The 56,467-nt window shown below is 42.5% G+C and carries 63 protein-coding genes and 1 other RNA gene (1 of these 64 cut by a window edge); 50 read left to right on the forward strand and 14 right to left on the reverse strand.

All coding sequences use genetic code 11. From position 1 onward, the window contains the following. From ACQCT5_RS05290 to ACQCT5_RS05355, 14 genes are all read left to right on the forward strand, one after another. Positions 1-307: the end of a CCA tRNA nucleotidyltransferase gene (locus ACQCT5_RS05290; RefSeq protein ID WP_499639704.1), read on the forward strand. It extends 887 nt beyond the left edge of the window; only the last 307 of its 1,194 coding nucleotides appear in the window; its start codon lies off the left edge, out of view; its stop codon occupies positions 305-307. Next, positions 292-1,278 carry a biotin--[acetyl-CoA-carboxylase] ligase gene (locus tag ACQCT5_RS05295; protein ID WP_499639706.1) on the forward strand — a complete coding sequence of 329 codons (987 nt, stop codon included), beginning with the start codon at positions 292-294 and terminating at the stop codon, positions 1,276-1,278. The genes ACQCT5_RS05290 and ACQCT5_RS05295 overlap by 16 nt, the downstream gene beginning before the upstream one ends. Before the next feature lie 271 nt (positions 1,279-1,549). Next, positions 1,550-2,398, forward strand: a complete 849-nt coding sequence (panB, locus tag ACQCT5_RS05300) for a 3-methyl-2-oxobutanoate hydroxymethyltransferase (RefSeq protein WP_499639708.1) — start codon at positions 1,550-1,552, stop codon at positions 2,396-2,398. Then, entirely contained in the window at positions 2,385-3,248 is an 864-nt protein-coding gene (gene panC / locus ACQCT5_RS05305) for a pantoate--beta-alanine ligase (protein WP_499639710.1), read from the forward strand. Before panB ends, panC begins: the two co-directional genes overlap by 14 nt. A 1-nt stretch (position 3,249) precedes the next feature. Then, positions 3,250-3,636 carry an aspartate 1-decarboxylase gene (gene panD, locus ACQCT5_RS05310; protein WP_499639712.1) on the forward strand — a complete coding sequence of 129 codons (387 nt, stop codon included), beginning with the start codon at positions 3,250-3,252 and terminating at the stop codon, positions 3,634-3,636. 460 nt (positions 3,637-4,096) lie between these two features. After that, positions 4,097-6,715, forward strand: coding sequence for an exonuclease domain-containing protein (locus ACQCT5_RS05315; RefSeq protein ID WP_499639714.1), 2,619 nt, complete (start codon positions 4,097-4,099; stop codon positions 6,713-6,715). Positions 6,716-6,771: 56 nt separating this feature from the next. Continuing rightward, the gene (locus ACQCT5_RS05320; RefSeq protein ID WP_499639716.1) at positions 6,772-7,608 is read left to right on the forward strand and encodes a ComEC/Rec2 family competence protein; all 837 of its coding nucleotides are present in this window, start codon (positions 6,772-6,774) and stop codon (positions 7,606-7,608) included. A gap of 444 nt (positions 7,609-8,052) precedes the next feature. After that, positions 8,053-8,223, forward strand: coding sequence for a YpmA family protein (locus ACQCT5_RS05325; protein WP_386638715.1), 171 nt, complete (start codon positions 8,053-8,055; stop codon positions 8,221-8,223). A gap of 12 nt (positions 8,224-8,235) precedes the next feature. Then, positions 8,236-8,709 carry a cell wall elongation regulator TseB-like domain-containing protein gene (locus ACQCT5_RS05330; RefSeq protein WP_499639719.1) on the forward strand — a complete coding sequence of 158 codons (474 nt, stop codon included), beginning with the start codon at positions 8,236-8,238 and terminating at the stop codon, positions 8,707-8,709. A gap of 23 nt (positions 8,710-8,732) precedes the next feature. Then, complete coding sequence (locus tag ACQCT5_RS05335) at positions 8,733-9,920, forward strand: pyridoxal phosphate-dependent aminotransferase (RefSeq protein ID WP_499639721.1); 1,188 nt, start codon at positions 8,733-8,735, stop codon at positions 9,918-9,920. Positions 9,921-10,042: 122 nt separating this feature from the next. After that, positions 10,043-11,335 (forward strand): asparagine--tRNA ligase, encoded by a 1,293-nt coding sequence (gene asnS / locus ACQCT5_RS05340; RefSeq protein ID WP_499639722.1) that lies wholly within the window; start codon positions 10,043-10,045, stop codon positions 11,333-11,335. A 654-nt stretch (positions 11,336-11,989) separates the two neighbouring features. After that, positions 11,990-12,700, forward strand: coding sequence for a DnaD domain protein (locus tag ACQCT5_RS05345; protein ID WP_499639724.1), 711 nt, complete (start codon positions 11,990-11,992; stop codon positions 12,698-12,700). A gap of 82 nt (positions 12,701-12,782) precedes the next feature. Further along, positions 12,783-13,436, forward strand: coding sequence for an endonuclease III (gene nth / locus ACQCT5_RS05350; protein WP_499639726.1), 654 nt, complete (start codon positions 12,783-12,785; stop codon positions 13,434-13,436). Next, positions 13,433-13,939: a YpoC family protein gene (locus ACQCT5_RS05355; RefSeq protein ID WP_499639728.1), complete on the forward strand. Its 507-nt coding sequence runs from the start codon at positions 13,433-13,435 to the stop codon at positions 13,937-13,939. Before nth ends, ACQCT5_RS05355 begins: the two co-directional genes overlap by 4 nt. Positions 13,940-14,028: 89 nt before the next feature. Here the strand turns inward: ACQCT5_RS05355 and ACQCT5_RS05360 are convergent, their stop codons facing one another. Together ACQCT5_RS05360 and recU are read right to left on the reverse strand one after the other, a co-directional pair. Next, positions 14,029-16,710, reverse strand: a complete 2,682-nt coding sequence (locus tag ACQCT5_RS05360) for a transglycosylase domain-containing protein (protein ID WP_499639730.1) — start codon at positions 16,708-16,710, stop codon at positions 14,029-14,031. A gap of 42 nt (positions 16,711-16,752) precedes the next feature. After that, the gene (gene recU, locus ACQCT5_RS05365; protein WP_499639731.1) at positions 16,753-17,352 is read right to left on the reverse strand and encodes a Holliday junction resolvase RecU; all 600 of its coding nucleotides are present in this window, start codon (positions 17,350-17,352) and stop codon (positions 16,753-16,755) included. Between the two features lie 96 nt (positions 17,353-17,448). Here recU and ACQCT5_RS05370 point away from each other — a divergent pair, with 96 nt between their 5' ends. Beyond that, the gene (locus ACQCT5_RS05370; protein WP_499639733.1) at positions 17,449-18,465 is read left to right on the forward strand and encodes a DUF2515 family protein; all 1,017 of its coding nucleotides are present in this window, start codon (positions 17,449-17,451) and stop codon (positions 18,463-18,465) included. A 308-nt stretch (positions 18,466-18,773) separates the two neighbouring features. On the opposite strand, the gene ACQCT5_RS05375 is transcribed toward ACQCT5_RS05370, so the two are convergent. After that, the gene (locus ACQCT5_RS05375) at positions 18,774-18,893 is read right to left on the reverse strand and encodes an acid-soluble spore protein SspM (RefSeq protein ID WP_499639735.1); all 120 of its coding nucleotides are present in this window, start codon (positions 18,891-18,893) and stop codon (positions 18,774-18,776) included. Between the two features lie 180 nt (positions 18,894-19,073). On the opposite strand from ACQCT5_RS05375, the gene ACQCT5_RS05380 reads away from it, so the two are divergent. Beyond that, on the forward strand, positions 19,074-19,334 hold the full coding sequence (locus ACQCT5_RS05380) for a hypothetical protein (RefSeq protein ID WP_499639737.1): 261 nt from the start codon (positions 19,074-19,076) through the stop codon (positions 19,332-19,334). 44 nt (positions 19,335-19,378) lie between these two features. After that, a complete protein-coding gene (locus ACQCT5_RS05385; protein ID WP_499639739.1) occupies positions 19,379-19,738 on the forward strand; it encodes a YppE family protein in 360 nt (119 codons plus the stop codon). 45 nt (positions 19,739-19,783) lie between these two features. Here ACQCT5_RS05385 and ACQCT5_RS05390 read toward each other — a convergent pair whose 3' ends face one another. Together ACQCT5_RS05390 and yppF are read right to left on the reverse strand one after the other, a co-directional pair. Continuing rightward, a complete protein-coding gene (locus ACQCT5_RS05390) occupies positions 19,784-19,948 on the reverse strand; it encodes a hypothetical protein (protein WP_204414563.1) in 165 nt (54 codons plus the stop codon). Between the two features lie 107 nt (positions 19,949-20,055). After that, the gene (yppF, locus tag ACQCT5_RS05395; RefSeq protein WP_204414562.1) at positions 20,056-20,259 is read right to left on the reverse strand and encodes a YppF family protein; all 204 of its coding nucleotides are present in this window, start codon (positions 20,257-20,259) and stop codon (positions 20,056-20,058) included. Between the two features lie 212 nt (positions 20,260-20,471). Here yppF and ACQCT5_RS05400 point away from each other — a divergent pair, with 212 nt between their 5' ends. Further along, entirely contained in the window at positions 20,472-21,068 is a 597-nt protein-coding gene (locus ACQCT5_RS05400) for a YppG family protein (RefSeq protein ID WP_499639742.1), read from the forward strand. Between the two features lie 93 nt (positions 21,069-21,161). Here ACQCT5_RS05400 and ACQCT5_RS05405 read toward each other — a convergent pair whose 3' ends face one another. Together ACQCT5_RS05405 and ACQCT5_RS05410 are read right to left on the reverse strand one after the other, a co-directional pair. Further along, positions 21,162-21,410, reverse strand: a complete 249-nt coding sequence (locus ACQCT5_RS05405) for a sporulation protein (RefSeq protein ID WP_499639744.1) — start codon at positions 21,408-21,410, stop codon at positions 21,162-21,164. After that, positions 21,403-21,588, reverse strand: a complete 186-nt coding sequence (locus tag ACQCT5_RS05410) for a hypothetical protein (RefSeq protein ID WP_499639746.1) — start codon at positions 21,586-21,588, stop codon at positions 21,403-21,405. The genes ACQCT5_RS05405 and ACQCT5_RS05410 overlap by 8 nt, the downstream gene beginning before the upstream one ends. Positions 21,589-21,736: 148 nt before the next feature. Here ACQCT5_RS05410 and ACQCT5_RS05415 point away from each other — a divergent pair, with 148 nt between their 5' ends. Further along, positions 21,737-21,886, forward strand: a complete 150-nt coding sequence (locus ACQCT5_RS05415) for a hypothetical protein (protein ID WP_499639748.1) — start codon at positions 21,737-21,739, stop codon at positions 21,884-21,886. Between the two features lie 39 nt (positions 21,887-21,925). Here the strand turns inward: ACQCT5_RS05415 and ACQCT5_RS05420 are convergent, their stop codons facing one another. Beyond that, positions 21,926-22,399: an Hsp20/alpha crystallin family protein gene (locus ACQCT5_RS05420; protein ID WP_499639750.1), complete on the reverse strand. Its 474-nt coding sequence runs from the start codon at positions 22,397-22,399 to the stop codon at positions 21,926-21,928. A 165-nt stretch (positions 22,400-22,564) separates the two neighbouring features. On the opposite strand from ACQCT5_RS05420, the gene ACQCT5_RS05425 reads away from it, so the two are divergent. Both ACQCT5_RS05425 and ACQCT5_RS05430 read left to right on the forward strand, forming a co-directional pair. Beyond that, entirely contained in the window at positions 22,565-24,484 is a 1,920-nt protein-coding gene (locus ACQCT5_RS05425) for a lysylphosphatidylglycerol synthase domain-containing protein (protein ID WP_499639752.1), read from the forward strand. 192 nt (positions 24,485-24,676) lie between these two features. Next, entirely contained in the window at positions 24,677-24,883 is a 207-nt protein-coding gene (locus ACQCT5_RS05430; RefSeq protein ID WP_204414551.1) for a cold-shock protein, read from the forward strand. Between the two features lie 70 nt (positions 24,884-24,953). Here ACQCT5_RS05430 and ACQCT5_RS05435 read toward each other — a convergent pair whose 3' ends face one another. Further along, the gene (locus ACQCT5_RS05435) at positions 24,954-25,916 is read right to left on the reverse strand and encodes a cation diffusion facilitator family transporter (RefSeq protein WP_499639754.1); all 963 of its coding nucleotides are present in this window, start codon (positions 25,914-25,916) and stop codon (positions 24,954-24,956) included. Positions 25,917-26,145: 229 nt separating this feature from the next. On the opposite strand from ACQCT5_RS05435, the gene ACQCT5_RS05440 reads away from it, so the two are divergent. The 11 genes from ACQCT5_RS05440 (at position 26,146) to ACQCT5_RS05490 (ending at position 38,303) form a co-directional block, all read left to right on the forward strand. Then, on the forward strand, positions 26,146-28,410 hold the full coding sequence (locus ACQCT5_RS05440; protein ID WP_499639756.1) for a DEAD/DEAH box helicase: 2,265 nt from the start codon (positions 26,146-26,148) through the stop codon (positions 28,408-28,410). A gap of 14 nt (positions 28,411-28,424) precedes the next feature. Further along, positions 28,425-29,681 (forward strand): ribonuclease H-like domain-containing protein, encoded by a 1,257-nt coding sequence (locus ACQCT5_RS05445; RefSeq protein ID WP_499639758.1) that lies wholly within the window; start codon positions 28,425-28,427, stop codon positions 29,679-29,681. A 340-nt stretch (positions 29,682-30,021) separates the two neighbouring features. Continuing rightward, a complete protein-coding gene (locus ACQCT5_RS05450) occupies positions 30,022-30,390 on the forward strand; it encodes a CotD family spore coat protein (RefSeq protein ID WP_499639760.1) in 369 nt (122 codons plus the stop codon). Positions 30,391-31,045: 655 nt separating this feature from the next. Next, positions 31,046-31,612, forward strand: coding sequence for an SLOG family protein (locus ACQCT5_RS05455; protein WP_499639762.1), 567 nt, complete (start codon positions 31,046-31,048; stop codon positions 31,610-31,612). 131 nt (positions 31,613-31,743) lie between these two features. Continuing rightward, positions 31,744-32,049, forward strand: a complete 306-nt coding sequence (gene gpsB, locus ACQCT5_RS05460; RefSeq protein WP_499639764.1) for a cell division regulator GpsB — start codon at positions 31,744-31,746, stop codon at positions 32,047-32,049. Positions 32,050-32,111: 62 nt separating this feature from the next. Further along, an RNA gene (gene rnpB, locus ACQCT5_RS05465) (RNase P RNA component class B) lies at positions 32,112-32,501 on the forward strand. A gap of 360 nt (positions 32,502-32,861) precedes the next feature. After that, complete coding sequence (locus ACQCT5_RS05470) at positions 32,862-34,007, forward strand: THUMP domain-containing class I SAM-dependent RNA methyltransferase (protein WP_499639766.1); 1,146 nt, start codon at positions 32,862-32,864, stop codon at positions 34,005-34,007. A gap of 54 nt (positions 34,008-34,061) precedes the next feature. Continuing rightward, the gene (locus tag ACQCT5_RS05475) at positions 34,062-34,265 is read left to right on the forward strand and encodes a hypothetical protein (protein ID WP_499639768.1); all 204 of its coding nucleotides are present in this window, start codon (positions 34,062-34,064) and stop codon (positions 34,263-34,265) included. A gap of 97 nt (positions 34,266-34,362) precedes the next feature. After that, positions 34,363-34,554 (forward strand): hypothetical protein, encoded by a 192-nt coding sequence (locus ACQCT5_RS05480; RefSeq protein WP_499639770.1) that lies wholly within the window; start codon positions 34,363-34,365, stop codon positions 34,552-34,554. Positions 34,555-34,699: 145 nt separating this feature from the next. After that, positions 34,700-36,640 carry an ATP-dependent DNA helicase gene (locus ACQCT5_RS05485; RefSeq protein WP_499639772.1) on the forward strand — a complete coding sequence of 647 codons (1,941 nt, stop codon included), beginning with the start codon at positions 34,700-34,702 and terminating at the stop codon, positions 36,638-36,640. 148 nt (positions 36,641-36,788) lie between these two features. Then, positions 36,789-38,303: a carboxypeptidase M32 gene (locus tag ACQCT5_RS05490; protein ID WP_499639774.1), complete on the forward strand. Its 1,515-nt coding sequence runs from the start codon at positions 36,789-36,791 to the stop codon at positions 38,301-38,303. A 306-nt stretch (positions 38,304-38,609) separates the two neighbouring features. Here ACQCT5_RS05490 and ACQCT5_RS05495 read toward each other — a convergent pair whose 3' ends face one another. Then, positions 38,610-39,068: a chemotaxis protein CheX gene (locus ACQCT5_RS05495; protein ID WP_499639775.1), complete on the reverse strand. Its 459-nt coding sequence runs from the start codon at positions 39,066-39,068 to the stop codon at positions 38,610-38,612. 165 nt (positions 39,069-39,233) lie between these two features. Here ACQCT5_RS05495 and ACQCT5_RS05500 point away from each other — a divergent pair, with 165 nt between their 5' ends. The 11 genes from ACQCT5_RS05500 to ACQCT5_RS05550 all read left to right on the forward strand — a co-directional run bounded on the left by ACQCT5_RS05500 (position 39,234) and on the right by ACQCT5_RS05550 (position 49,427). Then, positions 39,234-39,764 carry a GNAT family N-acetyltransferase gene (locus ACQCT5_RS05500; protein ID WP_499639777.1) on the forward strand — a complete coding sequence of 177 codons (531 nt, stop codon included), beginning with the start codon at positions 39,234-39,236 and terminating at the stop codon, positions 39,762-39,764. Positions 39,765-39,964: 200 nt separating this feature from the next. Further along, a complete protein-coding gene (locus ACQCT5_RS05505) occupies positions 39,965-41,044 on the forward strand; it encodes a type III polyketide synthase (protein ID WP_499639779.1) in 1,080 nt (359 codons plus the stop codon). 4 nt (positions 41,045-41,048) lie between these two features. Continuing rightward, positions 41,049-41,600, forward strand: coding sequence for an isoprenylcysteine carboxyl methyltransferase family protein (locus ACQCT5_RS05510; protein WP_499639781.1), 552 nt, complete (start codon positions 41,049-41,051; stop codon positions 41,598-41,600). A 471-nt stretch (positions 41,601-42,071) separates the two neighbouring features. Further along, positions 42,072-42,224, forward strand: a complete 153-nt coding sequence (locus ACQCT5_RS05515; RefSeq protein ID WP_499639783.1) for a hypothetical protein — start codon at positions 42,072-42,074, stop codon at positions 42,222-42,224. A 198-nt stretch (positions 42,225-42,422) separates the two neighbouring features. Continuing rightward, on the forward strand, positions 42,423-46,115 hold the full coding sequence (locus ACQCT5_RS05520; RefSeq protein WP_499639785.1) for a dynamin family protein: 3,693 nt from the start codon (positions 42,423-42,425) through the stop codon (positions 46,113-46,115). Position 46,116: 1 nt separating this feature from the next. Then, positions 46,117-46,848: a nucleotidyltransferase domain-containing protein gene (locus ACQCT5_RS05525; protein ID WP_499639787.1), complete on the forward strand. Its 732-nt coding sequence runs from the start codon at positions 46,117-46,119 to the stop codon at positions 46,846-46,848. Positions 46,849-46,861: 13 nt separating this feature from the next. Beyond that, positions 46,862-47,074, forward strand: coding sequence for a hypothetical protein (locus ACQCT5_RS05530; protein WP_499639789.1), 213 nt, complete (start codon positions 46,862-46,864; stop codon positions 47,072-47,074). Further along, positions 47,061-47,315 (forward strand): YpbS family protein, encoded by a 255-nt coding sequence (locus tag ACQCT5_RS05535; protein WP_499639790.1) that lies wholly within the window; start codon positions 47,061-47,063, stop codon positions 47,313-47,315. Before ACQCT5_RS05530 ends, ACQCT5_RS05535 begins: the two co-directional genes overlap by 14 nt. 16 nt (positions 47,316-47,331) lie before the next feature. Beyond that, positions 47,332-48,174: a sulfurtransferase gene (locus ACQCT5_RS05540; RefSeq protein WP_499639792.1), complete on the forward strand. Its 843-nt coding sequence runs from the start codon at positions 47,332-47,334 to the stop codon at positions 48,172-48,174. A 69-nt stretch (positions 48,175-48,243) separates the two neighbouring features. Next, a complete protein-coding gene (gene ypzF / locus ACQCT5_RS05545; RefSeq protein WP_386638606.1) occupies positions 48,244-48,378 on the forward strand; it encodes a protein YpzF in 135 nt (44 codons plus the stop codon). Positions 48,379-48,554: 176 nt separating this feature from the next. After that, on the forward strand, positions 48,555-49,427 hold the full coding sequence (locus tag ACQCT5_RS05550; RefSeq protein ID WP_499639794.1) for a 5'-3' exonuclease: 873 nt from the start codon (positions 48,555-48,557) through the stop codon (positions 49,425-49,427). A 73-nt stretch (positions 49,428-49,500) separates the two neighbouring features. Here the strand turns inward: ACQCT5_RS05550 and sspL are convergent, their stop codons facing one another. Further along, positions 49,501-49,635 carry a small, acid-soluble spore protein L gene (sspL, locus tag ACQCT5_RS05555; protein WP_499639797.1) on the reverse strand — a complete coding sequence of 45 codons (135 nt, stop codon included), beginning with the start codon at positions 49,633-49,635 and terminating at the stop codon, positions 49,501-49,503. A 98-nt stretch (positions 49,636-49,733) separates the two neighbouring features. Between sspL and ACQCT5_RS05560 the strand changes: the two genes are divergently transcribed. After that, on the forward strand, positions 49,734-50,222 hold the full coding sequence (locus tag ACQCT5_RS05560) for a divergent PAP2 family protein (RefSeq protein ID WP_499639799.1): 489 nt from the start codon (positions 49,734-49,736) through the stop codon (positions 50,220-50,222). Positions 50,223-50,289: 67 nt separating this feature from the next. Further along, positions 50,290-50,562, forward strand: coding sequence for a DUF6123 family protein (locus ACQCT5_RS05565; RefSeq protein ID WP_499639801.1), 273 nt, complete (start codon positions 50,290-50,292; stop codon positions 50,560-50,562). Positions 50,563-51,075: 513 nt separating this feature from the next. On the opposite strand, the gene ACQCT5_RS05570 is transcribed toward ACQCT5_RS05565, so the two are convergent. Further along, entirely contained in the window at positions 51,076-51,468 is a 393-nt protein-coding gene (locus ACQCT5_RS05570) for a reverse transcriptase-like protein (RefSeq protein ID WP_499639803.1), read from the reverse strand. A gap of 162 nt (positions 51,469-51,630) precedes the next feature. Between ACQCT5_RS05570 and ACQCT5_RS05575 the strand changes: the two genes are divergently transcribed. Then, entirely contained in the window at positions 51,631-52,284 is a 654-nt protein-coding gene (locus tag ACQCT5_RS05575) for a reverse transcriptase-like protein (RefSeq protein WP_499639804.1), read from the forward strand. Between the two features lie 14 nt (positions 52,285-52,298). Beyond that, entirely contained in the window at positions 52,299-52,493 is a 195-nt protein-coding gene (locus tag ACQCT5_RS05580) for a zinc-finger domain-containing protein (protein WP_499639805.1), read from the forward strand. A gap of 109 nt (positions 52,494-52,602) precedes the next feature. Here ACQCT5_RS05580 and ACQCT5_RS05585 read toward each other — a convergent pair whose 3' ends face one another. Together ACQCT5_RS05585 and cspD are read right to left on the reverse strand one after the other, a co-directional pair. Beyond that, positions 52,603-52,875, reverse strand: a complete 273-nt coding sequence (locus ACQCT5_RS05585) for a DUF2564 family protein (RefSeq protein WP_499639993.1) — start codon at positions 52,873-52,875, stop codon at positions 52,603-52,605. A gap of 132 nt (positions 52,876-53,007) precedes the next feature. Continuing rightward, positions 53,008-53,208: a cold-shock protein CspD gene (gene cspD / locus ACQCT5_RS05590; RefSeq protein WP_499639807.1), complete on the reverse strand. Its 201-nt coding sequence runs from the start codon at positions 53,206-53,208 to the stop codon at positions 53,008-53,010. A 199-nt stretch (positions 53,209-53,407) separates the two neighbouring features. Between cspD and ACQCT5_RS05595 the strand changes: the two genes are divergently transcribed. The 3 genes from ACQCT5_RS05595 (at position 53,408) to ACQCT5_RS05605 (ending at position 56,287) form a co-directional block, all read left to right on the forward strand. Continuing rightward, positions 53,408-53,656, forward strand: coding sequence for a hypothetical protein (locus ACQCT5_RS05595; protein ID WP_499639809.1), 249 nt, complete (start codon positions 53,408-53,410; stop codon positions 53,654-53,656). A gap of 96 nt (positions 53,657-53,752) precedes the next feature. Beyond that, a complete protein-coding gene (locus ACQCT5_RS05600; protein WP_499639811.1) occupies positions 53,753-55,924 on the forward strand; it encodes a DNA topoisomerase III in 2,172 nt (723 codons plus the stop codon). A 24-nt stretch (positions 55,925-55,948) separates the two neighbouring features. Beyond that, entirely contained in the window at positions 55,949-56,287 is a 339-nt protein-coding gene (locus ACQCT5_RS05605; RefSeq protein ID WP_499639814.1) for an NUDIX hydrolase, read from the forward strand. Positions 56,288-56,467: the final 180 nt, after the last annotated feature.

Here is a 56,467-nt window from a genome sequence, read left to right on the forward strand (position 1 = left end):
GTACAGGGAGCTGGTCTATTTTTCCGGCAAGGAAGCATGTCTCACTTCCCATGAAATCCTCGTGTTGCAAGGAAAGGACAAGCCTGATTCATATGAGACGATTCAACAATTATATAAAGCTTTACCTATTCAAGGAATCAAGGATATTGCCGCCAACGGAAATGACTTGGTGGAGTGGCGCGGCCAAAAGCGTGGAAAATGGATTTCTGAACTTTTACATGATCTCGAAAAAGAGATTCTGGAAGGTAAGGTCCAGAACGAAGCAGGTGCAATAAAGGAGTGGGTAAGATCTTGGCAACTGAAATAAGATCCAAGCTATTAAAAATGTTCACAGAAGTGGAAGGCGGTTTTTTATCCGGTCAAAAAATCAGCGAGGAGCTCGGCTGTTCAAGAACCGCGGTATGGAAGCATATTGAGGAGCTGCGACAGGCTGGCTACGAGCTTGAGGCGATCAGAAGAAAAGGCTACCGCATTACGAAAATCCCCAATCGTATCAGTTCCAATGAAATATCCCTTGGTTTAAAGACTGATACGTTGGGTAGAGCAATTCATTTTGAAGAATCCGTCACGTCCACCCAGAAGATAGCCCATCAGCTGGCCTATGATGGTGCCCTTGAAGGTACGCTGGTTGTAGCCGAGGAGCAGACTGCAGGCAGAGGCCGGCTAAACCGGGCTTGGCATTCACCGATGTCTACGGGTGTCTGGATGAGTCTCATATTAAGGCCCAACCTGCCACCTGCGAAAGCCCCGCAGCTTACCTTGCTTACAGCGGTGGCCATAGCGCAGGCAATTGAAGAGGTCACTTCATTGAGAACAGACATTAAGTGGCCAAACGACATACTTATCAATAAAAAGAAGACAGTCGGTATCCTGACCGAGATGCAGGCAGAGGCGGATAAGATCAACTCTGTCATTATCGGGATGGGGATCAATGTGAATCAGGAGCTGGAGCATTTCCCTGAAGAACTCCATTCCATCGCCACTTCCCTCGCAATCGAGCTTGGAAAGCCAGTTAACCGTGCGGAACTGATTCAGGTGATTCTGTTAAAGTTCGAGAATTTGTATCATCGCTATCTGGAGCATGGCTTTTATCCGATAAAACTGCTATGGGAGTCCTATGCCATCAGCATCGGTAAGAAAATCATCGCAAGGACGATCACTGGTACGCTTGAAGGAACGGCAAAAGGAATCACTGAAGATGGAGTACTGATGCTTGAGGATGACACTGGTCATATTTCTTATATACATTCAGCCGATATTGAAATTGGAAAAGATTAAAAGAATAGCATCTTTTCGAAACATCTTTTATAATGGTACCGTGGGCAGTAACCTCAAATGGAACTGCACCAAAAGTTTGAATGCAAAAAAAAGCAACTACAACCAAATATCTGCCTTGATCCAAAGGACTAGGACAGAGGGATTGAACTGAACCGATTAAAATTAACCATGCAGCACACCTGTGTGAATTAACCATCCTTCTTTCTGTTGAAAGAAGGATTTTTATGTTTCGGTTGTTCATTTCTTGTCCTCAAAAAGAGGAGGAACGAACATGAAAACAGCTACAGATTTCATGAAAATGAAACAAAATGGAGCGAAAATCGCGATGTTGACCGCCTATGATTATCCTTCTGCAAAGCTTGCAGAGGAATCTGGTGTGGATGTGATCCTTGTCGGAGATTCCCTTGGAATGGTCGTACTGGGCTACGACTCGACGATTCCGGTGACAGTGGAAGATATGATCCATCATACCAAGGCGGTCAAACGAGGCGCAGGTTCAACTTTTATCGTGACAGATATGCCCTTTATGAGCTATCATTTGTCCATTGAAAATACGCTATATAATGCTAAAAAAATGATCCAGGAATCAGGTGCACATGCATTGAAGCTTGAAGGGGCCGATGAAGTAGTGGATATGATCCGTTACATTACGAAAGCCGGAATTCCGGTTGTCGCACATCTCGGTCTGACCCCACAATCCGTGGGAGTTCTAGGTGGTTATAAAGTGCAGGGCAAAGACGTGGAAGGCGCAAAAAAAATGCTTGAGGATGCCATCCTGGTAGAAAAGGCTGGAGCGATGGCACTAGTACTCGAGTGCGTACCTGAACAGCTGGCAAGGGAAATTTCCTCCAAACTCACTATCCCAACGATCGGAATCGGTGCGGGAGAAGCGACAGATGGTCAGGTGCTTGTTTATCATGATGTACTCACTTATGGAGTAGGGCGGGTACCGAAGTTTGTTAAATCCTATGCTGACGTACAATCTGTCATGAAAAAAGGACTTTCCGACTATGTAGCGGAAGTGAAAAGCAATGCATTCCCTAAGCCAGAACACAGCTTCACCATGAAGGAAGAAACCCTGCAAAGATTATACGGAGGCAAAATCAGTGAAAATCATTAATACTATTTCCGACATGCAAAAGGAAAGCCTTGCTGCACGGCTGGCTAAAAAAACAATCGGGTTTGTCCCGACCATGGGCTTTTTGCATGAAGGCCATGCTACATTGATTGAAAAGGCAAGAAAAGAAAATGATATTGTCGTACTCAGTATTTTCGTCAATCCTCTCCAATTTGGTCCCAATGAGGATTTTGACGCGTATCCGAGGGACATAGCGAGAGATGAAAAAATCGCGAGCGAGCTTGGTGTGGACTTTCTTTTCTACCCAACCATTGAAGAAATGTATAAAGAAGACCGGACCACTCTCATCACTGTGGAAAAGAGAGTGGATGTCCTCTGTGGAAAAAAACGCCCCGGGCATTTTGACGGGGTTGCAACCGTTGTGATGAAGCTGTTCCAAATTGTCATGCCAACCCAAGCTTATTTCGGAATGAAGGATGCCCAGCAGGTGGCGGTGATCGAAGGGTTGATCTCCGACTATCATTTGACAGTCCAGCTTGTACGCGTAAATACAATCAGGGAAGAGGACGGCCTGGCAAAAAGCTCACGAAACGTCTATCTTACTCCAAAGGAACGCGAAGAGGCCCCAGCCCTCCAACAGGCACTGCAATTTGGAAAAGGCAGGCTGGAACAAGGGGCTTCCATATCTGAAACGAAGGAATTCGTGGAAAACCAAATCAAAGAGCATACTGGTTCCGAAATTGACTATGTGGAAATATATTCGTATCCAGATCTGAAAGTGGTAAAGGAACCAAGAGATGGAGAAAGCCTTATAATTGCAGTTGCTGCGAAGTTCAGCAAGGCGAGACTGATAGACAACATCGTTTTTTCATACACGAAAGGGGAAAATTAACATGTTTCGTACTTTAATGAATGCCAAGATACATCGTGCCCGTGTGACGGATGCGAACCTTAATTATGTCGGCAGTATCACAATCGATGAGGATATTCTGGATGCTGTTGGACTTGTCGCAAACGAAAAGGTCCAAATCGTGAACAATAACAATGGAGCACGTTTTGAAACGTACATCATACCGGGGGAAAGAGGCAGAAAAGAATTCTGCTTAAACGGTGCAGCAGCCCGCTTAGTTCAAAAAGGGGACGTCATTATTGTCATTTCCTATTGCCTGATCGCAGATGAAAAAGTTAAAGACCACCAGCCTAAGGTAGCAGTCATGAATGAAAACAATGAAATCGTGGAAATGCTCGGCACAGAACCAGCAGCCACAGTCATGATATAATTCACATGTAATACGCAGGAGTCTCACCCCTTACGCTCCAACCAACAGGGGGAGAGTAAAATTATTTTGAGCTATATTGAAATCTTAAAGTGAAAATATGACTTTTAAATAATAAATGATTCTTTTTTATATCGTAATCTCCTATAGAGAAAAATGATTAGAAACGTGAGTGGATTGTAGCGGAAGGCACTTGACTCCTGCGGGAAGATAGAGTATGGGAGACCCCACAGGCGTAAGCCGAGGAGGCTCCCATCCCTCCCCGCGCGGCGCTGAGTGCCTGGAGCGGAAATCCACGGGAAATATCTTTAACCAAAATATCAATTAATGCGAAAACAGCTTTCCCCCTTAAATGGGGGTTTTTCTTTTAAAAGACTGGAGAAAATAAATTTAACTATTTTTTTCGTTCAGGGACTATGATACTTTGTTTATAGATGATTTGAGAAGTTATGAGGTGTAAAGAATGAAACAGCGTTATGTTGTCCTGGATTTGGAAACAACAGGAAACTCTCCTAAAAAGCAAGATAAAATTATACAAGTGGGCGCTGTTTTAGTGGAAGATGGCGAAATAACGGAACGGTTTGCGAGCTTTGTGAATCCAAGCTGCAAAATTCCTCCTTTTATCGAACAACTGACAAGTATAAATAATGAGATGGTAAAAAAGGCACCCACCTTTGCCCAAATCGCACCCATGCTTGTGGAAATGCTGGAAGGGTCAACATTGGTGGCACATAATGTCCCGTTTGACCTGTCCTTTCTTCAGCATGAACTACAGGAGAGCGGCTATCCTGCATTTTCAGGGAACACAGTGGATACAGTGGAGCTTGCCCGGATTCTTCTCCCTACCCGTTCAAGCTATAAACTGACCGATCTGGCAGACTATTATCAGCTTGATCACGATAACCCGCATCGCGCAGACAGTGACGCGGAAGTGACGGCAATCATTCTCCTTAATCTGTTGGAGAAAATAAAAAGCCTTCCCCCTCAAACGAGCCGACAATTACATACCCTTTTACATAATATGAAAAGTGACGTTTACATCCTGTTCCAATCAGCTAATGCAAACGCATCACTTTCCGATGATTACTACTTATATGAGGATAGGCTTGTCCTCAAGGCCCCTGCTGTACATCAAGTTGATGAGAGGGTGAAACGCAAGGAGTTACTTCTTTCATCTATAAAAAAGAATATCGGGGATTCAATTGCGGTAGATGAAATAAGGGGGCTGTTTGAATCCAGGCAGCATGGGCTTTTAGAAATTCCACCCTCATTTGAGGACAAGGATTCTTATCTGATGGGAGCGATTCTGTTCTCCCTTGAGAATGATAAACAGGTTGTCATCAGCAGTCATCGTTCCGATACCCTCAGCACCATAAGGGGGCTTTTCAATAAGCTACAGATGGATGATAGAGATTTCAATATGCTTACCTCTTCTATTAAAGGCAAATATTTTTATTTGAGTCTGCCTAAATTTTTACATGCGCTTGGAGAACAGGAAGACAATTATGATGCGGTTTTGACAAAAGCGCAGATTCTTGTTTGGCTGACGGAAACTGGGTCTGGTGATATGGAGGAGTTATCCTTGTCATCTGGCGGCCGCCTTTTATGGGAATCCATCAACTGTTCATTACCCTTAGAAATGGGAGGGGGAGAATCAGCACATTGCTTTTACAAGGCTGCAAGGGAAAAAATAAGTCACGCAAGTCTTCTGCTTACCAATCATTCCTTTTTGGCCAAAGAAATTTGGAAAGAGGAAGTACTAAAGGGTATGCATTATTACATTATCGAAAATGCCAATGTGTTTCATCAGAACGTCAGTAAATTCCTTGGAATAGAAATAAGTTATTTGGATATTTATTTTGCATTATCCAAGCTCCCCGATGTACGTGCTGTACAGCAAGCAAAAGAGGAGCTGGATGATATGTTTCGGATTCTTAGAGATTATTGCCTTGCTCGAACTAAAAGGTCGTCCTCCAAAGTAACCTACCGTTATTCTGTTCAAAAAGAGAGCGGCAGAGCCTGGGCAGGAGTGCAGGAGGCAGCACAAAGGCTTTACATGTCGTTGACGGATGTCATCCTAACCCTAGAGAAACAGGTATCCGGAAGGGAATCCTTATCGGAGGACATACATTCAGAATACCTCCTACAAGAGAAAATGGTTCTTACGGAAATGCGGGAAACATTCTATTCGCTCCTGTTTGTCCCTAAGAATGACCGGTTAACTTGGTTTGAGGTGAACGTCCGTGGGGCTAAAAACTCTGTGACGATTTTTGAGCAGCCTCTGGATATCAGTAACAGGCTTGCAGAAAAATTCTATCAGATGAAAAGCAGTGTGGTATTCGTTTCCCCGGCGCTAAGTGTAAACGACAGCTTCGATTTTACAATGGAGGAGCTTGGTCTCACCGATTTTTATCCGGTTATGAAGGTGTTGAAGTCAAAGGAAACCAAAGCTCTCCCAGGAGTTTTTATTCCCACTGATATGCCGTATATTGAAAAAGGTAAAAATGAGACATTCGTTTCGATTGCCGCTCTCCAGATTCAGGAGCTGTTGTCACAGAAGGGGGGAAGGATCCTTGTTTCCTTCTCTTCGAATGACATGCTGTCTGCGGTATACAACGAGTTGAAAAACTCTCCACAATCAAGAGAAACAGTCGTTGTAAGCCAAAGTGGTATAAGCGGGGGCAAGCAGAAAATCCTGAAGGCTTCCGCTAACTTCGAAAACGCGATTCTTCTGGTCACCAATAGCTTTCTCGAAGAAGTCTCGATCAAAAAAGAGAAAATCGATACATTAGTTATCATTCGATTGCCATTCAGTGCTCTTGATGAACCGCTTCTTGCAACGAAAATCAACCAGGTTGAAAAGCAGGGAAGAAACTCCTTTATGGATGTATCTTTGCCAATCGCAGTCCTTCGGTTCAAAAAAATGGTCGCCAATTTTCTGGAAGGTAACGGCAGCAAGGACATCTTTATTTTCGATAGAAGAGTGGCAGAGAAAAGGTATGGTGTTCAATTCATTGATGCAATTCCAAATGGTATTGTGAAAAAAGATACTTTTTTCAGCCTTCTCCATAGTATAGATTAAGGCGAATGTAGTCATTTTAATACAGTACACAACTATGGTTAGAATGGATGAGATGGATGTGGAATATTTTCTTGCTGGGACTTCTTATTATAAACTTCGGAATCCTGCAGCCTGAGTACCCGACCGACATAGAGAACATTGATCTAAAGTTGGATGAAGAGGAAGTAGCCTTTACTTTTCTGGATCTGCCAAATGGCGAAAGTACCATCATCCAGAACTCGAATGGAGAAAATATCCTGATCAATACGGGAGCTCCTGAATCCGAGGATGAACTGCAGCATCATTTGAAAATATACGGAGTCGACGAAATATCAGGACTGATCATTACCAACCCCGACGCTGAATATACAGGGAACCTGAAGTATGTTTTGGATAATTTCGAAATAGATAAAGTGATACTCCCAAGGAGCATGTCGGATGCCAGATTAGGTATTGAGACTGATTGGTGGGGAAAAGGAACAAAAAGTGAACTGGTGGAGGACCTGAATGTACAGGTTCTGAATGAAGACTATTCCAGGGAAAAGCATCTTGGGATGGATCTATTATTTGAATTCAATGAAACGTATCTGCTATACATGACTAGTGCAGATAAAGAAGTCGAGAACAGATTGCTTCAGCAACATAACCTAAGTGTTGTCAACATAATCAAGGTTGGGGACTTCGGAAATGAAACTGGAACATCAAAAAAATTCCTGAATGCCTGTGATCCGCAGACAGCGATCGTGTTTCACAAAGAAACAACACAAGGAAAGTCACTAGTGCTCGAAAGACTCCAGGAAACATGGCTTGACCTATATCTCACAAGCCAAAAAGGAAATGTCACCATAAAAATAAAAGAAGGCGACTACCACGTCTTCACACTTACACTAGACACCTTTTTGCAAATGTCATAAATAAACTTGGGGAAAAGTTTACACTCATGTATAACTTCGCTTAGCTATTGATTGGAGCAATAGGCGAAGACTCCTGCGGGAAGCAGCGTTTAGTGGAGACCCCACAGGCGAAGCCGAGGAGGCTCCACAAAACGCCCCGCGGAAAGCGCAGCCTAGTGCGGAAATCAACAGCGGTGTTAAAAAGAGCCATAAAATAGTTTAACATTCAATTCGAAAACGACAAAAATAGGGTGAATCAATAGCTGCCACTTGATTCACCCTTTCAAAATATCGGTGTAGGATAGGAGAAAATTTATTATACTGAAAAGTACTTAATTGTACTAAACTGAATATTTACTGTTATAATGTGTTTGAACACTATAGGTGATTCAGTACTTATATTCTTACCGACATACAGGGGCAATATGAGTAACAATAATTGCTTGAAAGCAGGAGGATTTTGGGATGGAAAGTAAAATTGAAGTGATCTCCACCGTAAAAGTGGAATACTCTTCCGATCTGTATAAAATTGTCGACACACTCAATCGAAATCTAAAAAGGGAAAACCTTATGTTTGGTTTGGCTTTAGATGAAGAAAACAAAGATAAAGCAGTCTTCACCATATATCGTACATAAAGAAGTGATAAAATGAAAAAATGGATTATTATTATATGCACCCTCCTTGTCATTCTGCTCGTATGGCAGCTTGTGTCCATTTACCATACAGCCATGTCGCCTATCCGCGAGGACGAAAATGAGGCCACCGAAATCGCAAAAGAAGAGAAAAACCTACAGACCATCAATGAGGTTTATACATATAATGGTACGACTCCTTACACCATCGTCCAGGGAACGGATGATAAGAATGAAGAGATAATCATCTGGGTGGATGAAAAGAAAAAGATTGCCCTGACGGCAAATGCCAGCGATGGAGTAGCAAAAAAAGATGTAATGAAATATGTCGATACCGACCGAAAACCTTCAGAGATCTTATCGGTTTCTCTTGCAATGGAGAACGATATTCCACTATGGGAAATCAAATTCAAAGATCAGAATGACCGATATAATCTGTACTACATTAAGTTTGAAGATGGAGAGTATTATCAACGTATAACGTTTTAATCGTAGCGGGAGGAAAAAGAACCATGAAATTAGCCAAACGAGTATCAACCTTAACACCATCTACTACATTGGAAATTACAGCAAAAGCAAAAGAATTAAAAGATGCAGGTCATGACGTCATTGGTCTTGGAGCAGGGGAGCCTGATTTTAATACGCCTGAACATATTTTAAATGCTGCAAAAAAAGCGATGGATCAAGGGCTGACCAAATATACGCCATCAGGTGGATTGCCTGCATTGAAAAAGGAAATAATCAGCAAATTGGAAAGAGACCAGAAGCTTTCCTACAAGCCTTCTGAAGTGATTGTCTGCACAGGGGCAAAGCATGCCCTCTATACCTTGTTCCAGGTGCTGTTGGACAAAGATGATGAAGTGATCATTCCAACGCCATATTGGGTAAGCTATCCTGAACAAGTGAAGCTTGCAGAGGGAGTTCCAGTCTATGTGGAAGGAAAAGAAGAAAACCAATTTAAAATTACTGCTTCCCAGCTGGAAGAAGTCATAACGTCTAAAACCAAAGCACTTATTTTGAACTCACCAAGTAATCCTACTGGGATGATCTATACAAAAGAAGAGCTACAGGAACTTGGTCAAGTGTGTCTCGCGCACAATGTACTGATTATATCCGATGAAATATATGAAAAGCTTTTATACGATGGGAACGAGCATTTTTCCATCGCGCAGTTATCTCCTGAGCTGAAGGATGCGACCATCATCATTAATGGAGTATCCAAGTCCCATTCCATGACTGGCTGGAGAATCGGCTATGCTGTTGGAAATGCCACCATCATCAGTGCGATGACAAACCTTGCAAGTCATAGCACTTCCAATCCCACTTCCATAGCCCAATACGCAACCATTGCAGCATATGCAGGGTCACAGGAAGATGTGGAAGTGATGCGTAAAGCTTTCGAGGAACGACTCAACATCATATTTGAAAAATTAAATGCGATTCCAGGATTCCATTGCATCAAGCCTCAAGGGGCATTCTACCTATTCCCGAATGCATCTGAAGCCGCGAGGATGGCCGGTTTTCAGGATGTGGACAGCTTGGTAAAAGCTTTGCTTGAAGAAGAAAAGGTAGCATTGGTTCCAGGTTCGGGGTTCGGAGCAGACAACTATGTACGCCTTTCCTATGCAACAAGCCTCGACCAGCTGGAGCAGGCTGTTGAACGTATTGCCCGTTACATGGAAAAAGTAACAGTGAAGTGATAAAGAGGAAAAGGAAGCAGACTTAAAAGTGTTTGCTTCCTTTATTCATGGCTTGTATAATATAGGTTATGTACATAGCAGTAAGTAAAAGTTGCTAGAACAAGGTTGGAGGGAACAAAAGAGTGAAGACAACAATTAAAGAAGTATATAAACATGTAGGAGAAGAAGTAACGATTGGTGCCTGGATTGCAAACAAGCGTTCAAGCGGAAAAATCGCCTTCCTACAATTACGTGATGGCTCCGGCTTCATTCAAGGAGTAGTGGTGAAAGCAGAGGTAGCCGAGGAAGTATTCCAAAGCGCAAAATCCGTAACTCAGGAAACATCCGTATATGTCAAAGGTATTGTACGTGAAGATGAGAGATCTCCGTTCGGATATGAGTTGGGTGTTACCGGCCTGGAAGTGATCCATGAAGCGGTTGATTATCCTATTACTCCGAAAAACCACGGTACTGAATTTTTGATGGACAACCGTCATTTATGGCTGCGTTCCAAAAAGCAGCATGCCATCATGAAAATCCGTAATGAAGTGATTCGTGCGACGTATGAATTCTTCAACGAAAATGGATTTGTAAAGGTAGATCCGCCTATCCTGACAGGAAGTGCTCCTGAAGGGACATCAGAGCTATTTGCAACAAAATACTTCGATGAGGACGCGTATCTTTCCCAGAGTGGCCAGCTTTATATGGAAGCGGCAGCAATGGCTTTAGGTAAGGTATTCTCTTTTGGACCAACTTTCCGAGCGGAAAAATCCAAAACACGCCGTCACCTCATTGAATTCTGGATGATCGAGCCTGAGATGGCCTTCATCGAATTTGATGACAACCTGAAAGTTCAAGAAGAGTATGTTTCCTATATTGTCCAGGCGGTCCTAAGAAACTGTAAGCTTGAATTGGGCGTTTTGGATAGAGATGTAACAAAGCTTGAAAAAATCAAAGCACCGTTCCCACGCATTTCCTATGATGATGCTATCAAATTCCTGAATGAAAAAGGATTTGATGATATCAAATGGGGCGATGATTTTGGTTCTCCACATGAAACGGCTATCGCAGAAAGCTACGATATGCCTGTATTCATCACCCATTACCCAATTGGCATCAAACCGTTCTACATGCAGCCGCATCCAGAGCGTGACGATGTAGTATTATGTGCAGACCTTATTGCACCGGAAGGCTATGGCGAGATCATCGGTGGTTCCGAGCGTGTCCACGATTTTGATTTGCTGAAACAGCGTTTGGAAGAGCATAACCTGGATTCTGAAGCCTACAAATGGTATTTGGAATTGCGCCAATACGGTTCAGTACCACACTCAGGCTTTGGTCTTGGACTAGAGCGTACAGTGGCATGGATCAGCGGCACAGAACATGTTCGCGAAGCCATTCCATTCCCAAGACTTTTAAACCGTCTGTATCCATAATATGATAAAACCACTTGTTCCCTTAACAAGTGGTGTCAGACTGTAGACAAACTCGAGGTAATTCGAGGTTGTCTACAGTTTTTTTGTGTACCTTGATAATAAAGCCCGTTGATTTCCGTTCCAGGCACTACGCTTTCCGCGGGCGGTCCGGCAGCCTCCTCGACGCTGCGCGTCTGCGGGGTCTCCCTTGTCCCTTCCTCCCGCAGGAGTCTCCGTGCCTTCCACTCCAATCAACTGAGTTTTCTAAACTTTTTGTGGAACGAAACCCTGTGTATTTTTACAAGTACCTCTTTCATACTTTCCCATAGTATAAGGATTCAAATTTGACATGGAGAAGTATAATACAAATGATTTTTTATTTTTAATATTACGTATTATTGTTGCAGGTTCGCCCCTGTTGATTGGAGTGCAAGGGGTGAGACTCCTGCGGAAGCAGCGTGTCAAGGGAGACCCCGCAGGCGCAGACATGCGCCGAGGAGGCTCCCGAGGCCGCCCGCGGAAAGCGAACTCCTGGAACGGAAATCAACAGGGTGTTTCATGGTGCCACCTTATTTTTAAGGTATCCTGATATTAGATACATGTTATAGCTTTTCTTAATATTTCCTTAGAAGTAAAGGTATAAATTTGTTATACTTAGTCATGAGGTGTCTCCTAATGAAAAAAGAGCAATTTATTGAATTTTTGGAGGAAGGGAATCTTTCCATTCCAAATTACTTACTGAACAATTACGTAAAGCTTGGCTTAAATGAAAAAGAGTTTCTACTCATCCTACATGTACATTCTTTCGTGGAAAGCGGAAAAATCTTTCCTACTCCAATGGAAATCGCAGATAAAATGACGATAGATCCTACAGAATGCATGGAAATCTTGCGTCATCTACTACAAAAAGGGTACCTTGCCATCAGTGATGAGATGGACGAGTACTCCATCAAATACGAACGTTATTCCCTCCAGCCCTTATGGGAAAAAATGATTCAGTTTATGATAGAGAAAAACAAACAGGCAACCATTCAATCCAATAAAGACGATGAAATCAATCTATATACAATTTTTGAGCAGGAATTCGGACGACCGTTGTCACCGTTTGAATGTGAAACGCTTGGTATGTGGATGGACCAGGACCACCATGATACAAGCATTATTAAAGCTGCCCTAAGAGAGGCTGTTATCTCGGGGAAACTGAATTTCAGATATATTGACCGCATTCTTTTTGAATGGAAAAAGAATGGCATCAAAACACTCAACCAGGCAAACGAATATGGCAAGAAATTCAGAAGGTCCAATATTCCTTCAAAACAGCAGAACCAGGTGCCAATAAATAAACCCAATAAAAACACGGTTCCATTTTATAACTGGTTGGACTAAAGGTAAATCAGATTAGGAAAACGGATTATCGCCGTTTTCCTTTTTCAATTAAGAATTAAAGCAAGAAGGGCAGGGCATGTCGATGCTTAATTTAAAACAGGTCAATGAAGTGGTGGAAGTGATGGGGGAGATGTTCCCAGATGCACATTGTGAATTAAATCACCGCAATCCATTTGAACTCGTAATTGCGGTAGCTTTATCGGCACAATGTACCGATGCACTTGTAAACAAAGTAACCAAAACATTATTTGAAAAGTATAAGAAACCTGAGGATTATTTAGCAGTTTCTTTGGAAGAGCTGCAGCAGGACATACGATCTATCGGATTGTTCCGCAACAAAGCAAAAAACATTCGGAATTTGTCACAGCTTCTACTTGATGAATACGATGGAGAGGTTCCACAGGATCGAGATGAGCTTGTAAAGCTTCCTGGTGTAGGGAGAAAGACGGCAAATGTAGTTGTATCCGTAGCATTCGGCGTACCAGCCATCGCGGTGGATACGCATGTAGAACGGGTCAGTAAGAGACTCGGAATCTGCAAGTGGAAAGACAGTGTGTTGGAAGTGGAAAAAACGTTGATGAAAAAGATTCCAATGGATAAATGGTCAGACACACATCATCGTTTGATCTTTTTTGGAAGATATCATTGCAAGGCTCAAAATCCGCAATGTGACAGCTGTCCACTGCTTGAAATGTGCCGTGAGGGCAAAAAGAGAATGAAAAGGAAGGTCAAATGATGAGAGTGCCCACAGCATTCGCCCATCCACTGTATTATTCAGAAAGCGAGGTGGTCGAGACAGGACGCTTTGATTGGCAGACAAGTTTGACTGTACCTTTCAAATATGACATGGCATACGCTCTCGGCCTTGCTCCGTCAAATCTTCCATGGGAGCATCGTTCACAGACGGTACCGCTATTGTTTCACTTATGGAAGGAGACAGAAGCGAAACTTCACACGCATCATGAAAAAAGAGATCGTTCTGATGTGAAGGTCCATGTAATAGGGGGCATTGCGTTACTCCTCCAATCCATATTCTGGATGAATCAGATGCCGGTGCGTTCATTGGCAGATTGGGAAAAAGAGATAAATCAACTGCCCGTAATACCTGTAAATATAGTAGAACGTCTTGATTTTGTCATGAAAAAGCCAGAAATGTATCACGCCTTTATCCAGCTACAGCAGCTCTTTACTGAAAGCAGCAAACTGTTCTATAAAATGCAGGCAATCCAAAAAAGGTAGGACCCAAAATATCGGGTCCTACCTTTTCTTTAGTCATCATCATTATTGTCATTGTTCTGACCACGGTTTCGGCCTTCGCCACTACCGTCTCAGCCATCACCGGTTCCACCGCCGGTATCGCCGCCGGTATCGCCGCCGGTATCGCCGCCGGTATCGCCGCCGGTATCGCCGCCGGTATCGCCTCCAGTACCGCCACCTTCACCAGTACCTTCGCCGTCACCTTCGCCGTCACCTTCGCCGTCACCTTCGCCATCACCTTCACCGTCACCTTGGCCGTCACCTTCGCCATCACCTTCGCCGTCACCTTCACCATCACCTTCACCAGGTGGAGTTGGAGGTAGCTCAGGAACGACTTCTTCCTCTTCTACAAGCTCAGGAACCTGAACCGACTGTGTAGCAGGGTCACTTCGGCTTTCTTTGTTGTCATCAAGGAAAGCGGTGATCTCAAATGTAAATGTTGCCCCAGGGTCAGGGTTATTCACTGCCAACCCAAGCTCTTTGGTTACAGTTAATCCTTGAGGGGCTCCCTCATTCACTGCAACTTTCACATCAAAGCTTACATTTTCCAATTGATCTTCAGGGTAATCCCAATTTAACAGAATTTGATTGGTAGCTTCGTCATAAGTGGCTGTAAAGTTTGACGGACTAGTAAGCTTCTCAAACTCTTTTGATACTTTCGTAGGTTCCGTACCTTTAACGAAATACTCATTTGTAATTCGATCTTTCGGAGTGAATTCACTCGCTTTAAGCGGTGGATTCGATCCTTTTTCGATAGCAACTCTTACGACACTTTTTGGAACAGGGAAGTCCTCTTTATCCTCATCTGTCGTAGAGACATGCTCCATCAGCTGCCTGAATATCTCTCTTGATAAATACTGATCCTCAGAACCGGATGCAATACTTCTTAAGTAGTTATCTTCGCCGCCCTTGTTGAATCCGGTCCAAACAGCAGCAGTGTAGGACGGGGTGTATCCTGCAAATAGTGTACTTGGAGCTGCATCTGCTGGAATGTCATACTTTTGCAGGTCATCAGATGAAAAGTTGGTAGTACCTGATTTACCTGCAAGGTTCAAGCCCGGTACATTAGCTGCGCGAGCCAAACCGGTAGTTATGGATGTTTTCAGCATGTCTGTAATCATGAATGCAGTAGAATCCTTCATCACTACCTGCGATTCCTTATTTAAACTAACACTCTTGCCGTCCTGGAATACGACCTTGGTTACAGCAAAAGGTTCTGTGTAAACGCCGCTATTTCCAAATGGGGCATACGCTCCAGCAAGTTGAAGAGGGGAGATGCCTCGATTGAAACCACCGATCGAGTATGCTTCCGGAATATCTTCGCCTAGTGGAATGCCAAGTTTCACAGCAAAGTCGCGCGCTTTATCGGCTCCAACCTCCTGGAAGGCTTTCAATGCCGGGATATTACGTGAATCCGCAAGATGCTCACGGATACTCATCACACCTTTATGTTTTTTGTCCCAGTTGTTGATTGGGTCGCCGTTTGTATAAGTTACCGGTTCATCATCGATTTGCTGATAAGTGGACCAGTCCAGATGCTCGATGGCTGGGCCATAGTCCAATATCGGCTTGATTGCGGAACCAGGCTGAACGCGGATATCTGTTGCATAATTCAGGCCTGTTTTGACATGGTTGCGACCGCCGCCGATAGCACGGATTTCACCTGTTTTCGTATCAATCAAAGATACACCGGCCTGGAAATCTTCATTTTCCGGATAGGCAATGCCGCTCTCATCAGATAACAAGTATTCCACATGCTCCTGGGCATCCACGTCTAATGTTGTATAGATTTCCAAACCATCAGCCTGGGGATCCACTTCTCCAAGCTGTTCGGATATTTCTTCGATTACTCGATCCATGAACGCATTGTATTTATTAGAGAAGTTGGTTTTTTCCACATCGTTTGCCAATGTAGAGTCAACAGGAATGGCCTTTGCTTCATCCGCTTGTTCCTGTGTTATTTTGCCATGTTGTACCATCAAACTGAGAACAATATTGCGACGTTTTTCAGCATTTTCCGGATTCGTCAAAGGATTATAGTTGTTCGGACTTTGTGGAAGTCCTGCAAGCATTGCTGCTTCATGCAACTCCAATTCATCCAGTGATTTACCGTAATAGTTTTTAGCAGCTTTGGCTACTCCATATGAATAATTGGAAAAATAAATCCTGTTTAAATACATTTCAAGAATCTGCTCTTTACTGAAGCGAGATTCCAATTCGTATGCAAGATAAAATTCCTGGGCTTTTCTTTTTAACGTTTTATCTTTGGATAAGAAGGATAATTTCACTAATTGTTGTGTAATTGTACTGCCACCCTCTGAACCGAAACCTCTTGTAACGTTGGCCAAAACGGCTCCAGCAAGACGCCTGTAATCCACTCCCTTATGTTCAAAGAAGCGGACATCCTCTGTTGCAAGGAAAGCATCCTGCACCAGCTGTGGAATTTCGTCATATTCCACATATTCCCTTGCCTCATGTCCACCTATTTCAGCGGCCAGTTCACCATTCCTATCATATACCTTGGAAGGGACGGGAACTTTTAAAAGAGTCTCATCAAGAGGAGGGGTATCCTTTACATAGAATGCAAATGTACCTATTCCTGTAAGAAGACCAACAATACCGACTATAAGTACGGTAAAAAAGATCTTTTTGAAAAGATTTTTTCGTTGTGCTGTTTTAGGTCCCTTTTTTGCACCTTTTTCTTCCTGTAATGCTTTTCTTCTCTGTTCTCTAGATTGATATTTATCTGCCATGTAACAGACCTGCCTTTCTCCGCTTTTGCCGTGATTCAGGGGTTAGCAATAGACACTGTCTATTATTTTAATATAATCAATTCTTGGCTGAAAACCTATAGGTATCAAGTACCCGTCCTTTTCAACCTCTTGCTTTGTAATTGATTTTCTTTCCCCAGCTTCTTTTCTCTCCCAGTAATAAAACAACCTTTCAGCCGGTAGCAAATAGACTTCATTAAAAACACGGAACAATAATATGACGAAACAGATTCCATTTTGTTTCACTACTTGCTGCATATGTTGAATCTGATGCTCATGGAAATTCTGAAGCGGAAAGGAAGTTTTATTTTTGGTTTCCTTCGCTTCAAAATCAATATATTTCCCTTTGTATACACCATTAAAGTCAGTAGTGGATGCCTGTTTGAAGTAGGCTTCCTTGATGACCGCCGCACTTCTTTTCGGATAATGGACATCTACAATCTGAATGGGTGTGGGTTTTTTATGAACAACAGCAATCTGATGATGCAGATAATACAAATTGGATTCATGCAAGTCGTCCTCTAGTGTCATTCCTCTGTTTCCGTATAGGACGGGAGCCTTATTTTTAGAAGACGTATTTGCGGTTGACTGAAATACTTTTCCGTTTGGGTATCGGATATTCATAAAATTCCCCCTATAGACCAAAACTAACCTTATCTAGGAAAAAAACGTCAAATTTATTTGGCGAAACACCCCATGCCTGTGCAAGGAGGAAAAGAGTTGAGTCTTTCTTCGATGCTTCAAAGCTATCATTCCATTGGTGAAAAAAGGAAAAATTATGTATATTCCTTTCAAGAAAATAAGTTTATCACTAGTATTAAAAAAAATACAGCAAAACATAATCTTGATAATATTTCCCGTACAAAGGCATACGCCAGCTTTTATGAGCGGAACAAAAGTATCAAATGGGCATTCTTGGCCAGCATGGTGTCCCGTAATGCCGGATGGAATATGACTGACCTCGAAGGCCGATGGTTCACCCTTGCGCTAGATTGGCAGCAGCGGTTTCCCTTGTTCTATACGTATGAGCTCGCAAATTGGATGATCTTTCAGGATGCCTTTCCGCAACTATTAATATATGAACTATCCTCCTATTATAACAAATCATATTTCCATCTATTAAAAGAGTTCCGCGTTTCTTGCTTCATGGAATATGAATGGCTGAAATTTTGGGAGGAAGGGGACGAAGAACGCTTAATTACTTCCCTGATCATCAATGAACAAAACCTCATCCAGAAACCGGTTCTTCAGAGCCGCACTTTAAAAAAGAAAGTCTTTAAGACAATGGTATACTCATTTCAGGATCTCGGGCATTTCAGTTGTGTCGTATTCCCGACACTTGAAGGAAAGCTGTATGGTTATTCCGTCCATGGATTTCAAAAGTTGACCAACAGAATTGATTTGGGCAAAAGACTGGCTGCACTGTTATTTTCACCAGAGCATTATGAATCCTTTCACCAATTTTCAGTCCATACAGAGCATACAGGTTCAAGAAGAGATTATGAACAGTACATAAATAACAGGCTTCTTCGCGAAACACCGATATTGAGGTCTGTCTATCCGGTTATCAATCACGAAAAACTACTTCAGGAGGATTGGGTTTTTAAAGGTGCTAGAAAGCTGGGGAATTGGAGGGAGCCTGTTCAAAGAAACCCCAAACAGGAAGAACTGACAAAATGGTTCATCCATAAACAGCACCAATTGCATGGGCTGATTGCTTTTAGGAATTGGTTGTGATCGAACAGAACAAATGTTTAAGTGCAGCGATAATATTTGTTTACAAATATTTGATCATTGAATATTGAGATGAATTCACATGTGCTTTATGGGGAATCACTATAAGTTAGTCAAATAAAGAAGATAGGGAATCAAAAGCACGGATTGATACTCTGAGTAAGCAGAGAAGAGAGGGAATCAAAAGTGGCAATTGATTCCCAAATAAAAGCTCAGAATGAGTTTAGAGGGATTCAATAGGATAAACGCTAACGGCGCCTGACCCTCAGTGCTTTAACGCGACATCGCACTGAGGGTCAGGCCCCTTTTTCTTATGTCGAAGGACGATTCGGTCCGCCTAATTTCTTGTCTAGTTGTTCAGGTGCATTCTCTGCAGCATTTCGATTGTGCTGCTGCTGGCTTTGCTGTTTGCTGTTCTGTTTTTTTGCCATAATCCATTCCTCCTATATATTTGATGAGTTTGCATTTTTATTTTCCCCCGTACATTTGTAAACATGCAATGTCGCAGAAAAACACTTTCTTTGGCGAATTAGTTCTAGTTTTGTCACATGAGAAGGTGGAAGGGAAAAAGCGGCGAAATGTAACAATAATAAAGTATGGAGGGGATTATTATGTCCAATGTTGTATCACGCTATGATGTCTCTAAGTTGTTTGATGATATGATGCTGCAAATGGATGTGCTGGAGCAAACCATGTCCAATTCCATGAAAATCGAGCGGGAAGAAATGGAAGAAGTCATGAAGGATCAGATTAATCGGTTGCATTATACATTGGATGAAGTGGAAAAGGTAATGAAGGAACAGAAAAATCATAAGATGGAGACGAAGCCGGCCATCCCGTTCAATCAACGTGCTTATTCAGTTTCTGTGTAGAAATTTTCATTTTTATGGTACTATTTATTGCTAGAGGTGAGAAGATGGAAAGCACTAGCAGTAATGTATTGACATTGACGCAAAAGCTATTGGATTTTATAGAGGGAATTGAATCTCGGTTTATTCACACACAGGAGAACAAAGTGGAGCCTGATTTTTTTAACGAGGTAAAACCTTTTGCCGATGAAGTGCATGCTCTCCTGTTGGAATGGGAGAAGGAGACGGTGGAGTGGATAGGGAGTGCAGCTCCCAAGTATATTCATCCGCAGCAGATTGTCAGTACGGTTGAAAATGTTAATCATGTAACGGTCCAGTGTTTTTACCCGGAAACCCGTGAGAAAAGGTTCAAAGGGATGATCCAATCGATCCGTTATGTATTGAATGATATACTATCAAAAAAATAGTGAAAACAAGTGCCTGTACCCTCATGGGGCAGGCACTTCCTTTCTTTATCGTTCTTTCTCTTTTTGAATGGTGACAGGACGGTTTCCGTTTTTGGCAGAAGGCTCAATCGCAAATTCCGCCTTTTCAAATACCTTTTTCTCTGCAGGGGCAGATCCTATGGTAGGTTCATGGCCTTTTTTCTTGTGTTGAAAGTGTTTTCCACGGCTCATCGTTCATTCCTCCTTTATCCTCCTTATTGTTCCTCAATTTTTCAAGTTCATTACATTGAAAATGAAAAAGGAGATCCTGATGTGGGATCTCCTGTCAAAAAAACATATCATGTTAATTCTAAAATATCCTCGAAGGTCTTTGGCGGAACTGCACCTTTTTTCTCTAGCTCTTTGATAAGGCATCGAAACTGTACAATCGATAATTCTTCACGTAAATAAAGCTGCCTGGCAAAATCCATTAACTCATTTTCTTCCATTGGTTCATAGCTTTTACAAGTAACAAATTTGTGATGAAGTTCTTCTAGTACCACCAAAACATCCCCCCACTTTGAAGTTACTTTAATAGTAGCATGGGATTTGAATTTTTCTTGTTTTTGAAAAAATGAAACTTCCGACAAAATGGGACATAAAATATAAAAATTTCCAATAGCATGATGGATGTTGACCGACAAGGCAATATAGGCACGTTTCCCAACTGTCATTCATATGTTATGGGTAGAGCCAGATAAGAGGAGGGATCTGAATGTTTAGGAGAATGTACGGAAGACCTAGACATTTATCATATAACAGGAATATGTCTTTATTGAATCAACTGCCTTCTATGCAGAATATGATGCCTTTTATGAATAGTGGCAGCTTTCCAGGTATGACAGCTGGATTCCCTTTTACCGGAGGGATGGAAGGTTGGAACCATGAGGCATTCAACCAGAATGGGATGAACATGTTTGCCAACCAGGGTGTTCCGAACCAGAATTTCCAAGGTATCCCGGTGGTTCAGGGATTTCCTTTTCAACAAAATGGTATGATGCCCCAAGCAGGATTCCAGAACGGAATGCAGCAGCCGAGTGGCGTAAATGGCATATCAATGTTCCCATTACAGGCTGGTGTGCCACAGGGAATGAATATGTTCCCACAAACGCCATTCATGAATCCTTATCCGACGCAAAATCAGAACAATAAACCACAATCCTCACAGGTTCAATCGTTTATGAATCAGTTCAAAGGGCAGGATGGGAATGTAGACATGAAGAAAATGATGGATACAGCGGGCCAGATGATGAACACGGTAAATCAGTTGAATAATATGGTAAAGGGAATAACAGCCACGTTCAAGGCTTAAAAAAGGATGCCGGGATATTGGCATCCTTTTTTACTTCAGAACTGTCATAAAGATATATTGCAGCGTTTATTTTGCAGGACAAGTTTCTCTAAACTACAATAACTCATAAACCTCATTCAATTGCTGAAGACGGGGGAAATCCTCCGACTCCAATGCATGCTTCATTTCATCTGGTAGAGAGTGATTGAGAAACTGAATCTGCTCGCCGCTCAATTCGTTGATAAAGGAAACAGTATTCTCATATCTTTTTTCATGCATCTTTAGAATGATACTGTTTGCCATCTCCCTGTCCTCACCATAAGAAGTGAGAATCTCTTGTAAGTAGGCGAGTGGCTTATTCATGATAATCGCCCTTTGCTTTCCCATCAAAAAAGAAATTATCGAGCTTTTCTTCTTCCTGATGGTTGAGAGAGGAGCTGTAATATGGATTTTCCACTTTCTCTTTTTCGTCCAGGTTTGTCTTTAAGACAAGGGACGGAGAAGTCGACGGACTGGCATAGATCTTTTTGTATTTTTCCACGTAGAACACCTCCTTATCTTTATGTTTTGTAGGGAGAGAAAAAGTATGTGAGGAGGGAGCTATCAGAAGTTACCATAAGTAAGATTGAAGATTTATGGAAAAATAAACGATAGCTTCATTTAAAACACAGCGAATAGGAGGAGTTATCATGACAAATCGCAACGATAACCGGGAGCGGAAAAATAAGTATCCCAACAATAAGGGAGACATTGAAGCCTCAAAGGAAATATCAAGCATCCAACAGGATTCCACTCCAGAGGAAAATCCAAAGTACGGATCAAAATCCCATAAAAACTAACGGAAACGACGCCACGCATATGTGGCGTCGTTTCTGTATTCAATCTTCAATTCTGATTTGCCGCTTTGATTTTTTCGGGAAACGGATTTGAAGAAGTCCATCCCGGTAGTTTGCCTGTAGTGCACTGATTTTTACATAGGACGGAATGGGAACGCTGCGACTGGATCTCTTGGCGGAATAGCTTTTGGAATATACATGAGTTCCTTCATCAGATGTTTCCAAAATTTCTTTATGATCTACACTGATCGTAATGTACCTGTCGAAGCTTTCAATCGTAATTTGTTCTTTTTTTACTCCTGCCAATTTGCAAAGGATGGTAAATTCCTGCTCCGATTCTGTTGTTTCAACCGGAAATGTAGCGTTAGCAAAAGATTGGCCGAAAAAATCATCCATTTGCCGCAAAAGCCCTTTGATAGGGGAACTGCTAAAAAAGGAATCAATGGATTGAAGAATATCGGTTTGGGGTGGATGCGAGCCTTTTTTGGGAGTTAAGTCAGAATTCTTGTCTTTCATCGTGAAGCTCCTTTCAAGTCATGTTAGTTATCTATATGTAGAAATGGGTTGGGAAGGTTCCATTTTTAATAAAGGCTAAAGGAATGAATGGAAAAAACTCATGGAAAGCCAATACAAACTATGATACGTTTGGAATAACAACCTTAACCCGAAGGAAGATTACGTATGCAGCTATTGAAAAATACATATTTCTTGAAAGTACTTAAGGTCGTGTTTCCCCTGACGATTTTAATTTTGATTTATATAGAAGGAACAAAACAGATGCGTGCTGTGAATATGTCCCTTGTTTTGCAAAAAATACAGGAAATCGGCCTCCCTTGGTTTCTCTGGATTTTTTTGTTAGGTGTATTTGCTGTTGCAACCATGATCCTTTATGATGTTTTTCTAATTAGGAAGTTGAACGTACGTGTTCCCAAATGGAAAATGTTGACACAAAGTTTTTCTGCAAACGCTTATGCAAACTTTTGGGGATTTGGCGGTTTTGCAGGGGTTGGTTTACGAACTTTGTTTTACCGGAAATATACAATGAATATCTCCTTCTTCCTTAAATCGGTCACCATTCTATTACCCTACATGTTAGTCGGATTATCTTTTTTTGCATGGATAGTACTGGGGAATGAATGGTATGCACCTATCGTTCTGCATAATTATCCGATTATAAAGCTGCCACTGCTGATTATGTGTGGCTACGGCATTTTTATTTTAGCTGCCGGATATTATACAAAAAGAGTGACAAATCACACTCAATTGACTTTGGTGGCCATATCGCTTCTTGAATGGGGATTTGCCGCATTTCTATTTTTCCAGATTGCGCTTGCCTTGAATGTTCATATGCCTCCTCATATTGTCATCCTCCTCTTCTTTATGGCAGCCATCTCCGGAGTTTTGAGCACAGTGCCAGGAGGAGTGGGAGCTTTTGATTTTGTCATACTTGTAGGAATGGCGAGTTTCGGAAATTCCGAAGAAAAAGCATTGGCACTCCTATTTTTATACCGGCTGGTTTATTATGTATTTCCCTTTCTGATCAGTACTATCTTTTTAGGGCATTTTCTTTATAAAGAAAAGATATGGAGAACCATTATTCCGGACAAAGAAGCATTTTCATCTGCATGCCATCGCATATTATCAGTTTGGGTGTTGGTGGTTGGCGTTTTGCTGCTGCTTTTCCCAGTAGTGCCAGCATTCATTCAAAGAGTGAAGCTTGCAGACCAGTTCCTTGCCCTGGAGATGCTCCAAATTTCCCAGCAGTTCTCCATTGCAATCGGGATCATCCTTTTGGTAATGGCCAGAGCGATAGAAGATAAAGTCAGAAGAGCCTATTACTTTACCTTTTTTGTATTAATAAGTGGAATGATTGTCAGTTTTTCAAAAGGGTTTCATATGTGGGAGGTGGTCCTTCTCCTCGGTGCACTCCTTCTTTTGTATGGCTCCAAACGGGAATTCCATCGTTCTGTCAGTCAATACACCTTAACCAAAATTATTATCGATGGATGCATTCTTTTTTGTATTTCTCTATTGTATGTACTAGTTGGCTCCTTGCAAATCGCTTATCTGCGGAAAATGGTGCCAGGCAGATTGCAGGATCTTTTTGCTCTTCATCCGCAGGAACTGGTCCAGGATGTGGCAGTTGGTACTGCTATTGCCGTTGTTCTCCTATACTTTGGGTTGTATTTTAAAAGAAATAGCAAATCCGCCTCACTCTTCATTAAGGCAGAGGGGGAAGAAAGGGGAAACAGATTAACAAGTGGAAACTTGCTGTTCCCGGATAAGCCTCTTTACGTTTTCACCGCTGCTACGGCTATGGTGTATTACCAAAAATGGAAGGATTCGCTCATACTCATCGACGATACAAGCCCGCTGGATAAGGAAGCACTGATCTATATGGAAAAAGAAGCAGATAGATATGGATATACGCTGATACTTCCGGGATTTCATAAGCTTGATGCTACTGATCTGAGGGAGATAGGATATTACGTACTGCGGGAAGAAAAGCACTTTTTCTTCTTTTCGCAGCAATTTCCACAATTGGAAGCAAAATTATTGATAAAACAGCTTGTCCGAACCACTAAAAAGGTGGTAAGATAGATGTCTTTTCTTTTGATTTATGGTACAATTAGTATTGGAAGAGATTGTATAACGATGGTGTCCGGTAACATGGCTTCATCTTTTTTAATCATTTTTTAAAATAATATTATTTTTTCCTAGTATTTTGGAATACTAAAAGTATATTAGTGTGGATGTAGTTTGCCCCACCTCAAAAGATAGGAGAGTGGCACTATGGCGTTTGGAAGAAGAGAAGTAGAGGAAATCGTAACAGACGAAACAAAGATTTGGGTTTGTGAATCGGAAGACTGCAAAGGTTGGATGAGAGACAACTTCAAAAGCAGTGAAACACCTTCTTGTCCTTTGTGTAAGAGCGGGATGAAAGAGTCCACTAAAGTTTTGGCAGTCATAAATAACTATAGTCAAAATCAGAAAATGTAAATATTGTTCAACAAAAATAACCATGCCTCCTAAGGCATGGTTATTTTTGTTTGTTGCCAGTATAATGCAGTTAAATTTTACCCTTATCCAAGGTAACAACGCCATCACTTTCCAGAATTCCTAGTACTACGTCCCCAATATCCGGGTCCGTATATAGCAGGTCTCTTACACGGAACTTAATATCATCAGCATCCGCCAGTGTGAAGCCTTCACGAAGCTCTATGTAGCTTTCCACATGATATTTACGTCCTTCCTGAAGAATGCGGATATTCTTGATGTCTACTACATCCGGATCGGAAAGAATCATGTCGACGATACGGTCCTCCACCTCTTTTGGTGCTGCAACACCAATTAGGCCAACCGTATTTTCATACCCTATTTTTAAGGCAATACCAATCAACAAGACACCAATCAGAATCGTTCCAACTCCATCAAGGAAATAAAGACCAGTAAAATGCGCAATCAAAATCGTTACCAGTGCTAGGGCGGCACCAAAAGTTGCAATAATATCCTCGTAGAAAACTAGTCGGGTTGGTGGGGAAGCAAGGCGAACATTTTTGAAAGCTCCCATCAACACACCGCCGCCACTGTTTTCCGTTCTCGTTTCTTTCGCAATCTCCTTTGCTGCTTTAATCAGGACGAGTCCGTCAATCAAAACAGCAATAACCAAAATAACACTGTTCAAAATGATGTTTGTGGATTCTTTTGGATGAACAATAAGCTCCCATCCCTTAATTATCGTTTCATACGCCATAATCGAGATGACGATTACAGCGACCAATACAAATAGGTTAACTACACGTCCGAAACCTGTTGGGAACCTTTTGGTTGGAGCTTTCTCCGCTAGGGCACTCCCTAAAAATACAAAACCCTGGTTAGTGGCATCCGCCAAGGAGTGGAACGTGGTGGCAAGCATCGTTCCGCTGCCGCTATAAATTGCCGCAATCCCCTTGATGATTGCCAGCACCGTGTTTGCAAGAGCCGCAATCCCAGAAGATTTATTTCCTTTTTTTAATAGTTGGAAAAAACTCATACCATCACCCTCACATCTGACCTATTTTATTCTTTTGCTTATACCCCAAAAAATATGTAAACGAATCCCTCCATCCAAAATTCCAAGTATTTCTTCATTATATAGTAGAAGGGAATAATTTGGTAAGTGATATGCATGAAATGATTTCATATATTAACCAATTCTCCCCCCTTTACGAAGCGAACGCCTATTCGCTAGAATAGAAGGTAGATAATGAGGTGAAGGAAACATGTGGAGAAAAACAATTCATGAAGTGATAGATTGGATGAAAACTGAGGAATCGATCGCTCGAAATATCGTTCATTGGGAAACAGTTCCGCCAAAGGAAGCGCAGTCGGTGCCCTTTCCGGAAGAGATAGATGACAGGCTTCGCAATGCATTGACTAGCAGAGGGATAACAAGTCTCTATACCCATCAAGCAGCAGCCTTTGAAGCGGCTATACATAAAAAGCATTTTGTAGCTGTTACACCTACGGCTTCCGGGAAGACGCTCTGCTACAATCTGCCTGTTCTTCAGAAAATCATTGCCAATAAGGAAAGCAGGGCACTTTATCTTTTTCCGACAAAAGCTCTGGCACAGGACCAGAAGAGCGAACTTAATGAAATCATTACCCAAATGGGTGTTCAAATCAACAGTTATACCTATGATGGGGATACGGCTCCTGCTATCCGCCAAAAGGTGCGAAAAGCTGGACATGTGGTAATCACGAATCCTGATATGCTTCATTCCGCCATCCTGCCGCATCATACGAAATGGGTGTCCTTGTTTGAAAACCTCGAGTACATCGTTATAGATGAATTGCATACGTATCGCGGTGTTTTTGGCAGCCATGTAGCCAATGTCATTCGCAGGTTAAAGCGAATTTGTCGGTTCTACGGAAGCAATCCGACGTTCATCTGTACGTCCGCCACAATAGCCAACCCAAAGGAGCTTGCAGAGGAGCTGACTGGGGAGCATTTTGAGCTGATCAATAATAATGGGGCGCCATCTAGTAAAAAGCATATCGTTTTTTATAATCCGCCGATCGTCAACAAACCGTTGAATATTCGCCGGAGTGCCACGCTCGAAGTAAGGAAGCTTGCAAGCGAATTTCTTCAGGAGAAGATCCAGACGATTATTTTCGCCAAGAGCAGAGTGAGAGTGGAAATCCTCTTGACCTATTTGCAGGATCTTGTGAAAAACCAGTTAGGTAAAAAGTCGATCCAGGGCTATCGCGGGGGGTATCTGCCTACACAAAGGCGTGAGATAGAAAAAGGACTGAGAAACGGGGAAATATACGGAGTTGTCAGTACTAACGCCCTTGAACTCGGCGTGGATATCGGCCAGCTTCAGGTTTGTATCATGACGGGTTATCCCGGAACCATTGCTAGTGCCTGGCAGCAGGCTGGACGAGCAGGGAGAAGGCAAGGGGAGGCAGTCATTGTGATGGTGGCAAGCTCCAGTCCTCTTGATCAGTATGTCATTCAACATCCGGAATTTTTCCTGAAAAGCAGTCCCGAGTCCGCAAGAATCAATCCGAACAATCTTGTGATACTCGTCGACCACATCAAATGCGCGGCTTACGAACTTCCATTCAAAAAAGGAGACACCTTTGATGGGGTGGAGCTGGAGGATATTCTGGACTACTTGACTGAAGAGCGGGTGCTTCATGAGAATGGCGGAAAATGGCATTGGATGAATGATGCCTTCCCTGCACATAACATCAGCTTGCGCTCCGCCTCCCAGGAAAATGTCATCATCATTGATCAGACGGTGGAGCCTGCCAACAAAGTGATTGGGGAGATGGACCGCTTCAGTGCGATGACATTATTGCATGATGAAGCCATCTATCTGCATCAGGGCATCCAATATCAGGTGGAAAAACTTGATTGGGAAGAAAAGAAGGCTTATGTCAGAGAAGTGAATGTAGACTACTTTACAGATGCGAACCTCGCTGTTTCCCTAGATGTTCTCGAGGTCGACAAACAGAGGAACTATCCTGCAGGAGCGGTTTCCTTTGGAGATGTATCCGTTAAAGCGATGGCGACCATTTTCAAAAAGATTAAATTCGAAACACATGAGAATATTGGTTCCGGACCGATCCATCTTCCTGAAGAAGAGCTCCATACCAATGCCACGTGGATCACCCTTGAAGAGAATATAACGGATGCTCTTGGTGCAGATGAACTCGAAAAGAGCCTGATTGGGCTTTCCCACGCCCTCAAAGCTGTTGCACCGCTTCTGCTCATGTGCGAACCGATGGATCTTCAAGTCGTACCTCAGGTTAAATCCACCCACGACGAAAAGCCGGTCATCTACTTCTACGACCGTTATCCTGGTGGAGTGGGATTGAGTGAGAAAGCCTATGAAAAAGTGGGAGAGCTTTTTGATAGAGCAAGTGAACTGATCAAAAACTGCCCGTGCAAGAATGGCTGTCCATCATGTATTGGAGCAGATCATGCCTTAGATGACACCAAAGAACTATCTTTACAGCTGTTACAGCAACTTGTATAAAGGGGGAGTGAAACATGTCTTTCAAAAACAAATTAAATAGAATGAAAAAGCATCTCCAGCCTGAAAAGCAAGTGGTGGAAACAGAAAAGGAAGAAATAATTTCTCCTGAATCAAAGGACCAATCTGTTCCGAATGAGCAGGAATGGGAGGCCTATGGTGCAGTGCCCTTCCATTTTCACGAGGAGTATTGCCTGATCCGTGAAGTGGAGTATCCACTCGATTACAGACATGGCCGCTATAGCCTCGGTGAAATCCTCCCTGTAATGGAAAATTGGCAAAAAGAGCCTGCAGCACACCCTTTATCCGCAAGGGGCCATCTGTCCAAGGACCTGTTCTTCTTTGATACAGAAACAACAGGGCTAAGCGGTGGAGCAGGGACCACGATTTTCCTTCTTGGATATGCGAGGGTCCTTGAGGATAAAGTGGTGGTCAGACAGCATCTGCTTCCTGCACCAGGCAATGAGGTCGCCCTCTATCAGAGCTTCCTTCAGGAGGTAGATTATACAACGCTTGTCACATATAACGGGAAGGCTTTTGATTGGCCTCAAGTAAAAACAAGGCACACGCTAGTTAGAGAACACGTCCCCAAGCTCCCTCTTTTCGGACATTTCGACCTTTTGCATGCTGCAAGAAGGCTATGGAAGGATACAATGGATTCGGTTCGTTTAGCGAACGTGGAAAGAGAGATACTAGGCATAAAAAGAGAAAATGATATCCCGGGGTTCTTGGCGCCGATGATCTATTTCGACTTTGTCAAAACGCATGAAATGGAAGGGATCAAGGGCGTGCTGAAGCATAATGAATGGGACGTCCTAACCCTTATCACCCTGTATATTCATCTATCGAAGCTGTTGCAGACGGAGTCAAAAACCCGCAATGAAAAGGAAGAATTTGAAGTTGGAAGATGGTTTGATTCGCTCGGGCAAAAACAGGTGGCTGCAAGCATGTATGAAAATATTGTCGAACAATCATGGGGAGCATCCTATAAATTGGGTCTAATAAAAAAGAGGGAAGAACAATACAGCGAAGCAAAAGATTTGTTCCTGCAGTCATTCAGCCATGAGGCAAACCCGAAAAAGGAAGAGGCAGCAATCGAGCTTTCCATGCTTCTCGAACATAAGGAAAAAGACTATTCCACAGCACTTTTCTACGCAGAACAAGCCTTTGATTTCTGGAAGGAAAAACAGCTTTTTGAACGCAGTGGGAAAGTGAAAAACAGTGATAAATATACTAGAAGAATAGAAAGGCTGAAAAAGAAAATGGAAGCATGAAATATTTTTCGGATTTTGTCAAATAATCTCTTAATTTGTATTGTCAACGTAACATTTACCATGTAAAATTAAATATTGTGAATTACTATTAATCAAAGGAAAAGCATGGGAGAGAGAGCGTTGTCAAGATTAATTTTGTGTTTGTTTTTTGTTGTTATCGGTCTGACACTTTTTGTATTTTCGAATCTTAAAGAAGATATCTACACGATTTTGCTATAATTTTCATAGGCAAACGAGTATATCTCCGTAAAATAGGTGTTTGTATTAGTACATGTATCACCCTTCTTTCATAGTTTGTTAATGTAAAGAGAAAAACAAAAAATGAAAGGAGATCATAAGTATGTACAACTGCAGACCAAACATGATGGCACCAATCGTTCATCCTACTAAATGTTGTGTAAAGAACTTACAATCCGTAACAGAGGTTCCTCACATTCACCCTTCTCACACAACATATGTAAACAACCAAATGTTCCAACATAAGCATTATTTCCCACACACTGAATCAATGGTTGACTCAGTTTCACATCAAAACTTCAACTGTGGTCCTGGAGCGCCTGGCATGGGTCAAGGAGCACCTGGTCAAGTAATGGGGGCATACCAAGGTCCTGGCGGAATGCCTGGTGGCCAAGTAATGGGAGCTTCACAAGGTCCTGGTATGGGCTATGGCGGCGGAATGCCTGGGCAATGCAAACCTTATGGCAGATAAGCTTTATTGACAAGTCAAAAAAATACGTTACTCTGATTATATAAAGGAACTGGTGCGAAGCCAGTTCTTTTTCTTTTTAAAAATTGGCTGTTTTCGCATTCATTGTTGCTATTAAGATAAAGTTAACACATCAAATGTAGCCCATTGATTGCAGCGAGGGACACAAGATTCCCCGGGGACGGATGGGAGCCTCCTCGGCTTCGCCTGTGGGGTCTCCCATGCCCTCTACTATCCCGCAGGAGTCAAGTGTCCTCCGCTACAATCAACTCAGTTTATTAACATTATTTGCTCTACTGAAGTGAAAAAAATAAGACAAAGTCCAATTTTTCGAACTTCAGGAAGGCGAATTTCATACTATGATTCACCCCTCTTGGTTGGAGTGCAAGGCGTGAGACTCCTGCGGGAGCAGCGTGTCAAGGGAGACCCCGCAGGCGCAAAGCGCCGAGGAGGCTCCCGTCCCGAGGCCGCCCGCGATCGCTGCCGCCTGGAACGGAGACCAACAAACAGGGCGTTTTATGGGGACATCTTATCTTTAGCCCAGTCCTAATTTTAAAACAACAGGTTTACGAACGAATAGAGCTTTAAAAATTTTTCAAATGATCTTAGTTCTTGCGCTTTTGTGCGTACATATCTATTATTAACTTATGAGGTGTCTATGAAAGTACTCGTCCTGACAGGTTATAAATCGCATGAACTGCAAGTGTTTAAAAAGAATGATCCAGCTGTACACTATATAAAAAAAGCCATCCAAAAACGGATTGTCTCTTTACTCGAAGAGGGACATGAGTTAGAATGGATTGTCATCAGTGGTCAGTTGGGGGTGGAGCTATGGGGAGCGGAAGTGGTGTATGAGCTTCAAGCAACCTATCCCGACCTGAAGCTTGCAGTATTTACTCCATTTCTTTCGCAGGAGGAAAATTGGAGTGAATCCAACAAAGAGCATTATGAACTGATTATGTCTCAAGCCGATCATATTGATTCGATTACCAAAAAGAAGTACGAATCTCCACTTCAGCTTCGCATGAAAAACCAGTTTCTTATCGATAAGTCGGATGGCTTATTGGTGGTTTATGATGAAGAGAGGCCGGGTAATCCTCAATATATGATTGAAATGGCTAAAAGGAAAGCGGCCGAGCAATCCTATCCGATATTCATGATTGATGACTATGAGCTTCAATTGGTGGTTGAGGAAGAACAATTTAATGGACAACATGATTGGTAACTGACTACAAATTGTGCTGAAATCATATTTATAAAAATTATTCAAATACTATTAAAGAGAAATTGACAAGTGTCCCTTTTTTTGAAAAAATAATAAGATAAAAGTGGCACTAGCATTGAGGTGAGGAACTTATGCTATCTGATAAAATCAAATTGACAGCAAAAGAAATTTTGGAAAAAGAATTTAAAGCAGGCATGAGAGGCTATAAGGCTGAGGATGTTGATAAGTTTTTGGATGTGGTAATCAAGGACTATGAAACATTCTACCAGGAATATGACCTACTGATGCAAGAAAATGCAAGATTGAAACGCCAGGTGGAGGAAGCTGGTAAAAAGCCGCAGCAGAGCACAAGCAATACCGGATCCACCAACTTTGATATTCTACGCAGACTTTCCAACTTGGAGAAGCATGTATTTGGCAGCAAGTTATACGAATAACAATATTTTACAGTTGCATTAATCATTCAGATTTACTATACTATATCTTGCTGACATCAATAGTGATTGGGTAACCGCTACAGTTTATCTGTAGAGGAAAGTCCATGCTCGCACAGGCTGTGATGCCTGTAGTGTTCGTGCCTAGCGAAAAAATAAGCTAGGGTAGTCTGGTATATACTGGGCTAACGGCAGGGAAAGCACCTAAGTCGAGAGATATGGTGTGAATACCTTGAAAGTGCCACAGTGACGTAGTCCGGCAAGAAATTGCAGGAGTGGAACGCGGTAAACCCCTCGAGCGAGAAACCCAAACAATGGTAGGGGCACCTTCTCTATGGAATCCGAACGAATGAGAAGGACAGATGATCTTATATTATCTGTAGACAGATGGTTACCACCTGAGTACAAGGAGCAATCCGTTTGCAGTACAAAGGAACAGAACATGGCTTACAGATCGCTATTGATTGGATGTCGCATGATTATGATGTAGATTAAAGAATAAGCTCTCCTGATCCCAGGAGAGCTTTTGTATTAGTTTTGTTAAACAAAAATGGTCTTTTTGAGTATAATAGCTGTTGATTGGAGCAATAGGCGAAGACTCCGGCGGGTGTTGCGTTTAGTGGAGACCCCACAGGCGCAGCCGAGGAGGCTCTCGCAAGCCCCTTGGGTCGCTGTGCCTAGTGCGGAAATCAACAGCGGTGTTTAACTGAGCTCTTGTTTAATAAATAAAGGCCACTTTTGTACGGGCTCATCTGTTAGAATTTTGGCTACAATAGATTACATACATATTCGTTTGAAAAGGTTAGGGTGACAAGATGAAAAACAAATTCAAATTAATTGCAACCGCTGCAATGGGACTGGAATCCCTAGTGGCAAAAGAAGTGAAGGATCTGGGATACGATTGCACAGTAGATAATGGAAAGGTCATCTTCTACGGTGATGCACTTGCCATCTGCCGCGCGAACCTATGGCTTAGAACGGCGGACCGCATCAAAGTGGTTGTAGGGGAGTTTAAAGCGACAACTTTTGACCAGCTTTTTGAACAAACAAAAGCATTGCCATGGGGAGATTACCTTCCAGAGGATGCTGAATTTCCTGTTATCGGAAAATCAGTCAAATCACAGCTTTCCAGCGTGCCGGATTGCCAGGCAATCGTGAAAAAGGCGGTAGTGAACAAAATCAAGCAGCATTATAACATTCAATCCGACTGGCTGGATGAAAAAGGCGCGGTTTATAAAATTGAAGTGGCGATCCTGAAGGATAATGTCCAGCTCACCATCGATGCATCGGGAATCGGGCTGCATAAACGGGGCTATCGCGCGGACCAGGGGGAAGCTCCTTTAAAAGAAACGTTGGCTGCAGCTTTGGTGATGTTAACCAACTGGACTCCTGATAAGCCATTTGCCGATCCTTTCTGTGGTTCTGGTACTATTGCCATTGAAGCAGCCCTGATAGGTCAGAATATAGCTCCGGGCTTCAACAGGGATTTCGTCTCTGAGGACTGGCATTGGATTGGAGATCCACTATGGGAAAGAGCCCGTCAAGAAGTGGAAGAGAAAGCAAACTACGATCAGCCTCTGGACATTTCAGGATATGATATTGACCATCGCATGATTTCCATAGCGAAGGAAAATGCTTTTGAAGCGGGTCTTGGGGAACTAATCTCATTCAAACAGATGCAGGTATCTGATTTTACGACGAAAAAAGAGTACGGAGTCATAGTTGGAAATCCTCCTTACGGTGAGCGGTTAGGTGAACGTCCTGAGGTCGAGAAAATGTACCGCGGCATGGGAAAAGCCTTTAAAGAACTGGATACATGGTCCATATATATTCTTACATCCCATGAAGGCTTTGAGAGCTTTTTCGGGAGAAAGGCTACGAAAAAAAGAAAGCTGTTTAACGGATTCATCAAAACGGACTATTACCAATATTGGGGCAAGCGTCCCCCTAGAAACGTCTAAGGAATTGTTTATCAACCGAGCTCCCGGGGAAAAGGTTACAAAGGAGTGATTTCGGTGACAAACACAAGAAAAGAAAAAGAGCTATTGGAAAGAAATGAAAAAGAAAAAGCCTTCAAGGAAAATGAAAAAAAGCAGAAAAGGCGCGACCAGCTTGTGATGCCGATTGATGAACTGCCTTTGGAGGACATCAAGTACGAAGCTGAAGAAGAGAAAAAGAAAAAAGACTCAAAAGAAGATTCCAGCAGTGAAGATCAGTGAGAGTAAGGCTTGTACAATAATCTGTTGAGACAACGTATAATAATATCAAACTGGGCATAGAATACTTCTATCAGTAATAAGGATGGAGGGGGATTCTATGCCTTTGCATGTAAATGATTTTATGAAAATTTCAAAAGCGCTTGACAGCAGCTATCAAAGTCTCGCCAATGAGAACCTGCTCGAAGGTGAATGCGTGGAACGTATGAAGGCTGCACGCGAGGAATATATGAAAGCCATGCTGCACGCGTCCTATGTGGATGAGAGCATGATTCATATAATGAAAGGCTAAAAAGTTTCCCTTTAAAGGAAGGGGAACTTTTTATTTTGGATAAAAAGCTTGACAAAACCCGCTATTTTTTCAATAATGTTCAGATGCAAACTTTTTTGTGACGGAAACTTTTGATGATGCAAATTTTTTCACGGAGGTACATAATATGAACAATCGTCTGCCTTTTACAATGAACAAGGGTGATTCTTTTTTTGATCGTTTGAACGAATGGATCGGGGATGTATTTTATGACATTCTGCCGGAAGCAGGGTTTGAACTTCGTGATGAGCAAATCTTTATGGCATTTCAACTAGAACGGGCATACAAGGAAAAGAAAGTCATTTTCTCTGAAGCGGGTGTAGGAACAGGGAAGACGATGGTGTATCTTTTATATGCAATCTGTTATGCAAGATATATGGGCAAGCCTGCCATCATCACCTGTGCAGACGAATCCCTGATCGAACAGCTGGTAAAAAAGGAAGGCGATATTGCCAAGCTTTCCAACATTCTGGATGTAACATTTGATGTAAGATTGGCAAAATCACCAGATCAGTACCTTTGTTTAAATAAATTGGATCATGCTTTAAATACGTACGACATAGATAATATTGATGAAGTGTTTGATTCTTTGCCGAAATTCGTAAACAAAACAGCTCCAATGCAATCCTTTCATCCTTATGGAGACAGAAAGGACTATTCCAAACTGAATGATGAAGAGTGGGGTCTCATCGGATGGGATAGCTTTCAGGATTGTTTCAGCTGTGAAAAGCGTCATCGATGTGGACAAACCTTATCAAGGGATCACTACCGCAAATCGACAGACCTGATCATCTGCTCCCACGACTTTTATATGGAACACGTATGGACGGTGGATAAAAGGAAGCGTGAAGGACAGCTTCCATTATTACCGGAAGCATCCACGGTTGTCTTTGATGAAGGGCATCTATTGGAATACGCGGCCCAAAAAGCGCTGACTTATAAAATCAAAAAGCACATGGTAGAAGAGTTGCTTACAAGACTATTAGGAAACGACCTCAGGGAAGAGTTCGTCCTGCTTGTGGAGGATGCACTGGAAGCCAATGACCTATTCTTTGAAACGCTAGAGAACAACCTAAGTTCCATTGACGGTTCAGAAAGAAAAGATATCAGAATGGATCAAGCTTTAGTGCAAGATGCAAAAAATCTGCTGGCAAAAGTGGAGGAAATCGGAAATCAATTGGTATTTGAAGGAGAACTTCATACCGTTGACCATTACCAGCTCCACATTGTGGAGGAATATCTGGATTCCATCGAGTTCCTATTGAAACTGCTTCTATCACAGGAAGATGTGATTGCATGGGCCGAGCAGGCGAAAAATGATCTGACATTGGTAGTGATGCCTAAAACGGTAGAGGAAGTATTGAAGGAGAATGTATTCTCGAAAAAAATACCATTCGTATTCTCTTCCGCAACTCTTTCAGACAATAATTCCTTTGATTATCTTGCAACCTCTCTCGGTATCAGTGACTATCTATCATTTTCTATTAATTCACCATTTGACTATGATGAAAAAATGAGATTGCAATTGGCTGTGCTGGACAACGACGAAGCCGGATTCGGCAAGAAATATCACGCGACGATGGAAGCGATAAACCGTACCGAAGGCAGTGCGCTCGTATTGTTTTCAACCAAGCGTGAGCTGCAGCAATTCAAGGAAAAGAACGAGAATAATACAGCTTACCGATTCCTTTATGAAGGGGAACAGGAAATTAGTGTACTTGTTTCCGAATTCCAAAACGATGAAAAATCGGTTTTGTGTGCCTATCACCTATGGGAAGGCCTCGATATTCCAGGTCCATCCCTATCCAATGTGGTGATATGGTCACTGCCGTTTCCTCCTAATGATCCCGTGTTTGCTGCAAAGCGCAAGGGACTCGAGGATCCGTTCTTGCAGTTGGATGTACCGTATATGCTTCTTCGCCTAAGACAGGGAATCGGAAGGCTGATTCGTTCATCTGAGGACCAAGGGGAAATAACCATCTTCCTGCCAACCAATCTACCAAATCAGGTAAAAGATAAGCTAGAAACGGTTCTTCCTACTGTGCCTGTTACAACATTGCAAGGCTAAATATGACCATGAAATGCTCCGGGCACTATAAGCTTGGAGCATTTTTCTGTTTAACTCAGAAAACCTGGATAGCCAGAAATGTGTTGCCAACTAGTAAGAAAATTGTGTATTCTTAAACTTAGTCTAGGATATGTTGGGGGATAGAAGCATGATAGAGACAAAAAGCTTGGAAAAGCAATATTTGGAATATATGACTAAGATGGAAAGCTATAAAGAAGCACTTTCCCTTATTTTCTGGGATTTACGCACCGGTGCCCCGAAAAAAGGGGTGGACCGCCGTTCTGATGTAATCGGAGTATTATCTTCTGAAGTGTTCAACATGTCTACTTCAGAGGAAATGGCTGCCTATTTGTCACAGCTTCAACAGGAAGATGTGTTTCAAACATTGAACGAGGTTACCAAGGCATCCTTACTTGAAACAAGAAAGAACTATGACCAAAATAAAAAGATTCCTGCCAAAGAATATCAGGAATATGTGGTGCTAAGCACAAAGGCGGAATCCGTTTGGGAAGAGGCAAAAGCCAAATCCGATTTTACGTTGCTCCAGCCTTTCATGGAGAAGTTGGTGGAATATAATAAAAAATTCATCGACTATTGGGGCTATGAAAATAATAAGTATAACACCCTTTTAGATCTGTATGAACCAGGTGTGACGGTAGCTATGTTGGATGAGGTTTTTGGAAGGCTCAAAGACCGTATTGTCCCACTTGTAAAGGCTATTCAGAATTCCGAGGTTCAGCCAAGATCATCCGAATTGCTCGTTCCATTTCCCAAAGAAAATCAGCAAAGGTTCAGTCTCGAGGTTTTAAAGGAACTTAAATATGATTTTGACGCAGGAAGATTGGATGAAACCGTTCATCCATTTGCGATTGGACTTAATCCTGGTGATGTGCGCGTGACGACAAAGTACGATGAACAGGACTTCCGGACAGCTGTTTTCGGTACTATCCATGAGTGTGGGCATGCCTTGTATGAACAGAACATATCGACAGAATTGGTAGGAACAGGGCTTTGCATGGGAACCTCCATGGGTATCCATGAGTCACAATCCCTGTTTTATGAAAACTTTGTAGGCCGTAACGAATCATTCTGGAAACGACATTATGAATCGCTTCAACGTTATGCAGAAGGTGCTTTTGACTCTTTGAGCATGGAGGATTTCTATCTGGCCATCAATGAAGCCAAGCCTTCCTTGATCAGGATTGAAGCGGATGAGCTTACCTACGCTCTACATATCATGATTCGCTATGAACTGGAGAAAGCATTATTCAATGACGAGTTGGAAGTGAAGGACCTTCCCAAGGCTTGGAATGAGAAGTATGAAAGCTATCTAGGCATTACCCCTCCAAACGATGCCAAGGGGATATTACAGGATGTTCACTGGTCAGGTGGAAGCTTTGGCTACTTCCCGTCCTATGCGTTAGGATATATGTATGCAGCCCAATTCAAGCAAGCGATGTTAAAGGACCTTCCGAACTTTGATGAACTGCTTGAAAAGGGAGATCTTGGTTCCATAAAAGGCTGGCTTACAGAAAAAGTCCATCAGCATGGAAAAATGAAAAAACCGCTGGAGATTCTGAAAGAAGTAACAGGTGAAGAACTGAACGTAGACTATCTGATCGAATACCTGGAAGAGAAGTATAAAGGGATTTATCAGCTATAGTATAATCGCTAATAGATTAGAGGCCTCTGTAATGAGGCTTTTTTTTTGGCCCTAATAAGCGCCGCTGTTGATTTCCGCACTAGGCGTAGCGACCCAAGGGGCGGTGCTGGAGCCTCCTCAGGCTTTGCCTTGCGGGGTCTCCAGCCTACCGCTACCTCCCGCAGGAGTCTTCGCCTATTGCTCCAATCAACAGCTAGTATTCATAAAAACAACATTTTATTTAATAAAGCCTTCAAATAAATCCACTTACTCTCCGTGAATAAAAAAGAAGCCCTAATATTTGGACTTCAACAGGTATGAATAAAATTATGATGCATTTTCTAATTCTACAATTATTTGCATTTCACCGTTGTCCTTTAAGTAAAGGGGAGAATGTAGACGGTGGTGCAGATGAAATTCAGTTTGCTGTTCAATCAAAACATTGGGAGGAGTGATATCCATATTAAGACCACTATGAGCAATGTTAGAGGAGAGGGTGCCAGCGATCATATTGCCAAGCTCGCCAGTAAAGGATTGAAGCATTTCACCTTCCAATTCCATGCCAAACATCATGGCCCCAATATGCTGGAATACTGTACGTTCTCCTTGGATGATAAGTTGACCTCTGATGTCTCCAGTTAAAACAATCAGGACACCTAATGCCACGTTTGTAAGAGTTTCTGTATGTAGACTGGGCTGTTCAAACGTGAAGTCGATAGGAATGACCGATTTAACTGAATCGATAGTCCTGTTGAAAACTTGGGTTAAGCTCTCTGAGGGGGACATAAAGCACCTCCTGAAACTGAAGTATCTAGTACTTTTTTATCATATCATATTATTTATGTAATTTTTCAACAAATTTCAACATTTTGTTTAGAAACCTTCATTTGTTGAACAATAAGATTGGATGTATTAATATGAGTTACTCAAGAATGAATAGTGGAGGTTCGTATGTTCGATTTATTGTTAGAGTTCACAGCCAAGGATGGTTCCACAGTGAAGCTTAGGCCTGTGAAAGAGGAAGATGCAGAGGATATTGTAAAAGCTGTAGAGAGCATTATTGCTGCTGGTGAGTTTATTCAAAAAGAGGCGCCTCGCTCCGTGGATGAGGAGAAGGCCTTTATACGGGAAATGCAGCAGAAAGGAAATATGTATCTGGGTGCGGAATGGAATGGCCGGGTGGTAGGCATAGCCCGGGTGATCATGGGTGAGCTTCAAATGAAGAAGCATACAGGTATCTTCCGAACTTGGCTTGCACGAGAAGCACAGGGGCTCGGAATTGGGAAGAAAATCATGGATTACACAGATATGTGGTGTGAGCAGCATATTAGAAAGCTGTCGCTGACGGTGTTTTCTTCGAATGAGGTGGCGTACCAATTGTATAAGAAATATGGTTTCCATGAAGAAGGCAATCAAAAGGAGCAGGCCTTTATCAATGGAGAATATGTAGATGAGCTTTGGATGGCCAAATTCTATAAATAGCAGATTGCAAATAATTAACAATGTTATCTCTCCTATTTTTAGTTATAATAAAAATGCACAACACAACAACTCCTTTAAAACGAATTGCGCTTTCCCTTTTTGAGGGAAAGCCTTTTTTATTCCCGCGAGTACCATTTTCTGCATATTTTTATACGATTTGGCAATAGTAAAAATACCAAATTCAAGAGGTGTGTCACACTATGCCAAAAATACTTTCAGTCGGAACCGCCATACCAAAATATCCGATTTCACAGGATAAGGCTGTGGAATTTGCCAAAGAGCTTTTTGAAGAATCTTTCAAGGATATCAACCGGCTGCTGACGGTTTTTCAGAACGGGCAGATTGAGAAAAGGCATTTTGCTAGAGATGTGGAATGGTTCCGCAGCCCGCATACCTTTGAGGAAAGAAATAATATTTATATGGAAGAGGCGGTTGCTTATGGTGTGCATGCCATTCAAGTATGTCTATCCAACAATGTTACCCTCAAAAGCACGGTTCACTATGAAGAGATTGAGGCGATTTTCTACATTTCCACAACAGGCATGTCAACACCCAGTATCGAGGCTCGAATTATGAATAAGCTTCCGTTTTCCCCTTTTACGAAGAGAATTCCGATCTGGGGCTTGGGATGTGCTGGTGGCGCAGCAGGATTATCGAGAGCCTATGAGTATTGCTTGGCGTTTCCTGATGCGAAGGTATTGGTATTAAGTGTGGAGTTATGCAGTCTCACCTTTCAGAAGAACGACCACTCAAAAAGCAATCTTGTCGGTACCTCATTATTTGCGGATGGAATTGCTTGTGTTTTAGTGGCTGGTGATAGAGTTTCTGTAGATGATAACTACTCCTATCCATCTATACTTGGAAGTCAATCCACACTCATGAAGGATTCTGAGGAAGTGATGGGCTGGGAAGTCAAAAATGAAGGGCTATACGTCGTATTTTCACGTGACATCCCAAGTATTATCGAGAGTTGGCTTGCTCCTAATGTCAAACGGTTTCTTGATCAGCAACGTATAAGCATCGAAGAAATCGAACACTTTGTCTTTCATCCAGGTGGGAAAAAAGTGTTGGAAGCCTATAAGGAATGCCTGGGTGTACCTGAAGGGAAATTGGAAACTTCCATGAGGGTGCTGAAGGAATATGGTAATATGTCGTCCGCAACCGTACTATACGTATTAAAAGAAATCATGGAAAATGAAGCGGAAAAAGGGCAGTCAGGAATAGCTGGCGCACTAGGGCCAGGCTTCAGCTCGGAATTGCTATTGCTGAAATGGGAGTGAAAAGATGTTCTTTCTTTTTTATATGTTCGTAGTCTGCCAGCGATTGGTGGAACTTAGGATTGCCAAGAGAAATGAAAGATTGATGAAGGGGAAGGGGGCTGTGGAATTCGGCCAGGAGCATTATAGGTATATGGTGAGCTTGCATGTCGCTTTTTTACTTAGCTTTCTTTTAGAGGTGATCCTTCTATCAAAGGAAATAAGTCCCTTATGGCCAGTCCTCTTCTCCTTGTTTATAGTGACACAGATAATGAGAGTCTGGACCATCACAACTCTTGGGAGGTTCTGGAATACCAAAATAATCATTTTGCCAAATGCCGATGTGGTAAAAAAGGGACCCTACAGGTTTTTCAGGCATCCCAATTATTTGGTTGTTTCCCTGGAGATCATCGTCATACCTTTGCTATTTCAAGCTTACATCACAGCCTTCATCTTCACCATCCTCAATGCCTGGATGCTATCAGTCCGCATTCCCTTGGAAGAAAAAGCCCTGAATAAAACAACAAGCGACTATTCAAACTATGCTCAAGAGAAAAGCAGGTTTACTCCGAAAATATAATGTCTCTGTTTAACGCCGCTGTTGATTTCCGCACTAGGCTGCGCTTTCCGCGGGGCTTGCGAGAGCCTCCTCGGCTTACGCCTGTGGAGCCTCCACTAAACGCAACACCCGCCGGAGTCTTCGCCTATTGCTCCAATCAACAGCTAGATTCTTAAAAAAACAAACATTAGATTTTAACAGAGACCCTTATAAAAGTTCTTCACAATGTGAAATGAAAATTTAATGTGGACGTTATGCGTTAACTGCCGCCCCTGTTGATTGGAGTGCAAGGTGTGAGACTCCTGCGGGAGATAGCGGTAGACATGAGACCCCGCAGGCAACTCCGAGGAGGCTCAAGAACCGCCCCGCGATCGCTGCCACCTGGAACGGAAATCAACAGGGAGTTAAACAGAACACACACGTATTTTAGGGTAATCAAAATAAAAATAATATTAGGAATGATAGTCATTGTCAATTGGGTGATAACCTGATATGATGGTGATAACAATTATCAGTATCAATAAAATCAACTTGAGGGATGGTGGAAGCATGACACTACTATTTGTAGGAACAACAATCGTTGCCTATTCCATTTTAATGAAAGTTGTCCTCAATCATACATGTGAGCCAAAACATGCAAAATAAACATACATAACAAGACCCAATGCGCATACATGAGCATTGGGTCTTGTTTTTTTGGTATGTACATGTTCGCCAACTGGCCGACTGACATACTCAAAGAATAAAAGGATTACTCATTTTCCCAAAGATTATAGGAAAACACAGCGAATTCAAGTAAAATAGAATAATCAGGCATTAAATGACATCCAAGGGGACTTATATATGGGAATTAATAAACCGATTGAACGAAAAACAGCTTCCTATAAAGAGCTGTTGGCAAAAACAAATCATATTCTTGAACAACTACATACATCCGGTGACAAACAAAGCGCAAAGAAGGTTGCAGAGCTGTCCAAAAAGATCATGGACGAAAATCTGACCATTGCATTCTGTGGTCATTTCTCAGCAGGAAAATCCACTTTCATCAATGAAATCCTGCAGGAATCCCTTTTGCCGGCGAGTCCGATTCCGACCTCAGCCAATGTGGTGAAAATACAAAAGGGGATGGAAATGGCACGTGTATATTTCTTTGAAGGAGAATCATTGGAGATCCTGCCGCCGGTTTCTTTTGAAAACGTTAAGGCATATTGCAAAGACGGAGATCATGTAGAATCTGTAGCCTACCAATACCCTTTTACTAATCTGCCGGAGGACCTGATTGTTCTGGACACACCTGGCGTCGATTCGACCGATGACGCCCACCGTGTATCAACAGAGTCGGCTTTGCATCTTGCAGACGTTATTTTCTATGTGATGGATTATAATCACGTTCAATCCGAAGTGAATTTGAAATTCATCAAAGAGCTGCAAGATCAGGAAAAAAGGATTTACCTTGTGGTGAATCAGATTGACAAACACAGGGAAGAGGAAATTCCTTTTGAGACATACCAAAAAAGAATTCAGGACTCCTTTGAGGACTGGGGTATCGAACCTGTCAGCTTATATTTCACCAGTTTAAAAGTTCCTGAACATCCATTAAATGATGTAACCATTGTGAAGGAAACGATCCAGCTATTACGTGAAGACAAATTGGATATTTTGCCAATCACAGTGGAAAACGCCCTTCACCATATTTTAGAGGAACATAGAAACTGGCTCTTTCAAGAGAACGAAGACACGCTCGATAAACTCAATCAGCTGATACAGAAGAGCGGTCTTACTCCTGAGGAAGCATCAGAACGCCTTCAGGTCAAAAAAACAGAATGGGCCGCAATGGAAGCCCAAGGGAAAAAAGTAAAAGAGGAATTTATTCAACAAAACAATCAATTGTTGGAGAATGCGAATATCACCCCTTTCGAAATGAGGGAGCTTGCTGGACGATATTTGGAATCCATGCAAAAAGGGTTCAAGGTTGGATTGCTTTTCAGCAGCAAAAAGACATTAGAGGAGCAGCAGACCCGTCTTGATACTTTCGTTTCGGATCTGGAGAAGCGTGTCAAAACCCAGATTGAGAAATTCGCTCACGAGCTTGTCATGAATTTTTTAAAAGATAATGATTTATATCATGCAGCTCTATTTGATGAAGTACAAAACATTACAGTCCAAATTGACACTCGTCTTGTTGCATCCCATGTAAAGCAGGGGGCTGGTACAACAGGGGACGCGGTGTTGCATTATACAAAGGAAGTGGCACAATCCATAAAGAGCAGCTATCGAAAACAGGCATTGTCATTTATGGAGAAAATCTTTGAACAACTTGACGCCCTCTATAGAGAAAAGAATGAAAACACGTTACTAGAAATAAATGATCTCGAATCCATAAACTATGCCAACGAAGAAATACGGTCGATAAATCGCCTTATTGAGGAAAAGATGGACAGATTCCAGGTCATCCTTTATCAGGGCCAGCATAATGAGGAGTTAGCCAATCAGGGTGAATCGTTGGTAGATCGTTATGTAAGCAGGACATATAAACGTGTGAAGGGTTCCGATTTGGAAAAAGTACAACTTCTAAAAGAAAAGCCTATACATGAAGAGCAGGTAAACATGTATCCAACTCTTCAAGACGTAGAGGACCCTAAGGAAACTGCAAAAGTATTGGAACAAGCAGCCAGTTACCTTCAAAATCTCGAAGGTTTCCAAACAGTTGTACAGGATCTTAAAAACAAGCAGAAGAAATTGAAGAACCAATCCTTTACAGTTGCACTTTTCGGTGCATTCAGTGCAGGTAAGTCGTCTTTTGCCAATGCGTTGCTCGGAGAATATATATTACCGGTTTCACCTAACCCGACTACGGCATCCATCAACAAAATTTCACCGGTAACGAAAGACCGGCCTCATGGAACAGTTTCCGTGCAGATGAAATCAAGGGAACAGATATTACAGGATGTCCAACAGGCACTGAACGTTTTTAAAACGCACATAACAACCCTGGAGGAAGCGAAAGAAAGCATTTCAACTATCATTCAGAAAAATGCGCACCTTGAATTGGACGCAAGCAAAAAGCCGCATTTTCACTTCCTGAAAGCTTTTGCATCCGGTTGGGCACAGATGGGGCCAAAGCTTAGCTCTAGGCTTACCGTTTCTTTAGATGATTTTCCATCTTATGTGGCTGATGAGGAAAAATCGTGCTTTGTGGAATGGATCGAGGTTCATTACGACTGTGCCTTAACGAGAGAAGGGCTGACACTTGTCGATACACCTGGTGCCGATTCGATCAATGCCAGACATACAGATGTGGCTTTTGAATATATCAAAAATGCAGATGCCATCCTGTTTGTCACCTACTATCAGCATGCATTTTCCAAAGCGGACCGTGAATTCCTTATCCAGCTTGGTCGGGTAAAAGATGCATTTTCGATGGATAAGATGTTCTTCCTTGTCAATGCTGCAGACCTTGCCCAAACCCAAGAGGAACTCACTTTGGTATCTGAATATGTAGAAGAGCAGTTGCTGACATACGGAATCAGGAATCCAAGGCTGTTTCCTGTATCCAGTCTTCTTGCATTAAAGGAAAAAGAAGGGAAGCCTTTTGCGCATGCCTTTATGGAAAGCTCCATGATGGGTGAATTTGAGGACTCCTTTAAAGGATTTATCCAATCTGACCTCATCAGCATGAGTATCCGTTCCGCTAGACTGGAGATAAACCGTGCGGTCGCACTCTTGGAAAACTATCTGAATGAAGCGAAGCTGGGTAAAGAAGAGAAAGCAGAAAAAAGAGCTGTGTATCTTCGAAATAAAAGCCAAATCCAGAAATGGATCGCCGATTATTCCATCGACAGTTTCCAGACACTACTGAAAAAAGAAATCAGTGAATTGCTATATTATGTGAAACACCGCACCTTCTTGCGCTTTAACGACTTTTTCAAGGAAGCCTTCAATCCGTCCGTATTAAAAGATGATGGAAGAAATATGAAGGAACAGCTCTCTCAATCGTTACGTGAATTTCATGGAGATATATCACACAACCTTTCGCAGGAGGTACGTGCTACCACTGTGAGAATAGAAAATTACATGTGGAAAGCATTGGAGAACTGGCAAAATGAAGTGGAAGGCCATGCCCAAAAAACTGAAAAGCAGCTCTCCTTCTCATCATTTGAATTAGGTAAGCTGAGGGATGTAAATGTGGAAGATCATTTCCCCGCGTTCTCTGCCAAGGTTGAAAAACAGGCAATCGGATATTTCCGTAATTCCAAAGCCTTTTTTGAAAAGAATGAAAAGCAGAAATTAATCGATTACCTCGAAGAGCAAACGGCACCATTGATGGATCATTTCACAAAAGAAAATGAAAAAGAACTCGACCGCCATTACCAGGCAGAACTTGAGAACAGCTTTGCCCGGGTCAAAGCGGATCTCGATCAGCAGTTGGAGGATTTCTACCGCGGTATGCAAAGTGCATTAAGTGAAGAAATCAATTCGGTTGCACTCGAGGAGGTCTATCATAAAATTTCCGAGCTGAACCATAAGGAGATCTAGTATGAGGGAATCAATTCTCGCTATATTGAGCAAGGTTGAAGAAGATCATGACGTCAGAATTTTATATGCATGCGAAGCTGGAAGCCGGTCCTATGGGGTGGAAAATGAGAAAAGCGATTACGATATCAGGTTCATCTATATCGCTCCACTCCGGCGGTATCTCAGTATAACTCCTGTTGATGATACAATCAGTTATATACAAGGGGAGTGGGATATCCAAGGGTGGGATATTCAAAAAGCATTAAGGCTGGCACTTAAATCGAATCCATCCCTATATGAATGGACACATTCTCCCATTATCTACCGGCAGGACAAGGAACTGACAGAGAAACTTCGCACCGTTGCACAAAAGGAATTTTCGAAAAAGACGCTTGTAGCTCATTATACAAATATGTCGAAGCGAAATTTACGGGCTTTCGAGGAAAAAGGTGTCCCCTCCTCACTGTATCAGGGACTAAGAGCGGCACTAATGGCGGAAAACTTGACTAAGGATGGTGCTGCAGCGACCATCCTGCTGCCGGAATTGATAGAACAAAGCATCCAGTTTTCCGACCATGATCTAAAGTATGTTCTAGCCCTAAAGAATGCAGCCACAGATCAAAGATTTAACGGATTGCCTGAAAAAATAACAGCATGTATCGAGCTGACACAACAACTGGAAACCAGATTGCCCCATACAAAACCGGACATAAATACAATTCAGGAATTATTTTTCCGCAAACTTGGCATTTAAGGGGGCAATAATAGTGACAAAGACAAACCGATTTCATGCTTGTGCCACCTGTCAGCACTATCAAGTAATCAAACTGCCCGTCCGCAATGTCTACCGATGCAGCCGACTGGGTTTTGAAACAAAGCCTCATTTTGCATTTAATTGTTGGCAGCCGAAGGATAAAGTACTACAATTAATGAAAAAACATGGATTTAGAGTGGAGGATCACACCAATGAGCGTACATAAACAAATAAGTGAGCATTCAAGAAAGCAGAATCAGATAGTTTCAACGTTTTTGAAGCTGGAACAGCAAAGAGAGAATTACATAGAAGAAGCGATCGTGCTCTGCAAGCAGAAAAAGCCTTTTACAACGGAAAAAATCAATCAGGTTACCAAGCAGATTAATGAACTGGCACGCAAGGGTATAGCACCACAAAGAATGTTTGTCACAAAGGAAATGGTGGAGGAATTCGTTTCTCGCAGCTAAAACCGGAGGGGATAAGATGAATTATATCGTGGAACCCGGATGGGCAAAAGAAAACTTCAATGATCTTCTTATCATCGATTGCCGATTTTATTTACAGGACCCGTTAAAAGGAAAGCAGGAGTATGGAATCGAACATATACCCGGTGCCCACCATTTTGACCTTGATCTTGATCTTTCCGGGCCAAAGGAGCAGCACGGAGGAAGACATCCATTGCCCCCATTGGAAAAGCTTCTGGAAAAGTTGGAAGAGGTGGGAGCGACAAACGAGAAAAGGATTCTTCTTTATGATGCCCAGAATGGTGCCATGGCTTCCCGACTCTGGTGGCTTCTCACCTACATGGGGCATAGAAGGACCTTCATTCTTAATGGCGGCTTTGACAACTGGAAGTGTAAGGGGTACCCTGTGACTGATGCTTTGCCGGATGTTACTCAAAAAGGGCATTTCCAACCCAATCTGCAGAAGGATATGGTAGCGACTGCCCAAGAAATATTTGCCAACCTGCCAAGCATTGAAAGAGGGGAACGCTATTTGATCGACTCCCGGGAGCAGAAGCGGTACCTTGGAATTGAAGAACCGATTGACCATAAGGCTGGCCATATACCCGGTGCACGAAACTTTTTCTGGGGGGACAATCTAATTGGTGACCAATGGAAGAATCTGAACGCATTGAAAGATCGCTTCTCCTATTTGGATCCTGAAAAAGAAGTGATTGTCTATTGCGGCTCAGGAGTGACAGCATGCCCCAATGTGTTGGCACTTAAAGAAGCGGGCTTCACCAATGTAAAGCTTTATCCAGGCAGTTGGAGCGATTGGATCAGTTATGAAGACTTCCCAATTTCCGATAAGTCGAGAAAATAATTACCTCTCATGTAAAAGCCTCTCCCATCACAAACTATAAAAGACCAATTAGTGATAGGGGGTTTTACGATGGGTCGTACGAAAAAAGGAAATGCCAATGCACAACGCAACAATAACGCAAAACAAAAAGGCACAATGAATACCGAGTTTGCTTCTTATGCGGAATATGAAGCGGCCAAGATGACCAATAAAAAGAATCATTAATCTAATGGTTTTTGGAACACCTATGACTAGCAAGTTGAGTTCCTTATAGGGAAAGCCTGATCTAAGCGAAAAAATGCTGGGTCAGGCTTTTTACATTAGATTCCATTCTCCCTCCCTTAAAAGTGCGACAGAAATATGGTATAATCAAAGTCGCGTAAACGAGAGGAGAAGATCAGATGAATAAAAAAGTACTTCTAATAGATGGCATGGCCTTATTATTTCGTTCCTTTTTTGCAACCAGTGTGTATAACAGGTTCATGTATACCTCCAATGGAATTCCCACAAATGCGGTGCAGGGCTTTGTGAAGCATATGATCTCATCCATGGAAGCATTCAATCCGACACATGTTGTATGCTGCTGGGATATGGGAAGCAAGACATTCCGTACCGAAATGTTTGATGAGTATAAGGCAAACCGCCCGGCACCACCTCAAGAACTGATTCCCCAATTCGATCTGGTTAAAGAAGTGGTAGAAGCTTTTGATATCCCGAATATTGGACTTGCTGGCTATGAAGCGGATGATTGCCTTGGAACGTTGGCAAAAGACTACAGCCAGGAGGCGGAAGTCATCATATTAACTGGGGACCAGGACGTTCTGCAGCTTATCACCGAGAATGTGAAAGTGGCACTTCTCCAAAAGGGTTATGGCAACTATGAAGTGTTGGATGAAAATGGATTCTATGAGAAAAAAGGGCTCACTCCTCGTCAGCTGATTGACCTGAAAGCAATCATGGGCGACTCTAGCGACAATTATCCTGGAGTAAAAGGGATTGGAGAAAAGACGGCATCCAAACTGTTGATGGAGTTCCAGACAGTGGAAGGGATTTTGGAAAATATCCATTCCCTTACAAAGAGTCAACGTCAGAAATTTGAAGATAGCCTCGAGTTGCTGCACCTTTCGCGGGAACTTGCAACCATCAAATGTGATGTGCCGATTTCATGTGACCTTCCTTTGGCCACTATTACCATCGACCGCACCAAGGTCATGACCAAATTCGAAGAGTTGGAGTTCAATGGACTTCATACATTTGTCAGCAGAGTATGTTAATAGCAAAGAAGATGATTCACGAATGAGTCATCTTCTTTTTTATTTTATTAACATGATGTCATTGAACAGCCACTTATCTTTTGGTGTTGCTCTTTTTTGCATTGTTTTCAAGTTTGGACTTCGGTTCCTCTGAAAACTCCTGTCCATATCCCTGTGGGTTTACACCTGGTGCTGCTTTTCCTCGGTTTGCTGATTTGTTTCTGCTCATTCTCTCACCTCCATTGCTTCTAGTTTTCCTTTTTTGCACAATAAATATGTTGCATACAAGTACACTTCCCATTGAAAACTAATGAAGAGGTGATGGATTTGAACAGAGCACTAAAGATTGCACTGAGTGCGATTATGCTTGCCCAATTCATAAAAATACCAATTAAATATAAACGGACCGGAAGATGGGAATGGAGCACCTTTTTTGAAACCGGAGGAATGCCAAGCTCCCATTCAGCAGGTGTATCCGCCCTTGCTACCTTTATCGCGATCAAAAGGGGATTCAGAACCGTGGACTTTGCACTTTCAAGCATCTTTGGACTGATTGTGATGTATGATGCCCAAGGGGTTCGGAGACAAACAGGAGAGATTACCCTGGCAGTCAATGATTTGGCTGAAAAGCTGGATAAATTGGAAGGTAACCCTGAGAAAAATGTCCATGATAAAATTGAAAAACGCTTGAAGGAGCGGTTGGGACATCAGCCGGAGGAAGTCATCGGGGGCGCGCTATTCGGGGTCCTTCTCGGTGTTTTAGGGATATTATTTTTACCGAAAACCAATAAATATGATTGGCTGGAAAAACTTTAATAGGCATCCGACAAATTTTGCGGTAAGATAAATATAGATGATTGATTCGAATAAGGATGGATTTCTAATGAAAAGTACATTAAGTACAGAAGAATACATTGAACAGCTTACCGCAAAAGGATTTGTCTTCCGCGAGGATTCACTTGGGTTCATAGAATTTGGAAAGCACTATACTGCAAGTTCAGATTATTTAGTGAATGTGGCCATCGAGATCACCCTTATGGCACAAAAGCAGTTTGATGGCAGCTTTTTCGTATCTTTATTGGAAATGTTGAAAGCTGAAAAAATCGAAACAAAGCATGCGGCTTTTCAATTGGTGAAGGACAAGCATATTATGTAACTTTTAGCTCTTCATCCTGATGATGAAGAGCTTTTTGTTTATGGATTATTAGTGAAAGGCTCTTCATGAAGTCGATGAAGAGCTTTTCGGAGCCGGATCTGGGGTAAAAAGCTCGTCATAATGTCGATGAAGAGCTTTTCGGAGCCGGACCTGAGATAAAAAGCTCGTCATAATGTCGATGAAGAGCTTTTTGGAGCCAAACCTGAGATAAAAAGCTCGTCATAACGTCGATGAAGAGCTTTTCGGAGCCGGACCTGAGGTAAAAAGCTCGTCATAACGTCGATGAAGAGCTTTTCGGAGCCGGCCCTGAGGTAAAAAGCTCGTCATAATGTCGATAAAGAGCTTTTTGGAGCCGGACATGGGGTAAAAAGCTCGTCATAACGTCGATGAAGAGCTTTTTGAAGCCGGACCTGGGGTAAAAAGCTCGTCATAATGTCGATGAAGAGCTTTTCGGAGCCGAACACGAGTAATAAGCCTGTCATCACATGGTTTAACATCTTCTCAAAACAACAATTAATCCTTATTCTTCAGTATCGCTTTCCGTGATAGTTCATCTGCCACTTTGTTCTGTTTGCTTGGGATCCATTTGATGAAAAACAAGTCAAATTCATCTACAAGCTTCAGTGATTGTTCAAGGAGCTGGCGATAGGGCTCATTCTTGGCAAATCTCTTCTCCACCGCGGCCTCCACAGCCTGGGAATCCGTCCTGAAAGACACAATTGTATAGTTCTGCTTCCGGCAGATTTCCAATGCATGAAGGAGTGCATGGAATTCCGCCTCATGGTTGGACATATTCCCAAGTGGTATGGCATACTGCTCTGCGCCGCCATGACCTTTAATGAATATACCGGCTCCAGAGGGTCCCGGGTCCCCAGCACTTGCTCCATCTATGTATACTTCAATCATGTTCTCTCTCCCTTTACAAACATATTCTAAGCGTTCCTGTGATAAGATAAGAATACACAACTTAGTTCCGTTAGGAAAGTTTGAAGAAAAGGATTATTGCCCTGATTCGCCGGGTACAGGTGGGGTATAATCCTGTATAAAAGTTGGAGAGGGGCATAACGCGTGAAAGTGACGGTCGAATGGCATTACCAAACACCCAGACATATAGAGACCATATTCCGAAGCGAGGAAATGGATAGCAGGCTTGCTCTGCGCCTCGCCGAGGACCTCGAAAAAACGGGAAGAGTGAAACAGCTATATTTCCACGATCAAAAAGGGGAAGAATGGACGAAAAAAGAGCTCCTGAAATGGATCAAACAAAGTGAAGAAGGTATCTCGGAAGTTACCGCATTTTTCGATGGCGGATATGATGTGGAAACTAGGCTGGCCGGAATCGGAAATGTCGTGTATTATAATCAGAATAGAAAAGACTATAGATACCGGATCAATGCCCGCTTGGAGGAACTGGAGTCCAACAACGAAGCGGAATACGCAGCCTTTTATTATCTGGTACAGCAGCTTGAGCACCTCGGGGTGAGGGCGATGGAAGTGACGTTCAAAGGTGATTCACTCGTAGTCCTGAACCAGCTATCCGGGGAATGGCCATGCTATGACGAACTTTTCAACCGTTGGCTGGACAAAATAGAAGAGAAGCTGAAGAGCCTTAAAATAAGACCGGTTTATGAATCGGTAACCCGAAAAGAGAACGAGGAAGCGGATAGACTTGCCCGGCAGGCACTCGAAGGAACACCAATAGAAAGCAATCTGTTATTGTAGCTAAGGAAGTGACGATGTTGATAAATCGTAAGAAGATATTGATGGAAGTTGGTGAGATTTTAGACAAATATTGTACGGAATGCTTGGTCAAGCAAACCCTGCGAAAGGATTATGGCAAGAACCATGCCCAGTCCTTCTGCATCAACGAATGTACAGTAGGTGCTGAAATTAAGATCCTCGGAGATCAATTGGTTCACAGGAATGAATAAGTTTCCATAGGCACATGATTGGCTGGGGCAATAGCTGATTGTGTGCTTTCATCTGTAAAGAAAAAAGGGAGTCATCCCATTTAAGGATAACTCCCAGACACTACTCGGTTTATTTCTTTGCCTCGGAAAGCTGATGCTCGCATTGAGCCAATGTCAGTTCCGCATTTTGGAGGAAGTCGGTATCCATCCCTGTTCCTTGGCTTTTGGCGTCATTCAATAGGCTTCTTGCATTGGAAATTGCCCGTTCGGCATGCTCCATCGATTCCGGATCCATGCTCATGGTCGCGGAGCCCACCATCTTCTCGGCGGATTGAATGGATACTTCCACCTGCATTAGTTCATTATATCCTGTGTGAATATCGTTTGATTGATTATTGTCCATCATTACGCCTCCTTCTGTTGTTAGAATCGCTCAGAACAAAGGAAGATATGCATAGATGAACAGAAATTTATCAAAAGAAAAAAGAGGCCATTGCAGCCTCTTTCCAAAACTTATATGTGTTTGCTCGTTAGATTATATTTTCGTAACGTTTGCAGCTTGTGGTCCACGGTTACCTTCTACGATTTCAAAAGAAACCTCTTGGCCTTCTTCCAAAGACTTGAACCCGTCACCTTGGATTGCTGAGAAGTGTACGAATACATCGTCTCCGCCTTCTACTTCGATAAATCCGAAACCTTTTTCATTGTTGAACCATTTTACTTTACCGTTTTGCATTGTTTCTTTTCCTCCTAAAAATAGCGCACCATGTGCTTTGAAAGTAGATTATCATTGTCCTCGCTACTCTTGAAAAAGAAAGCGGTTAAATGACACTTTCACTATACAATATATGCCTGATCAAGGTCAAGAATTCTAAAAAATACGTGTGCTAAACCTTTTCTTTTCTCATAAATTAAATAAAAAGGGAGGATTAGCTATGCTGAGAACCACATACGGGAACCAAGAAGTCATCCTTCGTATAAAACCGAATCTTTCACGCTACTCTATGGATGATAATAAGATCTATGAGGCCCTGCTACAGGCTATGGGAACCATTTTTCATTTGGAGAATTTCGTTTTAAATGTGGAAGAAAAGTATTTGATAGTAGGGGATACACAACAAAGTGCCTATCCATTGATTACAGTCCTTCAAATTGTCCCGATCCGTAATATGGTCACTCTGTAAAATCCTATACAAACAAATGTTTTCCTTTTATAATAAATGGAGGAAAGGATACACTTTCCTGCATTTATTTTGTTTTAGAGCGGAGTGAAGCATGTTGTGAAATTGATTATTGCGGAAAAACCTGACCAAGGATTAAAGCTGGCTGCTCCATTTTCTCCGAAGAAAAGAGACGGCTATGTGGAAATCCCTCCTCAACCGATGTTTCCGGACGGTGCACTATTGACCTGGGCTGTTGGACATCTTTGTGAACTGTTGTCCCCGGAAGAATATGATCCCTCATGGAAGCGCTGGTCCTTACAAACTCTCCCCATATTACCCGACCAATTCCAACACAAAGTATCAAAATCCAAATGGAAGCAATTTAAGATTGTCAAAGAGCTGATTCACAAAAGGGAAGTAGATGAAATCATCATGGCAGGCGATGCCGAGCGCGAAGGGGAGGCCATCATCCGTATCATTTTGACAGTGGCCAAATGTAATAAACCCTTGAAGCGACTATGGATTTCCTCCCTCACACCAAAGGCGGTCCAAAACGGGTTTGACAATCTACTTGAGGAAAAGCAGACAAGAAGCATCTACCATGAAGCACTAAGCAGATCATGTGCAGATTGGCTGATCGGGATGAATGCTTCACGAGCTTACACCCTTCTTCTTCAGCAAAAAGGGGTGTCTGATGTATTCTCAACTGGCAGGGTTCAGACACCGACACTGGCACTGATTGTCAAAAGAGAACTGGAAATTGAAAACTTCCAATCCAAGCCCTTTTGGGAAGTTATGGCGACATTCAATATGGAATGCAAAATGTATAAGGGAAAATGGCACAAGGATGGTGAATCCAGACTCGAGGACCCGGAGCTTGCCAAAAAAATTGTGCAATTCTGCAACGGAAAAGATGCCAGAATAGACACGATTGAAAAGGAAAGAAAAGAGTTCCTGCCGCCATTTCTTTTTAATCTATCATCCTTACAGGCCACGGCGAACAGCATGTACAAGTTCTCTCCGCAAAAAACGCTGGAGATTGCCCAGAAGCTTTACGTAAAAGGCATCATTTCATACCCGCGTTCCGACTCTAGCTTTGTTACGAAGGAAGAGGCTTCCATGTTCCCGGAAACACTGCAGAAGCTAAGCCAGTACCCGGCATTCAAGGAGTATTTTCCGTTGCCGTTCCAATCGGTCATGAACAATAAAAGAGTCGTGAACGATAAAAAGGTGACCGATCACTATGCCATTATTCCAACCGAGCAAGTGAAAGATCCATCCAAGATGTCACCCGAAGAGGATAAAATTTATTCACTTATCGTGAAAAGGCTCATCGCATCACATTATGATAAAGCCATCTTTGACTATACGACCATCCATACCCTGGTGGAGGAGAGAGCGACCTTTCTTTCGAAGGGTAAGGAAGAAGTGCAGTCAGGCTGGAGAAAAGTGATCTATGACAACAAGAAGGAAAAGGAAAGTGATGAGGACGAACAGAATCTTCCTTCTCTTCAGGACGGAGAAAAAGGGTCCGTGCATGAGGTGAAGGTGAAGGACGGCAAGACGCAGCCTCCTAAAAGATATACGGAGGGCCAGCTTATTACAGTCATGAAGACAGCTGGAAAACACCTCGACGACGGCGAACTGACAAAGGTTCTGAACAAAACGGAGGGCTTGGGTACGGAGGCGACCCGGGCAGGCATCATTGGTGTATTGAAGGATCGCAAATACATCGAGGTAAGGAAGAACCAGGTATTCGCAACCAATAAAGGAAAGCTTCTCATCCAGTCGATTGGACCAAGCATACTTGCCAGTCCGGAAATGACCGCCAAATGGGAGCAGCGCCTGCATGAAATTGGAGAAGGAAAAGCATCCCCAGAGGAATTCATGGAACAGGCTAAAAAGCTTTCCCTTAAACTGATTGACGACGCCCAAAAGCAAAGCGCGGAATGGTCCTTTGAAGGCATGGATCTCAGTGAATTCAAAAGGGAAAGAGTTGGCAGAAAGGGACGAGCATCGGTTGGAACTAAAGTCGGAAAATGTATGAAATGTGACGGAGAAGTGGTGGATAAAGGGACGTTCTATGGCTGTTCAAACTACAGCAAGACTCAATGCAATTTTACCATCTCCAAAAAAATCCTTGGTAAATCTATTTCTGCCACAAATGCCAAAAAGCTATTGTCCGGCGGAAGAACAGATGAAATCAAAGGTTTCAAAAAAGGGGAAAAAGTCTTTAATGCTGCTTTGGAATGGAAAGAAAATCGAGTGCAGTTTGTGTTTGAGAAGTAGGATACTTTTGGGAGGGTCATTTCGATGTTTCATAAAGTTATAGGGGAACAGGAGCAACCGGATGTCTCAGTGAAGATGAACTATAGGGAAGCTGTCAGGGCAGTCGTAATGGAAGACGACAATATTCTGCTTGTCCGATCTAACCTGGGAGTTTATAAATTACCTGGTGGAGGAGTCGAGGCTGATGAAAGCCATGAGCAAGCACTATCCCGTGAAGTGAAGGAAGAGACGGGTTATCCTGAAACCATCCTTCTACGGAAAATAGGAGTCGTTATCGAACGCCATTTGGATGCGCTTGGTGCAGATGCCATATTTGAAATGACCTCCCACTTCTATCTTTGCAGGTTAATAACCAAATCCTAGCCGATTACGAGCATGAACATGAGTATTCTCCGGAATGGGTGGATATTAAAAATGCAATTTCTCAAAACAATAAAGTTCTTCAACAATCGGATCACAGATGGATCCATCGTGAAAATTTTGTCCTGGAAGAATTGTATGGCAAGCGTGTATTTTTCGAGTCAATATTAAAAAACGCTCAGA

It is taken from the genome of Sutcliffiella halmapala, from assembly GCF_050107295.1.
Classification (GTDB): Bacteria; Bacillota; Bacilli; order Bacillales; family Bacillaceae_I; genus Sutcliffiella_A; species Sutcliffiella_A halmapala_A.

What these genes read in the sequence shown, in the direction of transcription:
- ACQCT5_RS05500 (WP_499639777.1), top strand. Translation starts at nt 39,234, where the DNA reads ATGTTCGATTTATTGTTAGAGTTCACAGCCAAGGATGGTTCCACAGTG.
- ACQCT5_RS05490 (WP_499639774.1), top strand. Translation starts at nt 36,789, where the DNA reads ATGATAGAGACAAAAAGCTTGGAAAAGCAATATTTGGAATATATGACT.
- ACQCT5_RS05585 (WP_499639993.1), bottom strand. Translation starts at nt 52,875, where the DNA reads ATGGACAATAATCAATCAAACGATATTCACACAGGATATAATGAACTA.
- ACQCT5_RS05595 (WP_499639809.1), top strand. Translation starts at nt 53,408, where the DNA reads ATGCTGAGAACCACATACGGGAACCAAGAAGTCATCCTTCGTATAAAA.
- ACQCT5_RS05480 (WP_499639770.1), top strand. Translation starts at nt 34,363, where the DNA reads ATGCCTTTGCATGTAAATGATTTTATGAAAATTTCAAAAGCGCTTGAC.
- ACQCT5_RS05470 (WP_499639766.1), top strand. Translation starts at nt 32,862, where the DNA reads ATGAAAAACAAATTCAAATTAATTGCAACCGCTGCAATGGGACTGGAA.
- recU (WP_499639731.1), bottom strand. Translation starts at nt 17,352, where the DNA reads ATGAATATCCGATACCCAAACGGAAAAGTATTTCAGTCAACCGCAAAT.
- ACQCT5_RS05315 (WP_499639714.1), top strand. Translation starts at nt 4,097, where the DNA reads ATGAAACAGCGTTATGTTGTCCTGGATTTGGAAACAACAGGAAACTCT.
- ACQCT5_RS05570 (WP_499639803.1), bottom strand. Translation starts at nt 51,468, where the DNA reads ATGATTGAAGTATACATAGATGGAGCAAGTGCTGGGGACCCGGGACCC.
- ACQCT5_RS05440 (WP_499639756.1), top strand. Translation starts at nt 26,146, where the DNA reads ATGTGGAGAAAAACAATTCATGAAGTGATAGATTGGATGAAAACTGAG.
- ACQCT5_RS05550 (WP_499639794.1), top strand. Translation starts at nt 48,555, where the DNA reads ATGAATAAAAAAGTACTTCTAATAGATGGCATGGCCTTATTATTTCGT.
- ACQCT5_RS05415 (WP_499639748.1), top strand. Translation starts at nt 21,737, where the DNA reads ATGACAAATCGCAACGATAACCGGGAGCGGAAAAATAAGTATCCCAAC.
- ACQCT5_RS05380 (WP_499639737.1), top strand. Translation starts at nt 19,074, where the DNA reads ATGTCCAATGTTGTATCACGCTATGATGTCTCTAAGTTGTTTGATGAT.
- ACQCT5_RS05510 (WP_499639781.1), top strand. Translation starts at nt 41,049, where the DNA reads ATGTTCTTTCTTTTTTATATGTTCGTAGTCTGCCAGCGATTGGTGGAA.
- ACQCT5_RS05455 (WP_499639762.1), top strand. Translation starts at nt 31,046, where the DNA reads ATGAAAGTACTCGTCCTGACAGGTTATAAATCGCATGAACTGCAAGTG.
- ACQCT5_RS05405 (WP_499639744.1), bottom strand. Translation starts at nt 21,410, where the DNA reads ATGAATAAGCCACTCGCCTACTTACAAGAGATTCTCACTTCTTATGGT.
- gpsB (WP_499639764.1), top strand. Translation starts at nt 31,744, where the DNA reads ATGCTATCTGATAAAATCAAATTGACAGCAAAAGAAATTTTGGAAAAA.
- ACQCT5_RS05335 (WP_499639721.1), top strand. Translation starts at nt 8,733, where the DNA reads ATGAAATTAGCCAAACGAGTATCAACCTTAACACCATCTACTACATTG.
- ACQCT5_RS05385 (WP_499639739.1), top strand. Translation starts at nt 19,379, where the DNA reads ATGGAAAGCACTAGCAGTAATGTATTGACATTGACGCAAAAGCTATTG.
- ACQCT5_RS05445 (WP_499639758.1), top strand. Translation starts at nt 28,425, where the DNA reads ATGTCTTTCAAAAACAAATTAAATAGAATGAAAAAGCATCTCCAGCCT.
- ACQCT5_RS05320 (WP_499639716.1), top strand. Translation starts at nt 6,772, where the DNA reads ATGTGGAATATTTTCTTGCTGGGACTTCTTATTATAAACTTCGGAATC.
- ACQCT5_RS05605 (WP_499639814.1), top strand. Translation starts at nt 55,949, where the DNA reads ATGTTTCATAAAGTTATAGGGGAACAGGAGCAACCGGATGTCTCAGTG.
- sspL (WP_499639797.1), bottom strand. Translation starts at nt 49,635, where the DNA reads ATGAGCAGAAACAAATCAGCAAACCGAGGAAAAGCAGCACCAGGTGTA.
- panB (WP_499639708.1), top strand. Translation starts at nt 1,550, where the DNA reads ATGAAAACAGCTACAGATTTCATGAAAATGAAACAAAATGGAGCGAAA.
- ACQCT5_RS05515 (WP_499639783.1), top strand. Translation starts at nt 42,072, where the DNA reads ATGATGGTGATAACAATTATCAGTATCAATAAAATCAACTTGAGGGAT.
- ACQCT5_RS05325 (WP_386638715.1), top strand. Translation starts at nt 8,053, where the DNA reads ATGGAAAGTAAAATTGAAGTGATCTCCACCGTAAAAGTGGAATACTCT.
- ACQCT5_RS05330 (WP_499639719.1), top strand. Translation starts at nt 8,236, where the DNA reads ATGAAAAAATGGATTATTATTATATGCACCCTCCTTGTCATTCTGCTC.
- ACQCT5_RS05505 (WP_499639779.1), top strand. Translation starts at nt 39,965, where the DNA reads ATGCCAAAAATACTTTCAGTCGGAACCGCCATACCAAAATATCCGATT.
- ACQCT5_RS05580 (WP_499639805.1), top strand. Translation starts at nt 52,299, where the DNA reads ATGTTGATAAATCGTAAGAAGATATTGATGGAAGTTGGTGAGATTTTA.
- ACQCT5_RS05525 (WP_499639787.1), top strand. Translation starts at nt 46,117, where the DNA reads ATGAGGGAATCAATTCTCGCTATATTGAGCAAGGTTGAAGAAGATCAT.
- ACQCT5_RS05355 (WP_499639728.1), top strand. Translation starts at nt 13,433, where the DNA reads ATGATGAGAGTGCCCACAGCATTCGCCCATCCACTGTATTATTCAGAA.
- ACQCT5_RS05450 (WP_499639760.1), top strand. Translation starts at nt 30,022, where the DNA reads ATGTACAACTGCAGACCAAACATGATGGCACCAATCGTTCATCCTACT.
- panD (WP_499639712.1), top strand. Translation starts at nt 3,250, where the DNA reads ATGTTTCGTACTTTAATGAATGCCAAGATACATCGTGCCCGTGTGACG.
- ACQCT5_RS05345 (WP_499639724.1), top strand. Translation starts at nt 11,990, where the DNA reads ATGAAAAAAGAGCAATTTATTGAATTTTTGGAGGAAGGGAATCTTTCC.
- ACQCT5_RS05495 (WP_499639775.1), bottom strand. Translation starts at nt 39,068, where the DNA reads ATGTCCCCCTCAGAGAGCTTAACCCAAGTTTTCAACAGGACTATCGAT.
- ACQCT5_RS05425 (WP_499639752.1), top strand. Translation starts at nt 22,565, where the DNA reads ATGCAGCTATTGAAAAATACATATTTCTTGAAAGTACTTAAGGTCGTG.
- ACQCT5_RS05565 (WP_499639801.1), top strand. Translation starts at nt 50,290, where the DNA reads ATGAAAAGTACATTAAGTACAGAAGAATACATTGAACAGCTTACCGCA.
- ACQCT5_RS05540 (WP_499639792.1), top strand. Translation starts at nt 47,332, where the DNA reads ATGAATTATATCGTGGAACCCGGATGGGCAAAAGAAAACTTCAATGAT.
- ACQCT5_RS05430 (WP_204414551.1), top strand. Translation starts at nt 24,677, where the DNA reads ATGGCGTTTGGAAGAAGAGAAGTAGAGGAAATCGTAACAGACGAAACA.
- ACQCT5_RS05400 (WP_499639742.1), top strand. Translation starts at nt 20,472, where the DNA reads ATGTTTAGGAGAATGTACGGAAGACCTAGACATTTATCATATAACAGG.
- ypzF (WP_386638606.1), top strand. Translation starts at nt 48,244, where the DNA reads ATGGGTCGTACGAAAAAAGGAAATGCCAATGCACAACGCAACAATAAC.
- ACQCT5_RS05375 (WP_499639735.1), bottom strand. Translation starts at nt 18,893, where the DNA reads ATGGCAAAAAAACAGAACAGCAAACAGCAAAGCCAGCAGCAGCACAAT.
- ACQCT5_RS05435 (WP_499639754.1), bottom strand. Translation starts at nt 25,916, where the DNA reads ATGAGTTTTTTCCAACTATTAAAAAAAGGAAATAAATCTTCTGGGATT.
- ACQCT5_RS05420 (WP_499639750.1), bottom strand. Translation starts at nt 22,399, where the DNA reads ATGAAAGACAAGAATTCTGACTTAACTCCCAAAAAAGGCTCGCATCCA.
- ACQCT5_RS05360 (WP_499639730.1), bottom strand. Translation starts at nt 16,710, where the DNA reads ATGGCAGATAAATATCAATCTAGAGAACAGAGAAGAAAAGCATTACAG.
- ACQCT5_RS05520 (WP_499639785.1), top strand. Translation starts at nt 42,423, where the DNA reads ATGGGAATTAATAAACCGATTGAACGAAAAACAGCTTCCTATAAAGAG.
- ACQCT5_RS05535 (WP_499639790.1), top strand. Translation starts at nt 47,061, where the DNA reads ATGAGCGTACATAAACAAATAAGTGAGCATTCAAGAAAGCAGAATCAG.
- nth (WP_499639726.1), top strand. Translation starts at nt 12,783, where the DNA reads ATGCTTAATTTAAAACAGGTCAATGAAGTGGTGGAAGTGATGGGGGAG.
- ACQCT5_RS05485 (WP_499639772.1), top strand. Translation starts at nt 34,700, where the DNA reads ATGAACAATCGTCTGCCTTTTACAATGAACAAGGGTGATTCTTTTTTT.
- cspD (WP_499639807.1), bottom strand. Translation starts at nt 53,208, where the DNA reads ATGCAAAACGGTAAAGTAAAATGGTTCAACAATGAAAAAGGTTTCGGA.
- ACQCT5_RS05390 (WP_204414563.1), bottom strand. Translation starts at nt 19,948, where the DNA reads ATGAGCCGTGGAAAACACTTTCAACACAAGAAAAAAGGCCATGAACCT.